The 57,671-nt window shown below is 41.8% G+C and carries 47 protein-coding genes, 2 tRNA genes and 2 pseudogenes (2 of these 51 running past the window's edge); 23 read left to right on the top strand and 28 right to left on the bottom strand.

The annotated features are described in order from the left end of the window. The 3 genes from Xvie_RS10065 to Xvie_RS10075 form a co-directional block, all read left to right on the top strand. Positions 1-3,903, top strand: partial view of a protein kinase domain-containing protein gene (locus Xvie_RS10065; RefSeq protein WP_244175567.1) — the 3' portion only. It extends 2,415 nt beyond the left edge of the window; 3,903 of the gene's 6,318 nt are visible here — the last part of the coding sequence; its start codon lies off the left edge, out of view; the stop codon is at positions 3,901-3,903. Positions 3,904-3,911: 8 nt separating this feature from the next. Further along, positions 3,912-5,276, top strand: a complete 1,365-nt coding sequence (locus Xvie_RS10070; RefSeq protein ID WP_086109194.1) for a hypothetical protein — start codon at positions 3,912-3,914, stop codon at positions 5,274-5,276. A 450-nt stretch (positions 5,277-5,726) separates the two neighbouring features. Next, positions 5,727-6,557 carry an alpha/beta fold hydrolase gene (locus tag Xvie_RS10075; RefSeq protein ID WP_086109195.1) on the top strand — a complete coding sequence of 277 codons (831 nt, stop codon included), beginning with the start codon at positions 5,727-5,729 and terminating at the stop codon, positions 6,555-6,557. Positions 6,558-6,728: 171 nt separating this feature from the next. On the opposite strand, the gene Xvie_RS10080 is transcribed toward Xvie_RS10075, so the two are convergent. Beyond that, positions 6,729-7,307, bottom strand: coding sequence for an NAD(P)H-dependent oxidoreductase (locus Xvie_RS10080; protein WP_086109196.1), 579 nt, complete (start codon positions 7,305-7,307; stop codon positions 6,729-6,731). A gap of 145 nt (positions 7,308-7,452) precedes the next feature. Further along, a complete protein-coding gene (locus Xvie_RS10085) occupies positions 7,453-8,376 on the bottom strand; it encodes an AraC family transcriptional regulator (protein ID WP_086109197.1) in 924 nt (307 codons plus the stop codon). Between the two features lie 375 nt (positions 8,377-8,751). On the opposite strand from Xvie_RS10085, the gene Xvie_RS10090 reads away from it, so the two are divergent. The 3 genes from Xvie_RS10090 (at position 8,752) to Xvie_RS10100 (ending at position 12,616) form a co-directional block, all read left to right on the top strand. Then, positions 8,752-9,243, top strand: coding sequence for a DUF7823 domain-containing protein (locus Xvie_RS10090; RefSeq protein ID WP_086109198.1), 492 nt, complete (start codon positions 8,752-8,754; stop codon positions 9,241-9,243). 255 nt (positions 9,244-9,498) lie between these two features. Next, positions 9,499-10,887 carry an amidohydrolase family protein gene (locus Xvie_RS10095; RefSeq protein ID WP_086109199.1) on the top strand — a complete coding sequence of 463 codons (1,389 nt, stop codon included), beginning with the start codon at positions 9,499-9,501 and terminating at the stop codon, positions 10,885-10,887. 310 nt (positions 10,888-11,197) lie between these two features. After that, complete coding sequence (locus Xvie_RS10100; RefSeq protein WP_167376263.1) at positions 11,198-12,616, top strand: M60 family metallopeptidase; 1,419 nt, start codon at positions 11,198-11,200, stop codon at positions 12,614-12,616. Positions 12,617-12,729: 113 nt separating this feature from the next. On the opposite strand, the gene ychF is transcribed toward Xvie_RS10100, so the two are convergent. Together ychF and pth are read right to left on the bottom strand one after the other, a co-directional pair. Beyond that, positions 12,730-13,821 carry a redox-regulated ATPase YchF gene (gene ychF, locus Xvie_RS10105; RefSeq protein ID WP_086109201.1) on the bottom strand — a complete coding sequence of 364 codons (1,092 nt, stop codon included), beginning with the start codon at positions 13,819-13,821 and terminating at the stop codon, positions 12,730-12,732. A gap of 111 nt (positions 13,822-13,932) precedes the next feature. Continuing rightward, positions 13,933-14,523, bottom strand: coding sequence for an aminoacyl-tRNA hydrolase (pth, locus tag Xvie_RS10110; RefSeq protein ID WP_086109202.1), 591 nt, complete (start codon positions 14,521-14,523; stop codon positions 13,933-13,935). Positions 14,524-14,866: 343 nt separating this feature from the next. Between pth and ychH the strand changes: the two genes are divergently transcribed. Further along, positions 14,867-15,142 (top strand): stress-induced protein YchH, encoded by a 276-nt coding sequence (gene ychH, locus Xvie_RS10115; protein ID WP_086109203.1) that lies wholly within the window; start codon positions 14,867-14,869, stop codon positions 15,140-15,142. Positions 15,143-15,446: 304 nt separating this feature from the next. Here the strand turns inward: ychH and Xvie_RS10120 are convergent, their stop codons facing one another. The 4 genes from Xvie_RS10120 to lolB all read right to left on the bottom strand — a co-directional run bounded on the left by Xvie_RS10120 (position 15,447) and on the right by lolB (position 20,723). Then, positions 15,447-17,432, bottom strand: coding sequence for an autotransporter outer membrane beta-barrel domain-containing protein (locus Xvie_RS10120; RefSeq protein ID WP_086109204.1), 1,986 nt, complete (start codon positions 17,430-17,432; stop codon positions 15,447-15,449). A 730-nt stretch (positions 17,433-18,162) separates the two neighbouring features. Further along, positions 18,163-19,110 carry a ribose-phosphate diphosphokinase gene (gene prs, locus Xvie_RS10125; RefSeq protein ID WP_139838845.1) on the bottom strand — a complete coding sequence of 316 codons (948 nt, stop codon included), beginning with the start codon at positions 19,108-19,110 and terminating at the stop codon, positions 18,163-18,165. 60 nt (positions 19,111-19,170) lie between these two features. After that, a complete protein-coding gene (ispE, locus tag Xvie_RS10130; RefSeq protein WP_086109205.1) occupies positions 19,171-20,106 on the bottom strand; it encodes a 4-(cytidine 5'-diphospho)-2-C-methyl-D-erythritol kinase in 936 nt (311 codons plus the stop codon). Then, positions 20,103-20,723: a lipoprotein insertase outer membrane protein LolB gene (gene lolB / locus Xvie_RS10135; protein ID WP_086109206.1), complete on the bottom strand. Its 621-nt coding sequence runs from the start codon at positions 20,721-20,723 to the stop codon at positions 20,103-20,105. Before lolB ends, ispE begins: the two co-directional genes overlap by 4 nt. Positions 20,724-21,026: 303 nt before the next feature. Here lolB and hemA point away from each other — a divergent pair, with 303 nt between their 5' ends. The 5 genes from hemA (at position 21,027) to kdsA (ending at position 26,014) form a co-directional block, all read left to right on the top strand. Beyond that, on the top strand, positions 21,027-22,289 hold the full coding sequence (gene hemA, locus Xvie_RS10140; RefSeq protein WP_086109207.1) for a glutamyl-tRNA reductase: 1,263 nt from the start codon (positions 21,027-21,029) through the stop codon (positions 22,287-22,289). Between the two features lie 30 nt (positions 22,290-22,319). Continuing rightward, positions 22,320-23,402, top strand: a complete 1,083-nt coding sequence (gene prfA, locus Xvie_RS10145; RefSeq protein WP_086109208.1) for a peptide chain release factor 1 — start codon at positions 22,320-22,322, stop codon at positions 23,400-23,402. Beyond that, the gene (gene prmC, locus Xvie_RS10150) at positions 23,402-24,277 is read left to right on the top strand and encodes a peptide chain release factor N(5)-glutamine methyltransferase (protein WP_086109209.1); all 876 of its coding nucleotides are present in this window, start codon (positions 23,402-23,404) and stop codon (positions 24,275-24,277) included. Before prfA ends, prmC begins: the two co-directional genes overlap by 1 nt. Beyond that, positions 24,261-25,070 (top strand): invasion regulator SirB1, encoded by an 810-nt coding sequence (sirB1, locus tag Xvie_RS10155; RefSeq protein ID WP_086109210.1) that lies wholly within the window; start codon positions 24,261-24,263, stop codon positions 25,068-25,070. The genes prmC and sirB1 overlap by 17 nt, the downstream gene beginning before the upstream one ends. An 89-nt stretch (positions 25,071-25,159) precedes the next feature. After that, positions 25,160-26,014, top strand: coding sequence for a 3-deoxy-8-phosphooctulonate synthase (gene kdsA, locus Xvie_RS10160; RefSeq protein ID WP_086109211.1), 855 nt, complete (start codon positions 25,160-25,162; stop codon positions 26,012-26,014). A gap of 103 nt (positions 26,015-26,117) precedes the next feature. Here kdsA and Xvie_RS10165 read toward each other — a convergent pair whose 3' ends face one another. The 7 genes from Xvie_RS10165 to Xvie_RS10195 all read right to left on the bottom strand — a co-directional run bounded on the left by Xvie_RS10165 (position 26,118) and on the right by Xvie_RS10195 (position 32,041). Beyond that, on the bottom strand, positions 26,118-27,407 hold the full coding sequence (locus tag Xvie_RS10165; protein ID WP_086109212.1) for an MSMEG_0569 family flavin-dependent oxidoreductase: 1,290 nt from the start codon (positions 27,405-27,407) through the stop codon (positions 26,118-26,120). A gap of 12 nt (positions 27,408-27,419) precedes the next feature. Next, on the bottom strand, positions 27,420-27,710 hold the full coding sequence (locus tag Xvie_RS10170) for an MSMEG_0570 family nitrogen starvation response protein (protein WP_086109213.1): 291 nt from the start codon (positions 27,708-27,710) through the stop codon (positions 27,420-27,422). Between the two features lie 76 nt (positions 27,711-27,786). Further along, complete coding sequence (locus tag Xvie_RS10175) at positions 27,787-28,824, bottom strand: sll0787 family AIR synthase-like protein (RefSeq protein WP_244175568.1); 1,038 nt, start codon at positions 28,822-28,824, stop codon at positions 27,787-27,789. Continuing rightward, positions 28,824-29,387, bottom strand: a complete 564-nt coding sequence (locus Xvie_RS10180; protein WP_086109214.1) for an MSMEG_0567/Sll0786 family nitrogen starvation N-acetyltransferase — start codon at positions 29,385-29,387, stop codon at positions 28,824-28,826. Before Xvie_RS10180 ends, Xvie_RS10175 begins: the two co-directional genes overlap by 1 nt. A gap of 12 nt (positions 29,388-29,399) precedes the next feature. Next, the gene (locus tag Xvie_RS10185; protein ID WP_086109215.1) at positions 29,400-30,497 is read right to left on the bottom strand and encodes an MSMEG_0568 family radical SAM protein; all 1,098 of its coding nucleotides are present in this window, start codon (positions 30,495-30,497) and stop codon (positions 29,400-29,402) included. 37 nt (positions 30,498-30,534) lie between these two features. Continuing rightward, complete coding sequence (locus tag Xvie_RS10190; RefSeq protein ID WP_086109216.1) at positions 30,535-31,527, bottom strand: Nit6803 family nitrilase; 993 nt, start codon at positions 31,525-31,527, stop codon at positions 30,535-30,537. Positions 31,528-31,558: 31 nt separating this feature from the next. Then, on the bottom strand, positions 31,559-32,041 hold the full coding sequence (locus Xvie_RS10195) for an MSMEG_0572/Sll0783 family nitrogen starvation response protein (protein ID WP_086109217.1): 483 nt from the start codon (positions 32,039-32,041) through the stop codon (positions 31,559-31,561). Between the two features lie 298 nt (positions 32,042-32,339). Between Xvie_RS10195 and Xvie_RS10200 the strand changes: the two genes are divergently transcribed. Then, positions 32,340-34,262: a sigma 54-interacting transcriptional regulator gene (locus Xvie_RS10200; protein WP_086109218.1), complete on the top strand. Its 1,923-nt coding sequence runs from the start codon at positions 32,340-32,342 to the stop codon at positions 34,260-34,262. A gap of 28 nt (positions 34,263-34,290) precedes the next feature. Here the strand turns inward: Xvie_RS10200 and Xvie_RS10205 are convergent, their stop codons facing one another. From Xvie_RS10205 to Xvie_RS10245, 9 genes and pseudogenes are all read right to left on the bottom strand, one after another. Further along, positions 34,291-35,013 carry an IclR family transcriptional regulator gene (locus Xvie_RS10205; protein WP_208612552.1) on the bottom strand — a complete coding sequence of 241 codons (723 nt, stop codon included), beginning with the start codon at positions 35,011-35,013 and terminating at the stop codon, positions 34,291-34,293. A gap of 204 nt (positions 35,014-35,217) precedes the next feature. Continuing rightward, positions 35,218-36,714 carry a CoA-acylating methylmalonate-semialdehyde dehydrogenase gene (locus tag Xvie_RS10210; RefSeq protein ID WP_086109219.1) on the bottom strand — a complete coding sequence of 499 codons (1,497 nt, stop codon included), beginning with the start codon at positions 36,712-36,714 and terminating at the stop codon, positions 35,218-35,220. Positions 36,715-36,736: 22 nt separating this feature from the next. Next, complete coding sequence (locus Xvie_RS10215; protein ID WP_086109220.1) at positions 36,737-37,897, bottom strand: iron-containing alcohol dehydrogenase; 1,161 nt, start codon at positions 37,895-37,897, stop codon at positions 36,737-36,739. 34 nt (positions 37,898-37,931) lie between these two features. After that, a pseudogene (locus Xvie_RS10220) lies at positions 37,932-38,132 on the bottom strand (hypothetical protein); the annotation flags it as partial. Between the two features lie 311 nt (positions 38,133-38,443). Next, positions 38,444-40,132: a C4-dicarboxylic acid transporter DauA gene (gene dauA / locus Xvie_RS10225; protein ID WP_086109221.1), complete on the bottom strand. Its 1,689-nt coding sequence runs from the start codon at positions 40,130-40,132 to the stop codon at positions 38,444-38,446. Between the two features lie 282 nt (positions 40,133-40,414). Further along, a complete protein-coding gene (locus Xvie_RS10230; RefSeq protein ID WP_086109222.1) occupies positions 40,415-40,831 on the bottom strand; it encodes a hypothetical protein in 417 nt (138 codons plus the stop codon). Position 40,832: 1 nt separating this feature from the next. Then, on the bottom strand, positions 40,833-42,188 hold the full coding sequence (locus Xvie_RS10235; protein ID WP_086109223.1) for a dual specificity protein phosphatase family protein: 1,356 nt from the start codon (positions 42,186-42,188) through the stop codon (positions 40,833-40,835). 16 nt (positions 42,189-42,204) lie between these two features. Continuing rightward, complete coding sequence (locus Xvie_RS10240; RefSeq protein WP_086109224.1) at positions 42,205-44,001, bottom strand: bifunctional alpha/beta hydrolase/class I SAM-dependent methyltransferase; 1,797 nt, start codon at positions 43,999-44,001, stop codon at positions 42,205-42,207. A gap of 9 nt (positions 44,002-44,010) precedes the next feature. Beyond that, entirely contained in the window at positions 44,011-44,634 is a 624-nt protein-coding gene (locus Xvie_RS10245) for a CDP-alcohol phosphatidyltransferase family protein (protein ID WP_086109225.1), read from the bottom strand. Positions 44,635-44,916: 282 nt separating this feature from the next. Between Xvie_RS10245 and Xvie_RS10250 the strand changes: the two genes are divergently transcribed. From Xvie_RS10250 to Xvie_RS10270, 5 genes and pseudogenes are all read left to right on the top strand, one after another. Further along, on the top strand, positions 44,917-45,609 hold the full coding sequence (locus Xvie_RS10250) for a helix-turn-helix transcriptional regulator (protein ID WP_086109226.1): 693 nt from the start codon (positions 44,917-44,919) through the stop codon (positions 45,607-45,609). 303 nt (positions 45,610-45,912) lie between these two features. Further along, positions 45,913-46,677: a VOC family protein gene (locus tag Xvie_RS23135; RefSeq protein WP_244175569.1), complete on the top strand. Its 765-nt coding sequence runs from the start codon at positions 45,913-45,915 to the stop codon at positions 46,675-46,677. Positions 46,678-46,701: 24 nt separating this feature from the next. Beyond that, positions 46,702-47,475 carry an alpha/beta fold hydrolase gene (locus Xvie_RS10260; RefSeq protein ID WP_086109227.1) on the top strand — a complete coding sequence of 258 codons (774 nt, stop codon included), beginning with the start codon at positions 46,702-46,704 and terminating at the stop codon, positions 47,473-47,475. A gap of 451 nt (positions 47,476-47,926) precedes the next feature. Continuing rightward, positions 47,927-48,439 carry a DUF6622 family protein gene (locus Xvie_RS10265; RefSeq protein WP_086109228.1) on the top strand — a complete coding sequence of 171 codons (513 nt, stop codon included), beginning with the start codon at positions 47,927-47,929 and terminating at the stop codon, positions 48,437-48,439. 134 nt (positions 48,440-48,573) lie between these two features. Continuing rightward, positions 48,574-48,876 (top strand): annotated as a pseudogene (locus Xvie_RS10270) (zinc-binding dehydrogenase); the annotation flags it as partial. Between the two features lie 141 nt (positions 48,877-49,017). On the opposite strand, the gene Xvie_RS10275 reads toward Xvie_RS10270, so the two are convergent. Together Xvie_RS10275 and Xvie_RS10280 are read right to left on the bottom strand one after the other, a co-directional pair. Next, positions 49,018-49,107 (bottom strand) — tRNA-Ser (locus tag Xvie_RS10275). A 120-nt stretch (positions 49,108-49,227) separates the two neighbouring features. Beyond that, positions 49,228-49,317: transfer RNA gene (locus Xvie_RS10280), tRNA-Ser, on the bottom strand. Positions 49,318-49,630: 313 nt separating this feature from the next. Between Xvie_RS10280 and ghrA the strand changes: the two genes are divergently transcribed. Beyond that, a complete protein-coding gene (gene ghrA, locus Xvie_RS10285) occupies positions 49,631-50,572 on the top strand; it encodes a glyoxylate/hydroxypyruvate reductase GhrA (RefSeq protein ID WP_086109229.1) in 942 nt (313 codons plus the stop codon). Positions 50,573-50,665: 93 nt separating this feature from the next. After that, the gene (locus tag Xvie_RS10290; RefSeq protein WP_086109230.1) at positions 50,666-51,208 is read left to right on the top strand and encodes a TorD/DmsD family molecular chaperone; all 543 of its coding nucleotides are present in this window, start codon (positions 50,666-50,668) and stop codon (positions 51,206-51,208) included. A 166-nt stretch (positions 51,209-51,374) separates the two neighbouring features. Here Xvie_RS10290 and Xvie_RS10295 read toward each other — a convergent pair whose 3' ends face one another. Beyond that, on the bottom strand, positions 51,375-51,938 hold the full coding sequence (locus Xvie_RS10295) for a lipoprotein (RefSeq protein ID WP_086109231.1): 564 nt from the start codon (positions 51,936-51,938) through the stop codon (positions 51,375-51,377). Between the two features lie 88 nt (positions 51,939-52,026). Further along, positions 52,027-53,232: a multidrug efflux MFS transporter MdtH gene (mdtH, locus tag Xvie_RS10300; protein ID WP_086109232.1), complete on the bottom strand. Its 1,206-nt coding sequence runs from the start codon at positions 53,230-53,232 to the stop codon at positions 52,027-52,029. A 174-nt stretch (positions 53,233-53,406) separates the two neighbouring features. Here mdtH and rimJ point away from each other — a divergent pair, with 174 nt between their 5' ends. From rimJ to Xvie_RS10315, 3 genes are all read left to right on the top strand, one after another. Further along, complete coding sequence (rimJ, locus tag Xvie_RS10305; protein WP_086109233.1) at positions 53,407-53,994, top strand: ribosomal protein S5-alanine N-acetyltransferase; 588 nt, start codon at positions 53,407-53,409, stop codon at positions 53,992-53,994. 539 nt (positions 53,995-54,533) lie between these two features. Then, positions 54,534-55,808: an HlyD family secretion protein gene (locus Xvie_RS10310; protein ID WP_086109234.1), complete on the top strand. Its 1,275-nt coding sequence runs from the start codon at positions 54,534-54,536 to the stop codon at positions 55,806-55,808. Next, positions 55,801-57,671, top strand: partial view of a peptidase domain-containing ABC transporter gene (locus Xvie_RS10315; protein ID WP_086109235.1) — the 5' portion only. Its footprint extends 241 nt past the window's final position; 1,871 of the gene's 2,112 nt are visible here — the first part of the coding sequence; the start codon lies at positions 55,801-55,803; the stop codon falls past the right edge of the window. Before Xvie_RS10310 ends, Xvie_RS10315 begins: the two co-directional genes overlap by 8 nt.

Consider the following 57,671-nt stretch of genomic DNA (forward strand, 5'->3'; position numbering starts at 1 on the left):
GTTAATTTGGTGATGAATGCCGGACTGCGGGGTGTTGCCCGTTTGCAGTTTGATAATGAACGCGGAGCAGTGAGACTCAATCCCGCGTTGGTCAGTTTGGATGGTATTCCTCCGGTAAAAGAGTGGCAGGCGATTCTGGAACAGCTTCTCGGGTATGCCGGACTGACGGTCGATGGTGTGATGGAGAAGCTCTCTGTTGTCATGCCGGTGACGGTCAGGAATTTATCTGCATTACCATCGGATCCGGAAATCGGAGAAAACAGCGCATCACTGTGTTGCTCAGCCGTACTTTTTCACACGTCATTCATCGGACAGGCTATCGGCGAAGATCTACAACAACTTGCTGGTTTGCCGGTTAGAAACACCGCATTGGAAAAAGCACTGGGGCTGGCGGAACCCGAAGCATCAGAGTCTCTACCGTTAAAAACAGAAGAACGTTATTTTGTCAATGCGATGGACCCTTCTCAGGAAACGGTGGTAGCGGCGGCACGGCAAAACAGGGGGTTATTGATTGAAGGACCGCCGGGGACCGGTAAAAGCCAGACGATTGTTAATCTGATTGCGGATACTATCGGGCAGCAGAAAACAGCACTGGTGATTTGTCAAAAACCGGCGGCACTGAAAGTCGTGTATAAACGCCTGATAGCTTGTGGCCTGATGAACCGCATTGTGCTTGTACATCAAGCTCAGAAAGGACGTGATATTATTCAGTCGGTGCGTTCACAGATTGATGGTCTGTTTACGCGCCGGAAAACCAATGATCAGACGACAAACTGGGTACGTGAGCGTGATATTGCCGTCCAGCGCATGGACAAATATGAATCTCAGTTGGATGATTATTATAATGGGTTATACCAGTATCATGAAATGACAGGAGTCTCTTATCGTCAACTGATGGCCTCCCTGATTGCATGGCGTGATGAGGCAGGGATCAGTCTAGATTTACCGAAATTGCAGCCATTGTTCCGTTCACCGGACGCGGTTGAAACAGGCAGAATCATTGATGATATTGTTCAGGCCGCACCTCTATGGCTGGCTGCCAATTACGAGGGTAGCCCGCTGTCACAATTGTGTTCTTTCTCTGCGGATGACGACAGTTGTCAGCAGTTCAACCAGTATTTTGCCGGATTTATGCAGGCTGAAGCAGAGCGGGAACAGACCCTGATACTGCCTTATACACAAATCGCCATTGAAACATTGACTCACCATGAGGCCGCACTGGCAGCCTGTAAAACAGCATTTGCCTCATTATCTTCTCTGACATGGCAGCAATTTGCCCGTTGGCTGCCACTGTTTCATAATGAAAAGTTTTACAATGAAAAGTTCCGCGATGAAAAAGGGCAACAGTCGCATGGTTCACAGGTTATCAGCCAACTGGAAGCACTGATTACGCAGTTACAGCAGGTTGATACCTCGTTGTGTGATCCTCGCTTATTTCATCTGCTGGCGGATTGTGAAAACCTGTTGCTTGCACAATTGTCACAGGCATTAAAAGAAAAACAACATACGTCATTCTGGCTGTACCTGAACCCATTTTATTATGTCCGTCAACGCAAACTTAACATTTTTTCTGCTACGCACGGTATCAGCGATAATCCGACACAGCACATAGCATTTTCTCATTCAATTAATGCCGAGCAGACATGGCGCCTTATCCGTAATGAACTGAATCAGTTGCATCAACAACTTGGGTTAGAAGCATTTTCTGAACCTGATACCTTTTTATTACTTCAGGCATTGGAAAATACGACAGATAACCTTCGTCGGATTGCCGAATTGGCGCAGTTTGTGGTGGATTATCCGCAGCCAATTCATTTATTCAGTGCCATATGTGACGGCCAGCACGCCGGTTTTTCACAGCAGTGTCTTGAAATTGAGGCGGCGATTATACGCGCTCAGGCACAAGAAAAGAGCCGTGCCGCATTCAGTGTACTGACTCCGTATCTGATTATTCAGACACAGCAGCAATTTACCGAGGCGATTAAAAATCAGACGTCTCTTAACCGCGATCTTGCTGCTATAGAGGCAGCACTACCGACGTTAAAGCCTTATTTGCAGTTCAGTGCGCTTTCTGGCGATTTCGGTGAGACTCATCGGGAAATTCTGGCATTATTGCGCCCTTATGCCGCCGAACTTTCCCAGTTGAGCGATACCGCATTAAGTCAAACCATTAAGAAAACACTAAGACACTCTTATTACTTAGCTTTGAAAGCATTGCTCGAACGCTGCACCCCCGCGTTATCCGCAGAGCAGGACACACTGGACTACCATGCTCAACAACTGGAAAACACACAGGCAGAGTTGCAGACACTGAACCGTGACGCCTTCAATAAGGGATTAGAATATCAGCAAATCAGCCCGCGAAAAGATTGGGAAGAGATTACCCGTTTAACAGGAAAACGGGCCAGAAGATTACGGGAATTTATCGAAGAAGGGGAAGCGTTCGGCCTGATGCGTCTGCGTCCGGTATGGCTGATGACACCGGATGTCGCCAGTCAGGTTTTACCGCTCAAAGCCGGTTTTTTTGATACGGTCATTTATGATGAAGCCTCTCAGATGCCGATAGAATATGCTTTACCAACGTTGTATCGCGGTAAGCGAATGATTGTCAGCGGTGATGAGAAACAGATGCCGCCTTCCAGTTTCTTTGCAGGTTCGGTCAATCATGAGGATGACGACGAAGAAAACGGCTCCCCGGAACAGCAACAGGAAAAACCGCAAAGTGAGTGGGGCTATCGCCAAATCGGTGAGTGTCCTGATTTATTGCATCTGGCACGGACGGTATTACCGGTTTATACGCTCGATATTCACTATCGTTCTGCTTACCGTGATCTGATTGATTTTTCAAACCATGCGTTTTACGAAAAACGTCTGAATATCCCGGCACAGCACTCAGAAAAAGTACTCAGTAAGATCAAACCGTTGTCATTGGAGATGATCAATGGAACGTACAGCAATCAGATTAACCCCGACGAGGCGGAAGCCATTGTAACGTGTCTGGCTGAAATATGGCAGGCACCATTTGAAAACCGCCCGTCTGTCGGTATTGTCACCTTTAATCAGAAACAGGCACAGCTGATCCAGCATCTCCTGATTGAGCGCACTGAAACAGAGACGGATTTCTGTCAGGCTTATGGTCAGGAAATACAGCGGCAGGAGCAGGGTGAGGATATGTCGTTGTTTGTAAAAAACGTTGAGAACGTGCAGGGTGATGAACGGGATGTAATTTTATTTTCCACGACGTTCGGACGTAACAAACAAGGGACATTCCGGCGCAATTTCGGGATATTAGGACAGACAGGTGGAGAGCGGAGGCTCAATGTGGCAATTACCCGCGCCAGAAAACAGGTAATTATCTTTTCATCCATGCCGCTGGATGAAATATCTGACTTGCTTTCAACTTACCGCAAACCTGAAATTCCCCGTGATTTCTTACAAGGGTATCTGGCGTTTGCCCGTAATCTGGCAACCGGACAAAACGAACATAATCAGGCGTTATTTAACAGAATGTGCCGAACAAATACCGGCCTGAGTGATAACAACCGGATTAATGATGGTTTTGTGCAATCCGTGGTGAATTTCCTACAACAATTCGAGCAACAATCCGTCCAACAACAAGGGTGGCAGATAGCCGAAGTGCAGCAAGCTGGGGTTTTCTATTTTGATTGCATTATTGAAGATAAACACAGCGGGCAATATATCATCGGGCTGGAATGCGATATGCCACACCACCCGTTATTACAACAGGCAAGAGCGCGGGAAGTATGGCGGGCGTCTGTATTAAAACATGTGATTCCGGCTCGTTACCGGATTTCTGTCGCGGAATGGTTCCATCAGCCAGATATCGCACAGCAGAAACTAATTGCAGCGATTACACAAGCCTTCTCAACGCATAATCTATAGGTATTGTTATGAGTTCATCCCTACATACAGTCAGGATCAGAAAACAACATTTTATTGCATGTCAACGAGCACATGCCAGATTAAGGCCGCTTTACCAACATTGGCAGTATATCAACCAAGCGCTTTCCTATGTGGATGAAACACGAAACCAGCTGTTTTCACAGCGGTTTCAGGCATTAAATACATGTATAAAACAGGAGGGCATCTCTTTATCACCGAATGAAATGGATATTTTGCAACGCCGTATTGAGAAATTTACGCAAGATATTCAGGATGAGATATTCCTGCTTGAGGCAGAATTACTGGAAAAACAGGCTGAAAAAGCAAGAAAACACCATCATCGCAGCAAAAATATGACATTCTTAGCTGGAATACTCAAAGAGAAACTACCGGTCAATCATCCGTTGAATACAGCATTATTTCAGTCATTACAGAATGAAAAGGATCCGCAAAGCGCTTTACTTTATCAGGCGTTAGAACTGGCGGCCAAAGAACAATCGCATCTGACAAAAGAACAATCGGCATTATTGTCTTCACTACTAGCTGAGCAAGGTGTAGATCTTCAACGTGACTGGCAGGCACCAACGACACCGGATTTGAAAATGGCTATTCAGTTTGGACAAATCGAAACCATGATAATCAAACTGGGTATTCTTGATAGCCAACGTGATCTCTCATCATATCAAGCACAGTATCAAACAGTTTTATCACTAAAAGATGAAGTACAAAGGCAGCTAAGAGCAGATTCACTGATTTTTGAACTAACAACACAGATTCGTCAGGAACAACATTTGCGGAATCTTCGTACCCAGCTGGCTATAGCAATCGCTGAGTTGGAATGTCTGGACGATAAAGAGGCAATAACCATTGCCCGTGAAGCCGACAGCATGTCACAGCAAGGCTCGTTTTCAGAGGTAACCGCTCGTTTGGAGCTTGTTAACGATGCGATTATCCGGACAGAGCAACGTATTATAGCCGCAGAACGACGCAATGTTGTGCTGGAAGGATTGCGTGAGTTGGGTTATCAGGTGAATGAAAATACGGTTAATGCGTGGTTGACTGACGGACAAGTGGTAATTTCTCATCCGTCAATGCCGGATTATGGCCTAGAGCTTGGTGCTGGTGGCGAAGAGAGTGCTCGTTTTCAGGTCAGAACCGTGGCATTTTCAGAAGAAAGAGATACTTCGCGTGATAGAGATATTGATGCTATCTGGTGCCATCAACACCATCAGTTACAGGAGAATCTGGCAAAATCCGGTGCAGAACTGACGATTGATAGGGCATTACCTCCCGGCAGTGGTAAGATGAAAGTCAGAGAGAGAGTTGATGCTGTCCGACAACAACGTGTGGTAAGCCACAATATATCAAAATGATCTTGAGCTGATTTATTTCTTTCAACGTGGAAAACCCGAGCAATAAGCTGTTATCAGGCACTGCCCTCATGGCAATTCCCCATGTTGAATGATCTCTGGAGAAAACGATAACGCGAGCATTATTATATTGGAGCTACAGAATCCCCTTAGATACTCAATAATATGTTGAATAGACAGATTCGACTAATAAGTACAACACAGTTAATTTAGGAGTAAACATACTCGTATTCCTTTAAATATTTGCATTAACGCGTATACAATATTGCATATCGAGTTTGGAGTTTAATATTAAAAATTTGTTATGGGCGTGCTGCATATATAAAAAATAAACGAAAAATATGAAGTAACTGATAGATTTTAAGTGAGGAAAGAGCACTGCATAACCTTGCAGATGATAAAAAACTCAGGTTTTATGAGTTAATTTAATATTAATCTTGAGGAGATAGAATAATGGCTACTACACACGGTGATATTAATTACTATGATATTCAAACCCGTTATTCATCTATTTCGGTAATAGATACAGGGGGTAGTGGGTTACCTGTTCTTTTAATCCATGGCAACTCAAGTTGTAAAGAAGTATTCTGTCATCAAATTAATCAGTTAAAAGAAGAATATCGGGTCTTGGCGTTAGATTTACCCGGGCATGGTTTATCATCAAATGCCAGCGAACCAAGTCAGGCATATTCAATGCCCAGTTATGCACACACAATCATTGAGGTGCTGGAACAAATAGGTATTAACAAAGTAGTGGTCTTTGGTTGGTCATTAGGCGGTCATATTGGGTTGGAAATGCTGGCTTTATTTCCTAAGATGATTGGTTTAATGATTTGTGGTACTCTACCAGTATCAGTCGGTGCAGATAATGTGGCTCTTGGTTTTCGTCCGGGAGTAGGGCTTGCTGGCAAAGCGGAGTTTACTGAGGAAGATATCAAGAATTTTGTATCTGACACCTATGGAGTTAATGCGCCTCATGAACCTTTTATTATTGAAGCGGTGATAAGAACAGATGGGTTGGCACGGCAGTATATGTTTGAATCCTTTCTTTCTCCTCAGGCAACTGATCAAAGATTATTGGCTGAAACCAGTGAAATACCGTTAGCGATTGTTAATGGAGCAGATGATCCATATATTAATTTTGACTATATTAATGGTCTGAATTACCGGAATCTTTGGAAAGGAAAAATATTCAATTTAACTGGTGTTAGTCATGCACCTTTCTGGGATTCGCCTGAATTATTTAATCCAATTCTGACTGCTTTTCTCAAGGAGTTTCAATGATGTGGCTTTATGAAATAGCTTAAGTTAATTCCAATTTTGATTTATATTCTTGATAATTCAATTCAGGCTAAATTCAATAAAATATCCACTTGATATACAAGTGGATATATATGATTTCCATCCTCCAAACTATGATCTAGAAGTGACTGGATATAGGAAATAAATTAACTTTTAGAAAAATTCTGATAAATGTCTTTTTAATCGTTCAATGTCCTGAGAAATTTGTGGATTTTTTATGACATCATGGCAAGCAAACGTTGGTAATGGCGACATGCCTAAAAATTGGTTTGCTTTATGAAAAGGATAGTAAACACTGTCAATGCCTTTTCCTTCAAAAAATTGATTGGGATCTTCAAATGATTCTAATGGCGCATTCCAGGTGACTGAAAACATATAAGTTTTGTCTTGTGTCAGACCACCTGAACCATATTTTTTGGCAGGATTACTGCGAGTTCGACCATCATCTTTAAATAAAGTACTGTGACCAGCACTAAAAACCTCATCGACATATTTTTTTAAAATCCACGGAGCTTCCATCCACCAACCCGGCATTTGGTAAATTACACTATCAGCCCAAATAAATTTATCAACTTCGGCAGCAATATCATAACTTTTATCCACATGTGTTACCTGAATATCATGGCCTATTTCTGTCAGGTGATCCTTGATAACCTCGGTTAAGGTATTATTGAGTTCTCCTTTCGATTCGCCAAAATCTTTTGCTGAATTAATAACTAAAATACGACCCATAATAATCCTCAAGTTTATTCCACTGATAAATTAAGGATTATCTTAGAGTTGTTTTTGATTGAACGGGTGCCTATTCATTGCTAATCATTGCCTGATTATCCAGTAGTATCTATTTTCTACATTTATTTTTTTGCATTTACTATTTTTAGATAGTCCGCAATCGTTTGATATCTCGGCAGGGTGGTTCTCCAAAAAGGCGATTATATTCACGGTTGAATTGGGAAGTACTTTCATAACCAACCTGAAATGCAGTGGTTGATACATTGCAGTGCTGTGTCAGCAATATTCTTCTTGCTTCGTGTAAACGTAGCCACTTCTGGTACTGTAACGGACTCATTGAGGTAACAGCTTTAAAATGGTGGTGGAAAGAAGAGGGACTCATTTTGGCGATTTGAGCAAGCTGCTCGACTTTGACCGGATCGGCGAAGTGTTCTTTTAGCCATTTAATCGAATGGCTGATTTGGTGGCTTGGGCTTTCTTGAGAAGCCATTTGCTGTAAACGTCCTCCCAACTCACTTTTCAGTAATCGATAGATGATCTCTTTATGTATTAAGGGAGAGAGGACAGGAATATCTTCTGGTGTATTCAATATATCCAATAATCGGTTAAAACAGTTCAATAAGCCAGTTGTGGCAGAGGTTACAGCCAATGCGCATTTGTCTTGCGTTTGATGTTTTATCATGACTTTATTTTCAACCATCAATCTTGAAACTTCCTGTATGTCGAGTTGCAACATCAGGGCAATAAAGGGTTTTTCCTTCGAAGCGGTACAAACTTGGGTAATGGTAGGGATATTTGTTGAAGTCACTAAAAATTGTTGAGAGTCACAACAATAAGAACGATCACCAATTGTCACCCGTTTTGCTCCTTGAACAATAACCATGATACTGGGCTCGTATAGCTGGCCTATTGGATCTGTTGGTTGTTCTAAATGGCAGAGCGTCAATTGCGGAATGGCTGTTTTTACCGCGTGTGTATTGGGACGCGTTAACTTAGCCACTTTACTAGCCAATTGCTGCAACTGGATTGCGATTTCTACTCTATCGGATTGGTAATGCAATGCATTCATTTTCTATTTCCTTATTGATATAGAAATTATGTTTATTAGTACGTTATGTAGCATATCGCTAGACGGTGGAAATTTGTATCAATAACAGCGGTTGATTGGAGGATTAGGCAAGAATTGTAGAGAAAGTATTCTCAAATGAGCCTTACTGATCATATGGGATTTTTCATAAGCAGCAAACTTTGAATTTATAACTCATCTCATTGTTCATTAGACCAATGAGTTTATTTTATAATGAATAACCATATTTTAACGTATATTAATATCTGAGTTATTGCGATATATTGCTATAAGAATTCGATATAAGTAATATAAATTGATCATTTGACAGAGGAATAAAATTAACTTGAATTTTAATGAATAATAAGTGAGGGATTTATGTCTGAAGTTAATAAACCAGAGCCTAAAGGTTATATTTTATCTTTTGATATTAAACCAGGGATTTTTACGTCTGTAAAAAAATTGGGATGTTTTAGAGATGATATAACTGCTTATGGTGATTTAGATATAATAGAAAACAATACAGTGATTGGGAGTATATCGTCATTCAGGTTTTTCTCGGATAATGATAATGATAATGATAATGATAATGATAATGATAATGATAATGTTGATAATCCTAATGTTATAGATATGGTGATAAAATTTCATCAAGAAAATAGGCTTGCTATAGAGGAACTAATTGGAAAAAACCTTGATATAACAGTCGATGATGTAGCTTATCATTTTGGTAGAAGTATCAACTTAATGGTTGGTTATTTGACTGAACTAGTTCTTATGTATACTGGTACAGATGTAATGAAATTATTTTCTATAATGGAAAATGAGCAAGTAGGTGAAACCAAGCGTTTTTACCTTAACTGGAGTTAACTACAATTTACATTGCATCCAAGGCTGCGTTAATGCGTGGCCTTTTTCATATTTGGGCGATTATATGAAAGAGTCCGTTGTAATTAACAATAATATTATTGATTCTTGGTTTTCCTGAATAGTTCACCATGACAACCAAGCCTGCTCCAAAGAATATCAGGCTTTGATCATTATTTATAATATAAAGAAAAGTATAAATCGTAGTAGATCGATTTCTGAACCACCACAATTGTTAACTTCTGAAAAGGAAAAAACATGAACAAAAATAAAAACCGTCGTGAGTTCTTAAGTCAGGCTGGCAAAATGGTTACTACCTGCGCGTTGTTTGGTGCAATCAGCCCAACCGCATATGCTGCTCAGTCAGCTACAGCAAATGATAAGGCGAGCGATTCTACGAAGATAACCGATAAACATTATTATCTGGATAACGTTTTGCTGGAGTCAGGGTTTGTATTTGAGGAGCAGACAGCTATCAGCACGCTTACTGAGCTGACAACACTGGAAATCAACAATGGCAAAGTTGTTGCTCTGTGTGAGAACAGGCAGTATTCGGACAGTACGCTACCTCGTTATGATGCAAGTGGCAAGCTAATGCTTCCGGCGATGAGGGATATGCACATCCATCTGGATAAAACATTTTATGGTGGCCCGTGGAGTGCTCTTAACCGACCAGCAGGCACCACGATTCAGGACATGATTAAACTAGAACAGAAACTTTTGCCGGAACTGCAACCGTATACCCAAGAGCGCGCGGAAAAGTTGATTGATCTTCTTCAGTCGAAAGGCTCCACTATCGCCCGTAGCCACTGTAATATCGAGCCAGTCTCTGGCCTGAAAAATCTCGAAAACTTGCAAGCGGTGCTGGCGCGTCGTCAATCTGGTTTTAGTTGTGAAATTGTGGCTTTTCCGCAACACGGTTTATTATTTTCTAAATCGGAGCCGTTGATGCGTGAAGCAATGCAGATGGGAGCGAACTACGTGGGTGGTCTCGATCCGACTAACGTTGATGGCTTGATGGAGAAATCCCTTGATACTATGTTCCAGATTGCACTGGATTATGACAAAGGGGTGGATATTCATCTGCATGAAACCAGTCCGGCAGGCGTAGCGGCAATTAATTACATGGTAGAAACTGTGGAAAAAACACCTCAGTTGAAAGGCAAATTGACCATCAGCCACGCCTTTGCGCTGGCGACACTTAACGAACAGCAGGTGGATGAGATAGCTGCCCGGATGGTTGCACAGCAGGTGACTATTGCTTCGACTGTGCCTATTGGTACGCTGAATATGCCGCTCAAGCAGTTACGCGATAAAGGTGTATTTGTGATGACCGGTACCGATAGCGTGATTGATCACTGGTCGCCGTATGGTTTGGGTGACATGCTGGAGAAGGCCAACCTGTACGCACAATTATATGTTCATCCGAGTGAACAAATGTTATCGCGTGCGCTGGCGATTGCCACCGGTGATGTGTTGCCACTTAATGATAAAGGCGAACGTGTATGGCCTAAAGTGCAGGATGATGCCAGCTTTGTGCTGGTGGATGCTTCCTGTTCCGCCGAGGCGGTGGCGCGTATTTCGCCACGGACTGCGACGTTCCATAAAGGGGAAATGGTGTGGGGGAGTATAGAGAAAACGGTATAAGTTAGAAAATCCACGCGCAGTTGCGTGGATTTTATTCGTGTTACGGTCATTTGCTTCGTCAGATGGCGGACCATAACGTTTTGAATAACTTTGGGTCAATTGACCTCATTCAAGGTGACAAACTTCACTCCGTATGCCGCCATTTGTTATGGGTTTGTAGGATTTTTCTTTTTTAATCAGTTCATTAATAGTCATTTAAAATTTGTTGATATAGACAGATCTTAAAGGTAATGTTGTAAGGTGATAATCAATGTGGTTACTTAATGGCAGGCCACGAAAAATTCATACCTACCATTTATGGAGGAGAATTATGATAAATGTCACTGACAATATGCTACGTTTTGGCTTCCTTTTTATGTTTTGTTTAATTTCTGGGGACGCACAAGCAAAACAATCCATTAATGATAATGTGGCGGGTAAACATTACTGGGTCAGCATAAAGGGGAACAATAGTTCATATATAAACAATGTGGAGAAACGTTATCTATTACCTGTTTTGCCCTCTGCCACAGAAGAATTGAAACGTCTGCGCACGATGAAGCTGGCAGATTATTTCCCCTCTGGCTTATATGTTCGTAAAGGTGAAACTATTCGCCTGTCGTTAACCGGAGCGAAGACCATTGCGATCTTTTTTGGTTCCCCGATGCTTCCTGCCTCCAATACATCGGGAGAGATGTTTGATAATTCGGTTAATAACTCTATTCTCGTGTCCTCAAAGGATAACATCAGCACCTTTACATCTCCTGCGAGCGGGATGATGTATTTCCGTTACTCCCTGCCTCATTCTGAGACACTAAACTCCGCGAAAGCGTCAATTAAGGTTCTTGAAGGAGGTGAAACCGTTCCTTTTTATATCGCGGGGCAGACAACACTTAATGAATGGCGAAATATGTTAAAGAAATACAGTCAATCGCCATTTATTGAGATGACCGATCGCAGAAGCATAATCACCGTAACACGAAAGATCTATAATCATTCTGCAAAGGCAGATCCGGCTGTGTTGCTAAGTAAAATTGAACGCATCATAAATGCCTACGATGATATCTCTGGTTTATCGGCTCAAGGCGATAATAAAGATCTCTCGTCCCCGCTTAAAATTCATTTTATTGAGGATAATTTTTCTCCGCCAAAGGATATTGAGGACGCTTACATGTATGCGATAGATTACATAGTAGGTATGCCGAGAGACAGTGCACTGGATGTACTTAACCCGGACAGATTATCATCCGCTTGGGGAATATGGCACGAAATTGGACATCATTATCAACAGTGTGATTGGCTTTGGGGACCTGTCGAAGAAAGCACTGTTAACATTTATTCTCTATATATTCAATCGCTATTAGGTTTTCCTTCCCGATTAGACAATAAAATGGATAATGGCTTAACTGGTCTAACCTGGAATGAAGTCGCGAAGGAATTCAAGCGATCCCCTAACCGCAATTTCAACAGTGAGAAGCCGGATAGTATGATCTGGGTAAGACTGGTAATGTTTGAGCAACTGAGGAAAGGATTGGGGACTGACTTTTATCGTAAACTTCACAGCTATTATCGACACTATCCGTTGAAGCAGACAGCCAGCGATGAAGAGAAAATAAACAAGTTTGCCTTGCGTGCAAGCAGGGTCTCAGGTTTTGATTTAACGGAGTTCTTTGTCGGTTGGGGGTGGGCTATTAACAAACAAACCCGTGATGACATTAAGGCTCTTAATCTTCCAAAATCAACGCTATAAACATCAAATTATATAGCAGTGAGCCGTCTGATAAAATCCACGCAACTGCGTGGGTTTTATCAGTCTCGATAAGACATTCTAAAATGTCTTAAGACAAGAAAAATGATTTAGATTTAGACATTGAACAAGAAATTCAGCACATCGCCATCTTTAACGATATAGTCTTTCCCTTCTGCACGCATTTTGCCAGCTTCTTTCGCGCCTTGTTCACCTTTGTAAGTGATAAAATCATCAAATGCGATGGTTTGGGCACGGATAAAGCCTTTTTCAAAATCGGTATGGATTTTACCCGCAGCTTGTGGTGCTGTTGCGCCGACCGGAATAGTCCAGGCACGAACTTCTTTCACGCCTGCGGTGAAGTAGGTTTGTAGGTTCAGTAATTCATAGCCAGCACGGATAACACGGTTCAGCCCCGGCTCTTCCAGCCCCAATTCTGCCATAAACTCTTCGCGATCAGCATCTTCCAGTTCTGCAATATCGGATTCGATGGCCGCACAAACGGGCACAACGACAGAGCCTTCTTTTTCAGCAAGAGTGCGGACGATATCAAGGTGTGGGTTATTCTCAAAACCATCTTCATTGACGTTGGCAATGTACATAGTTGGTTTCAGGGTCAGAAAGCTCAGGTAGCGAATAACCGCTTTTTCTTCTGCACTCAAATCCAAAGAACGCAGCATACCTGCTTGTTCAAGGTGGGGAAGGCATTTTTCCAAGACTTCCAGTTCTGCTTTGGCGTCTTTATCACCACCTTTGGCTTTCTTCTGTACACGATGGATAGCACGTTCGCAGGTATCCAAATCAGACAGAGCCAGTTCTGTATTGATTACATCAATATCTGAAGCAGGATCAACCTGACCAGAAACATGGATGATGTTGTCGTTTTCAAAACAGCGAACCACATGACCGATCGCTTCTGTTTCACGGATGTTGGTCAGGAATTGGTTGCCTAAACCTTCACCTTTTGAAGCACCTTTTACTAGACCAGCAATGTCCACGAATTCCATGGTGGTTGGCAGTATGCGTTGTGGTTTAACAATCTCAGCCAATTGGTCGAGACGAGGATCTGGCATCGGCACAACACCTGTGTTTGGCTCGATGGTACAGAACGGGAAGTTTGCTGCTTCGATACCTGCTTTGGTCAGCGCATTGAATAATGTAGATTTCCCAACGTTAGGCAGGCCAACGATACCGCATTTGAATCCCATATATTTATCACCTTAAATCACTTATAAACCAACGAGCAATATGCTTGTCGGTGAGTTATAAAAATTGGCGCTATTATACACGCAATAGCCCGCTGCGCCACGCACTCCCAGCTAAGCGCTGGCTTTAAATCCATGTAAGCGGTTAATCGCTTTGTTCATGCCATCTTTAATAAGGATGTCAGTGCAATGCAATGCTTCATCTATGGCATCGTCAATCAGTTTTTGTTCGCTGGCAGGGGGTTTGCCAAGTACGAAACCCACGACTTTATTTTTATCGCCCGGATGGCCGATACCGATGCGCAGACGATGGAAGTTAGGGTTATTGCTGAATTTGTTTTGAATATCTTTCAGACCATTATGACCGCCATTACTGCCACCCTGTTTCATTTTTGCCACGCCGGGCGGTAGATCCAGCTCGTCATGTGCAACCAAAATCTCATCCGGTTGAATACGATAAAAGCTAGCAATGGCAAGGACAGATTTGCCGCTGAGGTTCATGAAAGTGGTTGGTACCAGTAAACGAATATCCTGCCCATTAATGTTGATGCGGGTGGTATAGCCAAAAAATTTACTCTCTTCTTTCAGGGACTGGTTATGGCGTTGTGCTAGCAAATCGACAAACCATGCTCCGGCATTATGTCTGGTCTGTGCATATTCAGCTCCGGGGTTTGCCAGGCCAACGATTAATTTTATGTTACTCACGGTTTAGGTTCGCTTATTGGCAATAAAACAAAAGGGGGTTAGTTTACCTATCTCAAGGCTTGAGTACAAAACTCATTATCGCCTTATCTTTCAACTCACTGTTTTACTCGATGCATTAATTGGAATTATTTTAGCTATTTTCGATAATTGTATTCTTTTTAATAAATATTATTTTGGTGGAATGTAAAAAATTAGGCCCAAATTTGTACGGCTTGTGATCACTGCCGCAATAACCTTTTATATGATAAGGCTATAATTAAAACTAAAGAAGATATCTACTTTCGTGCTTTTGAGTTCGTTGTGTTTGCAAATTAGCATGCACAAAAAGTATTGGAGGTTGGTTATGAGACGTAAAAAGGCTTTTATTTTTGGTAATATTCTCATGGGAACAGGAATGGCGGCAATGCTTGTTAGTTTGGCTTATGTATTGTTTAGCCATATCTTCAATTTTGGTCAATCTGAATTTCTTACAAGTATCTCATTAATGGGATTGTTTATCGGCGCATTTATTTGGCTGGTAGGTGCCAGAATTGGTGGTCGGGAACAGGTTACTGATAAATATTGGTGGCTGAGAAATTATGATGAGCGCTATCGTCGTAAAAAACATCGACACCCGTAATTATTTTAGACATTAAAATTCAGTACATTTAGATAAGGTGGCAATTTGTTACCGCCTTATTTTTACTTGTAAACGATTTGATATATCAGAATCTGATATTGAGGCCGAGATTGAAATAATAATCATGATTTGGCTCATTATCATTTTTTTCATGGGATGTTGCTGAAAATGCATGAATGTTATTGACCAGATAAGTATTGATTGAACAAGAACGCAAGGCAAATATTTATTCCCTTGCGTTCTTAAGTAAAAATTCTATTTCTATTGTCCGATAATTTGTTTGTATCGATTTATTTAAATAGAATTAGAAACTAGCATTGATGCCAAAACTGAAATTATAGTTAGGATCTTGAGCACTACCCTCATTACGAGTTACGGAAGCAAATCCACGCAAGTTATTGAACAGGTTTGCGTTCATGCCGACAGTATATTGGCGCCAATTAGTACTCTGTTTGCCACTTTCCTGCACAAAAGAAGTTTTAGTGGAGTTAATGGCACTGTTCAATTTGTAGTTTGTATCACCAAATTCGTGGTTGAACTGAACTGAGGCATAAGGATTGAAGCGACCCAGTTTAGTATCCACTCGCCAGCCCAGTGTACCGACTTTAGAAGTATAGTCTTGATCACCAAAATGCATGGAAGTGTTGTTGTTGCCGGATTCACGGTAACCATCGATCTCACCTTTGCTCCAGGCATATTGAACGATTGGGCTGGTGGTCAGATAGTTAGTGACAGGGATATCCCAACCTGCAGTAATACGTGCTCCCCACTGTTTACCTGTGGTAGCACCGGTTTCCCTGCGGGTGGCGTTGCCAAGTTGGATGGAACGGGTCAGGCTGTCATAATTAGTGCGTGAATAGTGGAGGTCACCGCTTAACCAGCCGTTATTGTAGTAATTCCACAATGTATAAGCTGTCAGAACATGACCAAGTCCTTCATAAGAGAAATTAGCGGCAGGGGTGCGCTCATCTTTAAAGTCAGAGTACATTGCACCCAACAGCAGGTTATCTAGCAGCTGATAATCGCTACCCAGTGTAAAGGTTTTGTTCTGGCTGCCAGTATAACCACCAAAAACACCGATTTTGCCTTGAGCATTGCCGCTATTGCGCAGTTGTTGCAGGTGACCGTCAAGGGAAGAGAGGGCACTTTTAACTGGTGTACGGTTAACCTGGTTCAGGGTCATTACCTGTGATGGCGCATTATAAATAGAGGTAATATATTGACCCATTATCTTGTGTCCCAACGGCGTTGGGTGGAAATTATCGGAGAATAAGAACTGTTTATCCCCTGTAAAACCTTTTTTAGGGTCGGAATCGCATTCAGCAGCACTTTTTCCTTGTACACAGGCATAACCCAACGTATTTTGGATACCATAAATCAGAGGGTTGGCGATTACTTCATTCAGCAGGCCATTGATATCAGCACGCAGGATATTGCCATTTTTTTCGCTGATTTTTTCGTCGATTAGATTGTTGTATGTATTAGTGAGTTTTGTAGCACCCTCACTAGCTTTAGTGTATTCATCATTGAGTATTTTCTCAATTTGTTCCGCTGGGATTATAGAGCCTTCCTCTTCTGCTGTTTTGGCTAATTCATGAAAAACCTTTTGAATCCCCTGATTACGGTAAATATCATTTGGGATAATCTCTTGGTTAATTCTTGTATGGATTTTTTGTAAAGTGTCTTCAATTTTTGACTTAGATGTTCCCACTTTCTCTAAAGCACCAGAAATGACTGTTTCCAGCAATTTTGGCGTAGTTCCCACATCAGGAACGGTTGGAGCGATAATTAGTCCCGCCCCTTTTTCGACAAGCTCATTGATTTGATTTGCAGCTGCGGTAGCACTGGTATAGACAATATTAGCGGCAACTTTTTGACGCTGTAGTGGATCTTGTTCTTTTTGGGCGTCTTCTAGAGCTTTGGCGAGGTCGTTGCCTCCTACCCAGTGAATATAGATGCTATTAGGGTCAGCTTTTCCATTATGGTCATTAAGATATTTATTGACTTGTTCTTGCGTACTGTATTTTTCAAGGGCTGTTGCACCACCCTGTGCATAATTGGTTCCACCATCATTGGATGGCGTTAGATCAGTTCCTGTGAGTTGTTGAGTAATATACTCACTATATAACTTATTGTTTTTTCCATCTGTCGTATATCTTCCGTTATTGCCACTATCACTCAGGCTATCACCAAAGACATAGACTTTGTTATAGGAATAAGCATTGGCATTAGAAATAGTATTGATTGAAAGCGCTAACAGTGCAGGTGTGAATAAAAATGCCTTTTTCATTGGCACTCTCCTTAAAAAGTAATTTTTGTTATTAATCAGCATTCCGCCCTTACATAAAAAAGTATCCAGTGACTTTTTCCTGATGGAGTTGGAGGTGCTGATATGTTTATACCCTTCGTCTTTCAAGTTGCTTCTTTGTTGGCAGAGTTCATTCACCCCGGTCACATAGTTATCTATGCCCTTAGGGATTTGCTCCCTTGCCGCCGTGATGCACCTTGAAATCCATTGGTTAGATTAAAACTAAAAGAATTATCACTTCAGTCTCAGCTGCCTATTTATTAGAAAAATTTATTTTTAAAGTTAGGGAATAATACTTGCTTATCGATACGACTGTGTGACGTAAGGAAATAAAACTTACTATCATTGAGTAGTCGACAGGTTAGCAACAACTATTCAATGACTCCAGTATTGTGAGAGGGTTTGTCAACTGGACGTACCAGATAAATTGAAATGATTGTGGGATATTAATTTCAGTTTGTATGTAAAACAATCACCTTATTTTATTGAGAGAAATTCACGGCACTTGGGTTAATTTATTGATAAAATTAATTATTAATATCAATTTAATATTATAATTGTTATTAATTCTTGATGAAAATATTAGTTGTGTATATCAAATAAACAGAAACCCCCGTCACTGCATTCGCTGTGACGGGGGCTTTTTTAGGCAATGATTTATTTAATCACTTGAATAAGTTAGCGCTTAATATTCACGCTAAAGCTTAAATTATTAATGCTCAAACATAGCAGAAATAGACTCTTCATTGCTGATACGACGAATAGCTTCGGCAAGCATACCAGACAGTGTTAAAGTACGAACTTTGTTCAACGCCTTGATTTCATCAGACAGAGGAATGGTGTCACAGACAATAAATTCATCGATCATTGAGTTCTTGATGTTTTCCACTGCATTACCAGAGAAGATAGGATGGGTTGCATAAGCAAACACACGCTTTGCTCCACGCTCTTTCAATGCTTCGGCTGCTTTGCACAGTGTGCCACCTGTATCGATCATGTCATCAACCAGAATGCAATCACGGCCAGCAACATCACCAATGATATGCATAACTTGAGAAACGTTAGCACGTGGACGGCGTTTATCAATGATAGCCATATCTGTATCGTTCAGCAGTTTGGCAATTGCGCGGGCGCGAACAACACCACCGATATCTGGAGAGACAACAATCGGATTTTCCAGATCTTTCTGGAGCATATCTTCCAGAAGAATTGGGCTACCAAATACATTATCAACCGGTACATCAAAGAAGCCTTGGATCTGCTCGGCGTGTAGGTCAACAGTGAGCACACGGTCTACACCAACGCTGGACAGAAAGTCCGCGACAACTTTGGCAGTGATAGGTACACGTGCTGAACGGACACGGCGATCCTGACGAGCATAACCGAAGTAAGGAATAACAGCGGTAATACGACCAGCAGAAGCACGACGCAGCGCATCGACCATAACAACTAATTCCATCAGGTTGTCGTTGGTTGGTGCACAAGTGGACTGGATGATGAAAACATCACCACCGCGTACATTTTCATTGATTTGAACACTGACTTCACCGTCGCTGAAACGACCGACGGCAGCGTCTCCCAGGCTAGTGTACAGGCGGTTGGCAACACGTTGTGCTAGTTCAGGTGTGGCATTACCAGCAAAAAGCTTCATATCGGGCACGGGAAAAACCTCAGGCTTGCGTCCAGAGAGATATTGTTGACCCAATCAAACAAACATTGTTCATTGGTTCAATAACACGGGTATCCCAGAGCGGAATGTATGCAACGGAGAAATGTTAACGCCACGCGTAACAAAGCCCTGCATCCACTCTGGGGCTTGATTTAACACCTTACGGGCTGATGCTTCTGATTCGAACTCGCCGAAAACACATGCACCGGTTCCGGTCAGGCGTGACGGTGCATATTCTAACAGCCATAAAAGAAGCTGTTCAACCTTACGAAAACGTTTTCTTGCGATTGGCTCACAATCATTTGCAAATGGTGCCTGTAATAATGCGGGTAGAGCGCGAATCGGAGAATTTCTTTTTAATTCAGGATCTGTGAAAATTGTTGGCGTTGATATCTCAATTCCGGGGTGGGCAACCAAAAACCATTTCTCTTCCGGTGAGGCCGGTTGGAGTTTTTCCCCAATGCCTTCGGCGAAAGCGGCATGACCTTTGATAAATACGGGAACGTCTGCTCCAAGGCAGACTCCTAGCTGTGCCAGTTCATCATCGGACAAATTGGCTTGCCAATGATAGTTAAGGGCAATCAATACCGTTGCAGCATTGGAAGAGCCGCCTCCCAGACCTCCACCCATCGGCAGGCATTTATCAATGCGAATATCGGCTCCCAAGTATTCGGTTCCGAATTGAGCATTCTGATTACAATTCTGTGGTGTCTGTTTTTGCAATGTGCTTTTTTGCAATGCACTTTTTTGCAATAAGTGATTCTGTAACAATCGGGCTGCCCGCACGATCAAATTATCATCATGGGCTACGCCCGCAACCGGGGTCAACAAGCGAATTACATTATCTTGGCGTGGTGAAACGGTGATTTCATCGCCATATTCCAGAAATTGGAACAACGTTTGCAGTTCGTGGTAGCCATCAGGTCGTTGCCCGGTGATATACAAAAATAAATTCAATTTTGCCGGAGAGGGCCAGGTTAAAGTCATTGTTGAATCGTCCAGTTATCCATTTTTAATTTTATGCGGTTTTTTCCTTGAGTAAGCTCCAACCGAGTAGGTAAGGCTGGAGTGCTCGATGTATCGTATCCCTGATAATTGACTCGCCAAACTTCACCATTTTTTTTATCACTCACGGACTTAAGCAGGTAGTTGGCATCCAACTGGAAATCTTTGGTATTGCCGGGCAGACCAATAATCCAACTTTTCAGATTATCCAGAGGAATACTCATATTGGTAAGCTGATAGATTAAGGATTCCGGTTCATCACTGAGGTATTTTTTACCGTTATTGTCAGTGACTTGAATCATATTCGGTTTGACGAATAATTCTAATTCTGTTGTACCCAGTGGGTTAAGCAGTAGTAATTTATAATTATCAGGCGAATATTGTTGCCAGAAAAAACGCGCATACACTTTTTTTTCATTTGTTAAATAAGCGAAAGAACCTCGGGTTTGGTAATTCTCCAGCTTTGCCAGCTGCTGTTCACGAGCATGCCATTGTGGGGTATCTGCTGATCCCGTGCCTGTAGGAGGTTGTGTGATTGTACAGGCTGTCAGTAAAACACCGGAGAGGGGAAGCAAGCGAAAAAACGAAGACATTTTCATACGGTAACCCTTGGTGGTAGGAGAGTTTGAAACTTGAATTCTATTGGTTATAAATATGGCAGTATTTAAATATGATAATTCAGGGCGTGTCACCCCAGTTTATAATCAGGAGGGTAATTTAGCGAAAATTTGGTAAGAATTCTCGAATAAATTATCGCAGAACCATCCGATTGACTTTTATTGAACTGATGCATCAAGTAGAATGCACGACCAATGAGAGTCCTTATGAAGGGTGTGAGTTTATGAGAATAATTATTAATATCATCATGACCGTGCCCCCTGTGATAACTCAATGCAGTTAAGATGACTTTATTAGCACTCGGTATCAACCATAAAACAGCACCCGTCTCCTTACGTGAGCGGGTGGCCTTTTCTCCTGACACGATAGGGCTGGCGCTTGATGACCTGCTCCAGCAACCACTGGTGCGGGGCGGTGTTGTGCTGTCCACCTGCAACCGCACGGAGCTTTACCTCAGCGTTGAACAACAGGGTAATTTTAAAGAACAGTTAATTAATTGGCTATGCAAATATCATCGGCTTAATCCTGATGATTTGACTAAAAGCCTCTACTGGCATGTGGATAATGAAGCAGTCAACCATTTAATGCGGGTCGCCAGCGGTCTGGATTCTCTGGTATTGGGCGAGCCGCAGATTTTGGGACAAGTAAAAAAGGCCTTTGCTGAGTCACAAAATTATCAATCATTGTCAGGTGAATTGGAACGGTTGTTCCAAAAATCCTTCTCGGTGGCCAAACGGGTCAGAACAGAAACGGAAATTGGGGCAAATGCCGTTTCCGTGGCATTTGCTGCTTGCACATTGGCACGGCAAATTTTCGAGTCCCTTTCCCAGTTGAATATCCTGCTGGTGGGAGCAGGGGAAACGATTGAATTAGTAGCCCGTCATCTCAAAGAGCATGGTGTGCATCACATGATGATCGCCAATCGTACAAAAGAACGCGCACAAATGCTTGCCAGTGAAGTCAATGCAGAAGTTATTTCTCTACCAGATATCGATACCCGATTGGCTGAGGCTGATATTGTAATTAGCTCTACTGCCAGCCCGTTGCCAATCATTGGTAAAGGCATGGTCGAGAGGGCGTTGAAATTACGTCGCAATCAACCGATGTTGTTGATTGACATCGCCGTTCCCCGCGATATTGAGCCGGATGTTGAAAAATTGAGTGGTGTTTATCTGTACAGTGTGGATGACTTACAGGCTATCATTCAGCAGAATCTTGCTCAACGCAAAGCCGCAGCAATTGTGGCGGAAGGTATTGTGCAACAAGAAAGCAGTCATTTCATGGATTGGTTGCGTTCTCAAGGAGCTGTTAATACAATTCGCGAATATCGGGAACAAGCAGAGAAAATCAGGGCTGAGATGACGGCAAAAGCGTTGATGTCCATACGGCAAGGTGCTGATGCTGAACAGATCATTAACCAATTGACTCACCAATTGACGAATCGTCTAATCCACACACCGACTAAATCTCTCCAACAGGCTGCCAGTGATGGTGATTTGGAACGCCTGAATCTATTACGGGACAGCCTTGGGCTGGATCATAACTAACCCAATTCTAAATAAGGTCTGATATTACGAATGAAGCCTTCTATTGTCGCTAAATTGGAAGCATTACAAGAACGCCATGAAGAAGTTTTGGCTCACCTCGGGGATGCTGAAGTGATCTCTGATCAAGAGCGTTTTCGCGCACTCTCAAAAGAATATGCTCAACTGACCGATGTGACTAACTGTTTTAAAGCCTGGAAAAGTGTTCAGGATGATATCGAAACAGCCGAGATGATGCTTGATGATCCCGAAATGCGGGAAATGGCGCAGGAAGAACTCAAGGGCGCAAAAATTCGTAATGAAGAGTTGGAACAGCAACTGCAATTACTGTTATTACCAAAAGATCCGGATGATGAGCGCAACTGTTTCCTTGAAGTTCGTGCTGGAACAGGTGGTGATGAAGCTGCGATATTTGCCGGGGATTTATTCCGCATGTACAGCCGTTATGCAGAATCCCGCCGTTGGAAAGTTGAGATCATGAGCGCCAATGAAGGCGAACATGGTGGATATAAAGAAGTGATTGCCAAAATTTCTGGTGAGCAAGTTTATGGTCACTTGAAATTTGAGTCCGGTGGCCATCGTGTGCAGCGTGTGCCGGAAACAGAATCTCAGGGGCGTATTCACACTTCTGCTTGTACAGTGGCTATTCTGCCAGAAATTCCAGAAGCGGAATTGCCGGAAATCAGTTCAGGTGATCTGAAAATTGACACTTTTCGCTCCTCTGGTGCGGGTGGGCAGCACGTTAATACCACTGACTCTGCAATTCGAATTACTCACCTTCCAACGGGTATTGTCGTGGAGTGTCAGGATGAGCGTTCACAACATAAAAACAAAGCAAAAGCGATGTCTGTACTTGCTGCGCGTATTCGTGCCGCGGAGATGCAAAAACGTCAGGAAGCCGAGGCTTCTGAACGCCGCAACTTGCTCGGTTCTGGCGACCGTTCAGATCGCAACCGCACCTATAACTTCCCACAAGGGCGGGTTACCGATCATCGTATCAACCTAACGTTATACCGCCTTGAAGAAGTAATGGAAGGTAAACTGGATATGCTTATCCAGCCTATCATTACTGAATATCAGGCAGACCAATTATCCGCATTGTCAGAGCAGGATTGATGAATTATCAACATTGGCTCCAACATGCGGCTATGCAGTTGACTGAAAGTGACAGCCCTAAGCGTGATGCAGAAGTTTTATTGCAATACGTAACAGGGCGTTCCCGTACTTATTTGATTGCATTCAATGAAACGCCTATTTCCCTCGAAGAAGCTAGTCAGCTTGATGCTTTTCTGGCCCGTCGCATTCAGGGTGAGCCAATCGCTTATATTGTGGGGGAGCGCGAATTTTGGTCGTTGCCTCTTGCTGTATCGCCGGCAACCTTGATCCCACGTCCTGATACGGAATGCTTGGTTGAAAAAGCTCTGGAATTGCTGCCGGATTTACCGGCACAAATTCTGGATCTGGGTACGGGAACCGGAGCAATTGCATTGGCGTTGGCGAGTGAGCGGCATGATTGTCATGTAACAGGGGTGGATATCAATCCCGATGCCGTGGCATTGGCGAAATATAACGCTGAAAAAAATGCCGAAAAGTTACCTTTCCGCAATCAGCCTTTTCACAATGTGAATTTTTTACAAAGTGAGTGGTTCTCAGCAGTTGGGAAACAGCAATTTGATATTATTGTCAGTAATCCTCCGTATATTGATGAGCTTGACCCTCATTTGCGTGAAGGAGATGTCAGGTTTGAACCGGCCACTGCATTGATTGCCGCACAAAATGGCATGGCAGATTTGCAAACAATTGTGGAGCAAGCTCGCCACTTCCTGCTACCGAACGGATGGCTATTATTGGAACATGGCTGGAAACAGGGAATTGTTGTCAGAAACCTATTTTTGGAAAAAGGTTATCAACAGATAGCGACCTTTCAGGATTATGGTGGTAATGAACGTATCACGGTAGGTCGATGGAATAAAAATGAAAACCATAGTTAATTATGAATTCAATAATGCCTCCCTGATAGACGGTATTATTCTAGTAACACAGGCCATTCGTCCTGATTTTTCTCAAATATTAGTGACTGAGCAGTTAACAGCTTTGGTTGAAGAAGCCCGGCAAAAACTTTCCCCTGTGACTGGCACCAAAGAAAAATTGCAATTATTAATGACGCTTTTTTATCGAGAGTGGAAATTTCGCGGAGCGAATGGGGTGTATTGTTTGTCTGATACTCTATGGTTGGATAATGTATTACATTCACATCAAGGTGCTCCCGTAACATTGGGGATGGTGTTTTCACATATTGCTCAGGCACTGGCATTGCCCGTACAGCCGGTCATATTTCCGACACAGCTAATATTGCGGATTGATTTAACTGATGAGCCAGCATGGTTTATTAATCCTATGAATGGCGATACGCTCACCGAGCATACACTTGATGTCTGGTTAAAAGGTCATATTGGTCCAACAGTCGGCCTGAAAAACAAAGACTTACAGGGGGCGGATAACGCCAGTGTCGTGCGAAAAGCCACCGACACCATCAAAACTTCCTTAATGCAAGAAAAAAAGATGGAGTTAGCACTTAAAGCCAGCGAAATCGTGCTGATGTTTGACCCTGATGATCCGTATGAAATCCGCGACCGTGGGCTGATTTATGTACAGCTCGATTGTAGTCACATTGCTGTCTCAGATTTGAGCTATTTCGTGGAGCACTGCCCTGAGGATCCTATCTCAGAAATGCTGAAAATGCAGATTAACTCCATTGAGCAGAGAGCGATCATCCTCCATTAAATGTCGTCATAAACGGAATTTTTCTGCTCCTTATTTATTTTTTATGGACACCGCAAATTTATTTGCCCTTAACAAGAGAAGGTATAAGCATGCAACAGAAAGTGGTTAATATTGGTGACATCAAGGTCGCAAATGATCTGCCTTTTGTACTGTTTGGTGGTATGAATGTCCTTGAATCACGGGATTTGGCTATGCGTATTTGTGAACACTATGTGACTGTAACGCAAAAACTGGGCATTCCTTATGTTTTCAAGGCGTCTTTTGATAAGGCTAACCGTTCTTCGATCCATTCCTATCGTGGGCCGGGTTTAGAAGAGGGAATGAAAATCTTTCAGGAGCTGAAACAGACTTTCGGCGTGAAAATCATCACTGATATTCATGAGCCCGCACAGGCTCAACCTGTTGCTGATATTGTTGATGTAATTCAACTTCCGGCTTTCCTTGCCCGTCAGACCGATCTGGTTGAAGCGATGGCTAAAACAGGCGCAGTCATTAACGTCAAAAAACCTCAGTTTGTCAGCCCGGGTCAAATGGGCAATATCGTTGAGAAATTCAAGGAAGGTGGCAACGATCAGGTTATCCTGTGCGACCGTGGCAGCAACTTTGGTTACGACAATTTAGTGGTTGATATGCTGGGCTTTGGTGTCATGAAGCAGGCAACTAATGGCTCACCAGTGATTTTTGACGTAACTCACTCTTTACAGTGCCGTGATCCATTGGGTGCGGCTTCCGGTGGTCGCCGTTCACAAGTGTCTGAGTTGGCGCGCGCAGGCATGGCGGTGGGGATCGCGGGGCTGTTCCTTGAAGCTCATCCTGAACCAGAAAACGCAAGATGTGATGGCCCATCGGCATTGCCTCTGGCAAAACTGGAACCATTCCTGATGCAGATGAAAGCTATTGATGATGTGGTGAAAAATTTTCCTGAGCTGGATACCAACAAATAATCACTGAATCCGCCAGGAGTTTTTTGATACAGTTTGAATAAAGCGGTTACAGGCATGTTGTTCTGTAACCGCTGTTTTTTCATTTGCCTGATTTTGGGATACCTCACCCACAAGATGCTAACTTGTTTGCGTTGCCATGAATTTGTTGCTCAACATGCTGTACTACATAGGCGGCATCCTGATCGATCCCCAGGAAACGCCCGGAACCCCATGTATATAGCCACGGCAAACCAATAAACGTGACGTCTGGGTCAATGGTAATTCCACGGTCATGATTCGGATAACCATTAGTCTGGAAAATATCTAAATCAATCCATGAATAATCAGGTCTAAAACCGATACACCAAATCACTGAAGTAATATTTTCTTTTGCTAAATCAATGCTTGTGATTTCCTGCTCAGGATGCCAAACAGGTTGATACACTGATGCGGGTTCATTGGTTGCAATATTGTTTTTATCTAAATATTCATCAATTGAGGCATTAATCCGATTATAAGTGGCATCGGCACGGTCTAGGTTTTCTGACAAGTCTGGCCTAAACCAGAGTTGGCCGTCTTTAAAATCATCAAAACGTCCGAACAGTTGCATACCTTCTAAGGCAAATTTACGCAGGTCAATATCATGCCCACCATTACGACCGGTGACATAGTGGTTGGTACTATCACGTACTTCTTCACTATAACGATGATCTTTGACCGTGGTTTCGTAATAACCCATATCAAACAGCCATTTCACTACATCTTTGCCACGATAGAATCGAGCACAGCGTGGTGCATCACCTGTCGATAAATAAACTTTCTTGCCTGCCAGATGTAAATCTTCGGCAATCTGTGCGCCGGACTGCCCCGAACCGACCACCAACACTGCACCTTCAGGCAGTTGATTGACATTTAAATACTCTTCCGAGTGCATCACTTTTATATGCTCAGGCAAGGTATTGCTTAGTTTTGGGTAAATCGGCGTATGATACCCACCTGCTGCGATGACAAGCTGTTTGGCGGTAGTTATACCGTGATTGGTTTTAATGACAAACTTATGTGTTGCCACTTTTCTCACATGTTCTACCTGAATATCTAAAATGGCAGGGGGATTTAGTTTTTTAATAAATGCATCAAGATATTCCACTATTTCATGCTTTTTCATAAAGCCATCAGGGTCTTGCCCTTGGTAAGGATGTTCAGGCAATAAGCACTGCCAGTTAGGGGTCACCAAGGTAAAATTATCCCAACGTTTACGGCGCCAGCTATGGGTCAATTCGGGTTCTTTTTCCAGTACAACGTGGTTGATGCCTGCTTTCTGCAAATAGTGACTGATACATAAACCTGCCTGACCACCCCCCACAATCACCACATCATAACTTGGTTGTAATATTTGTTTTTGGATATTTAACATGGAACATCCTTCTCATTTATTCGTTATTTCAATGACTTCAATTTGAGCTTCTGGGCTTAGCCCGAAAATTTTGATTTGGCGTTTGATCATCGCCAGATTGTCCATGGCCGAACTACAGGCAAAACCATAACGTGCACGTACTCTTTCCGATGCGGCGTGCAGGCCATTTTCAACTTGATGCAAGAACTGCGTACTTGGATAACGCTGACCAATGAACAGATATTCATAAATCACCGTTGATGGAGAGTAATATTGACTCTGTTCTCCATTGGGCCACTTCACAGTAAAATTCACACTGGGCATAACATAGGCTCCTACTGACTCTTCGTCTTATTTGTCTTAATCTGTACGGGTTTGTCCTATAACTTTTCTTTAAAAATTAATTTCTTAGGGCTAATTTTTTTAAGGCATTGACATAACAAAAGCCGGTAAATTCTTGGCTGTTAAAATCCCAAAATATGCTGTGCTGTTTTTGTTGCTGCTGCTGTATTGCAACCACACCACTGACATTGGTTTCACCAATCACCGAACAGGTAATGCCCTGACTGTGAAATAGGCTGATGATTTCTTCGCATCTATCTGCATCGGCCGTCAGCAAGAAACCAAAACTGGGGAAAATTTGCAGCCATTTAAACCAATCCACATCATCAGGTTTAGGAATGGCATCTAAGTTGATATCTGCTCCCGATGCCGTAGCTTCGAGCAGCATCAACAAACTGCCTAAAATGCCGGCATTACTAATATCACGGGCGGAATAAGCAAGGTTTTCTTCTGCCAATTGTGGCAGCAAGGAAATTTGTGACCGTAAAATGTGGCCGGATACATGCTCAAAGCATTTCCAATAAGTAGTATTGGGGTGGAATTGTCCCTGTAGATTTAAAGCGATCAGAATTTTTTGTTGTGGCTTGACATGTAATACTGAGAGCAGTGTTCGCGCTATACCTTGAATCGCAACGGATAAAGCGGGTTGATAAACAGCTTCAAGATTGGTATGTCCACCAACTAATGGCACACCATAAGCATTACAAGCATCCTGCATACCTTGCATTAATTGCCGGGCATGTTCGCTACTGGTATGCCAAAGGCTGTTCACAACTGACAGTGCCCGCCCGCCCATAGCTGCAATATCACTAATATTCGCCATGACCGCTGACCATCCTGCAAAATAAGGATAATTGATCACAAAATTCGGCAACATCCCCTCACAGGCATGTAATACATATTGACCATTTAACGATTGATCATTTAATAGTGGATCATTTATTAATAGTGCCGCCGTATCATCTCCGGGGTAGGCATATAAACTGTCCAATGAATCCACGTGGCAAGTTGTATTGGCTGAAATACTGTGAAGCGCCTGCTTGGACTGCATAGCGGGAGTATGTCTTAGCATTTCGAGTAATAGATTGAGTTCCATCAGCATATTTCCTTCTGCATATAAACGTGCATCGGAATATGTTGTAACGGGTAGTTTTCAATCTGAGCCTGCATCAGTACATGGGGAATGTTGGCAATGGTCAATTGACGTAAACTATCCCAGCGCAACTTTTGGAAATAACGTTCATTTTGAGTTTGCACGGTGGCTAAGAAAGTACGACAACCTGCGTTTTTGGCGGTTGATACTGCTGCATTAATTAGCGCTTTACCAATGGCATGGTAATGACGATATGCAGGATCTACGCATAACCGCCCGCCATACCAAGTCTGACCGCCATCAGGGAAAATTCGTACTGCACCAATTACACGGTCATGTTCACCAAACATTTTCCCGATGGCAATAATGCCTAATGCTTTAAAATCGTACTCATCACGATCTTCTTTTAATATTTTCTGTTCATCGCGGAAAGTTGCTTCCCGTAAACGATAATATTGATATAGTTCCCAATCTTCCGACACAGTTTTGATGATAATGTCGTCGCTAAGAAATTTTTTCAGCCTTTCGTTTAGCTCAAGCTGCCAAGAACAGTGAAAAGGTTCCATCTCACATTCTCCTTATTCATATGCCTTCAGCGAAGAGCAGGCACCACATTTGGCACAGCCTGCTTGAGTACTTTCCGAGTTCAAGCCATGTTGTCTGAGTTGCCGGCCAATTTTCGGATAAAGCGACTGCATAAAAACCGGATCAGGTTTAGGATGATGTTCCAATGGGGTGCCCTGAATCGGCACAAACGGCACCACAAATGGATATACCCCAATTTTGGCTAGCTTGGCGGTCATCTCCACGATCTCCAGTTCGGTATCGCCCAAACCTGCCAAAATGTAGGTACTGACCTGTCCCCGCCCAAACACCGCAACGGCTGCGTTAAAAGCTGAAAAATATTTTTCCAATGATACTTCCGCTTTGCCGGGCATAATTTTCTGCCGTACTCTCTCGCTTACTGCTTCAAGGTGCATTCCAATCGATACAGCACCAACATCTTTTAAACGTTGAAACCATATAAAATCATCAGGTGGTTCACACTGTACCTGTATTGGCAAATCGACTTGCGCCTTAATCGCTTTAACCGAGTCATACAAAATTTTTGCCCCGCGATCTGCCGTATTTGGTGTACCTGTAGTGATCACCATTTGCTTGACACCATCCAGCTCAACGGCCGCTTTGGCGACTTCTGCCAATTGTTTCGGGTGCTTACGGATCAAAGTCCGGCCACCCTTTACAGATTGATCTATTGAGCAAAATTGGCATGCAGTTGCCTTATCATTCATACGAATGCAATGCTGTAACACCGTGGTTGCCAGTACATCACGGCTATGCAGGGTTGCAATTTGCTCATAGGCAATACCTTCAGCAGTTTTTAAATCATAAAAACGGGGGCGTGCAGGTGCAGTCAAGGTTGTTACCGGGATCTGGTTTTTAAGTACAATCACCTTATCGGAGCCCGGTTCAGGCTTTGCGGTATAGGGCGAATCTTGGGCTGCAAGATTCAGCACGGGAATCATCATGGTCTGTCCATTAAGGCTCAGTGCCTTATGGTCGCTTGGCCCTGCGCCCCCTTTACGGGACAATCCAAATTCGCCTTCCCATTTCAGGCCATGACATTGCAAATCCGTCAATAGCTGTAAATTAGGAACTTGTTGTATTGCAGACATCCTTACCCCCTCATTACTTGGGTTTAATCAATGCGATTTAGATATGTGCTTCATTGAATTTTGAAAGTTGTTCGAGGTGACTTTGATCTGATGTTTCAACTTTTAGTTCGTGTAATACATGTGTCGGACGACGATCGATCAATAAGCTGAACAATTCAGGACGGCTGTAATGCCCAACTGAATCCATCATGCGTTTGCGTTTATCAATCAGGCTGAAATCCAGATCGGCAATGCAATAACCTTCCCCTTGTGTGAGTGGTTCAGCTAAGAATTTGCCTTCAGGAGAAACAATGGCGGTAAAACATCCCCCTGAAATTGGAGAGATGCCACAGCCGGTATCCTGCATAATTTGTTGTTGTTGTTCGGGATGCAGCCATGCTGTGGTATTGACCACAAAACAGCCTGATTCTAAAGCGTGGTGTTGAATGGTTGCGCTGATTTGATCGGCAAAAACTTGTCCTACCAACGAACCGGGAAACATGGCAGCATGAATTTGTTCACCGTCTGCCATCAAGGCAAAACGTGCCAGTGGATTGTAATGCTCCCAACAGGCCAGTGAACCAACACGCCCAACAGCAGAATCAATGGCACGCAGGCCACTGCCATCACCTTGCCCCCAGACCATTCGTTCATGGTAAGTTGGTGTAATTTTGCGGCGATGCTGAATGATTGAACCATCAGCATTAAATAACAGTTGCGCGTTATAAATCGTACCGCCTGCACGTTCATTAATGCCAATTGACACTACCATGTTAGCCTCAAGGCAGGCTTGACCCATCTCTAAGGTTGCTTCGGAAGGTACAACTACTGATTCATTCAACAATTTTAAATGTTCTTTGCCCATGGCAAATGGTGGTTGTACAAAGGAAAAATAAGGGTAATAAGGCACTACGGTTTCAGGAAAGACGGCAAATTGCACCCCTTGTTTTCCAAGCTCTGAAATAATGCCACAGATTTTTCTTACCGTTGCGGCTTGGCTATAAAGCACTGGACTGCACTGCACTGCGGCAGCTTTAATGATTCGGTTCATGTCTTATTCCCCTGATATTATTTATGCTTACTTAGACAGTCCAAGTATCAATGATTAAGGCATTGTCACGACGCATCAGCAGTCTTAAGTCCATCACATCCAATGGATTAATGGGGCGAACTCCTGCAATAAGTGCTTTTTCGGTTTGACCATATATCGCTTGCAATGCAAAACGGCAGGCATAGACTTCACCACCTTCTTCCATGAAGGCTTTCAACTGGTTATTGACAGCCAAATGGCCCGGAAAAGCTTCCGCCCCCAAGGTTGGAAAACCACGTTGTATACCCAGCTGTACTCCGGGACCGTAGAGCAAGATTTTGGTTTCAAAACCCTTACGCAATAGACGTTTTGCCTGCAACATATTGATCAGGCCAATTGATCCTTCAAATGCGACGGTATGAAAAGTCACCAATGCTTTTTCACCTGGCTGGGCTTTGACGTCTTCAAACACTTTTTCTTCATAATCAACAAGAAAATCGCCATCTTTATATTGTTCAATATCAACTTTTGGCATAGCAGCTCCTAGTTCAAGGCTATTTTGGAATGAATTAACATGTGCTCTGCCTGTGTTAGTGCGAAAGCTGTGCCAAGTTATATTGAGGGAAGGTTATTTGTTTTTATCTAGTTGAAAAATATCATTTAATTTTTATTAAAGATTTTTCTGGGAGATAATTAGAACGGTTATAAAATTATAATTTTTCGTAGTATTACGAAATTTGATAGTTTCAATTATGAAGTTTCATAGTATTAATGCAGCAGAATGGTTTTTATTAAATGGTTTTAATTAAGTGATTTTAAACCGGCAGAACAATATGAATATGGCTGACTTTATTTCGGACTGGGTAACCTCCGAAGTCTCGATTCGCCCGTTGGTGTTTGAACACACATCACAGGCATTAATCGTATTAGATCCACATCAAAATCAGTTTATTGATGTGAATATCAGTGCCACTCAGCTATTGCGATATGAACGTCATGAAATTATTCAAAAAACAGTGACGTCTATTTTTGGTCATTTCAGCCAACTGCCAAACCTTCTGGCATTTACCGAAGAAGCTTTGGAAAAAGATTGGGCTTGGAACAATCAGCTGTATGCTTGTGATAAAAATGGTGGAAAAATCCAGTTGGATATTACTTCTATTTCATTACCTTATAAGAACAAAACATTGCTGATCTGGTCATTGATGGATATCAAAGCGTTAGAACAACGTCAATTGAATAAAAATGCTGATAACGTCATCTATACAGATTCAAAAGAATTTCAAGCCTTGCAGGAATTGTTTATTGATTCTGATACAGGCAAGCATTTATTACTGAGTTCAGTCGGTGATGGTATTTACAGTATCAACAAACAAGGATTGTGCACCTTTATTAACCCCGCCGGGGCTAAAATGTTGGGATTGCAGCCTGAAGATGTACTGAGTAACAATATCCATCAGATTCATCACCATACCCATGAAAATGGTGAACACTATCCTGTAGAAGAGTGCCCGATTTATGCAGCGGTACATGATGGTATTGTATATGAAGGCATTCAGGAAATTTTTTGGCGTCGTGACGGCAGTTACTTTCCGGTTGAATTTACCAGTACCCCTGTGATTCGTGACGGTGACATTATTGGCGCGGTGGTGGTGTTCCGCGATATTACTGATCGACTGAATACTGAAAAACAACTGACTTATGCTCTTGAAGAGTTACAAGATTTAAAAAGCCGATTAGAACAGCAAAATGAATATCTGCAAGAAGAAATTCTACAAGAAAATAAATATCATGAAATTGTCGGCAATAGTGCATCCATTTTACAGATTATTGAGAAAATTAAGGTAGTTGCTCCAACGGATGCCAACGTGATGATTTATGGTGATTCAGGTACAGGAAAAGAACTGATCGCCCGTGCCATTCATCAATCCAGTCATCGTAAACAGCAACCACTTATTCGTGTCAATTGTGCTGCCATTCCTTCGGAACTATTTGAAAGTGAATTTTTCGGCCATGTTAAAGGGGCATTTACCGGAGCCGTGCGTGACCGTGTTGGACGTTTTGAACTGGCAGATCAGGGCACATTATTTTTAGATGAGATTGGCGAAATTCAACCTGAGCAACAAAGTAAACTGCTGCGTGTGTTGCAAGAAGGAACCTTTGAGCGGGTAGGTGAAGAAAAAACTCGGTATGTAAACGTACGGATTATTGCGGCTACCAATCGTAATTTAAAAGAAGAAGTAAAACATAAACGCTTTCGCGAAGACCTGTATTTCCGTTTAAATGTATTCCCGATTTATTCACCGGCCTTACGTGAGCGCAAAGAAGATATTCCGCTTTTGGTTACACACTTTACCAAGTTGATTTGTGATAATCGTAAAATTAAATATCTGCCATTTTCACAAAGGCATATTTTGGAGCTACAACAATATGACTGGCCCGGCAATATCCGTGAGCTGCAAAATGTCATTGAACGTGCACTAATTACGGCAAAACAAGGTGCTGTTTCCTTTAAGTATTTGCTGGAGCAAGATCAACAACCTAAAACTCCACGTCAGAATATTCACAATGAAACTCAAAAAAACGAAGACGTATTGACCATAAAACAGCTCAAAGAATTGGAAATTAAAAATCTCTCACTTGCTGTTAAACAATGTCAGGGGAAAATTTTTGGTGATGATGGTGCAGCAATGTTATTGGGAATCAACCCAACAACATTGATTTCACGCTTGAAGAAATTGGGAATTGAATATTGAAAAATCTATCAAATCCTGTCGATAACAATTAACAGCGCTCAAGTTTGCTGAGTGTTTGTGCCGCCTGACGCATCGGAGTGGCAAACTGCAACAAAGAGTCCAACGAAATACGAATAGAAGGAGCGTGAACATAAATGCAGGCAATTAATCGATTTTTCTGATCTTTAACGGGAACGGAACAGGCAACCATACCATCAATGAACTCTTCATTATCAATACTGAGCTGCGTTTGCACTATTTTGTCTAATTCATCATTTAGATCGAAAAGATCGGTAATTGTATTGCGAGTCATTTTATGGATGGGAAGTGCCTGAAGCAGGCTTTCACGTTTTGCCATAGGCAGGTTGGCCAGATAAAGCTTACCACTGGCCGTACACCAAAGGGGAGTCTGACTGCCTTCCGGTAGGTTAATCTGTAGGGGCCAATTGGCCTGAACACGCTCGTAGTAGAGCATTTCTAAACCGTTAGGGACAGAGATACCACAAGTTTCATTCACCTCATTAGCGAGTGTTTTTAATATCATCGACCTGCCTGCTTTAAAACGCGGGCTGTTCCAAACTCCCTGCGAAATACGGAATAGACGATTACCCGGTTCCCAAAGTCCCCCCAGACTCATTTGTAGATAACCCTCTTGTTTAAGTTGGGCTAACAAGCGATGCACGGTGGGTTGAGGGATCGCTAAATCACGTGCGATATTTGATGGCGATAAAGGGGTGTCTGATTGCGAAATATGTTCAATAATGACCAGCACTCACGCCGCAGCGGAGCTTCTATCACGATGGTTACTCAAAGTTCTGTTTATCCATTGCGAAGAAACAATATTCATATGTTGGCATTAACTTTGGAATGAATCAATGTTGGTACAGTCCAAGATGGCTGGCTGGGTAAAAAATAAAATAGCGTGGAGTAAAGAAAAAATACCCTGAATTAACAGGGTATTGTGGGGAAATTATGATTATTTCATTGTCGGCATTGAAAACTCTGCACTTTCACGCAGGTTAGCGGATGGCCAACGTTGCGTGATAGTTTTACGACGAGTATAGAAGCGCACACCATCAGGACCATAGGCATGGAGATCACCAAACAATGAGTTTTTCCAGCCACCAAAGCTATGGTAAGAAACAGGTACAGGCAGCGGGATATTGATCCCAACCATACCGACCTGAATACGATCAGCAAAATAGTTGGCTGCTTCTCCATCACGTGTGTAGATACAAGTGCCGTTGCCATATTCGTGTTCATCAATAATCTCCATCCCTTCCTGCATGGTTTTAACGCGAACAACTTGTAAAACGGGGCCAAAAATTTCTGCTTTGTAGCTATCCATGGTTGTAGTCACATTATCAATCAATGTGGCACCGACAAAGAAGCCATTTTCATAACCAGGAACTGTCATGTTACGTCCATCAACCAAAATTTTGGCGCCTTGTTGTTCAGCACTTGTAATATAACTGCATATTCTTTGTTGATGTTCGCGGGTAATGACGGGACCAAAATCATTATTTTCATCACTATGAACCCCTATAGTCAGGGATTTCATGCGTTCTTGCAGCTTGGTGACCAATTGATCGGCGATTTCATCACCGATTGCAACTGCAACAGACAGTGCCATACAACGTTCACCTGATGAACCAAATGCAGCTCCCAGAAGTGAAGTTACCACATTCTCCATATCGGCGTCTGGCATCACGATCGCGTGATTTTTGGCCCCACCAAGTGCCTGACAACGTTTGCCGCTGGCTGTAGCCGTCGTGTAGACATATTGTGCGACCGGAGTTGACCCCACAAAACTGACTGCTTTTACCCGTTTGTCAGTCAGCAGTGTATCCACGACTTCTTTATCACCATTGACAATATTAAAGACCCCATCGGGTAGCCCTGCTTTTTTTAATAATTGGCCAATATATAAGGTGGCACTTGGATCGCGTTCTGATGGTTTCAGTACAAATGTATTACCGCAAACCAATGCGAGAGGGTACATCCACAGAGGAACCATTGCCGGGAAGTTAAATGGGGTAATCCCTGCAACAACACCCAATGGCTGGAAGTCGCTCCAGGCGTTGATGCCCGGCCCGATATTTTTACTAAATTCGCCCTTCAAGATTTCAGGTGCTCCACAGGCATACTCAACGTTTTCGATACCACGTTGGAGTTCACCTGCTGCATCATGCACAATTTTGCCATGTTCCTGACCAATCAAGCGGCAAATTTCATCGGTATGCTCTTCAAGCAGTTGCTTATAACGGAACATAATACGTGCCCGCTTTATTGGCGGAGTATCACGCCATTCAGGAAATGCTGCTTGTGCTGCCGCCACTGCTTCTTCAGCGACAGCCTTAGGGGCAATAGCTACCTGACGGATGGTTTTGCCAGTTGCAGGATTATAAACATCCTGTAAACGTGAGTGGGTATCAGTAACCTTGCCGTTAATAAAATGTCCTACGATACTCATGCCATTTTCTCCAGTAAATCAGTCAGTAAGTCCACAATTGCTTATAAATGCTTACCATTTCTGCAATTGTTGGGATCCGTGGATTATTACCCGGTGATCCGGATGCTTCCGCTTGCTCTGCCATTGTTTCCACAACCTTAAAAAAGCGCATTTTGTTGATGCCAAATTGTTCTGGTGTCGGCACGGAAAGCTCTTTGTTTAAATCGGTCAAAGTCGTTAGTAGTTTTTCACAGGCTACACTGTCACTGTCTGTTGGTTTTGCAAAGGTTAGTGTGCGTGCACATTCGGCATAGCGTTCTTTGGCTGCATCTAAAGAAAAACGGGTGACAGCGGGAAGCAACATAGCGTTGGATAATCCATGTGGAACATGGAAGAAAGCGCCGATAGGGCGGCTCATACCGTGCACTAGTGCAACAGATGCGTTAGAGAATGCAATCCCTGCGAGAGTTGAACCCAGTATCATGGCTTCACGGGCAGCTTTATTATTGCCATCGTGATATACCTTGCGCAGGTTAGGGCCGATGAGTTTCATGGCGGCAATAGCCTGGCTATCAGAATAGAGGCTAGCCTTTCGGCTAACATAGGCTTCAATGGCGTGAGTCATCGCATCAATACCCGTATCTGCCGTAGTCCGTGCCGGAACGCTGATAGTCAGTTCATAGTCGATAATGGCGGCAATCGGCATGAATCCCGCGCCCATACAAAGTAATTTTTCATCGGTTTTTTCATCAGTAATAATTGTGACGCGAGTACATTCTGATCCTGTTCCCGCTGTAGTAGGAATGGCAATGATAGGAAGGCCTTGTTCATTGAATTGGCGCGGGAAACGGTATTCGTTGACGGTGCCACCAAATTTACCAATCACAGCGATAGCTTTTGCACTGTCAATCGGGCTTCCGCCACCAAGTGCAATAACAGCATCGAACCGATCACTTTTCACTTTCTTAATTCCTGCCTGAATAGAGGCAGCCGTTGGCTCTGGTACTGTGTCAGCATAGACATCACTTTCAATGCCAGCACCTTGCAGGATAGATTGCAGTTTATCCAGATAACCCAACTGAACCATCACCTTATCCGTCACAATCAGCGGTTTTTTACTGCCAATATTTTGCAGGATCTGCGGAAGACTGATGATAGCCCCACCGCCTACTTCCATAATGCGAGGCAACACGATAGTGGACATATATAGCTCCTTATCTAAATTAAATACTCGTTTATCAAAATGAGCCGAATAACGAACCGAGAATAATGACCACAACGAGTCCCAGCAGTTCGCCTAATACGGTGACCATGAAAATGTCAAGGTAGGAGCGTTTGTGGGTTAATCCGCAGATTGCCAATAATGAAATCACTGCGCCATTGTGGGGTAATGTATCCAATCCACCCGAAGCCATTGCTGCAACACGATGGAGTAATTCGGAATGAATGATAATTCTTATCAATAGAATGTCGAAGAAAATGAAAGGAAAAAACGCAGCGATCGCAAATATTTTAAAAAAAATGTTAATTAAGTGTGATCTCTCTGGCAATTATCTGATGCCGGATAATTATAGGAAGCATCAACAATGGTAGCGCTATTTGGTTGGTTCAATAAAACATGAAAACAACATCCAATAGTTCGTTACCGTCTATCGCCATCGCTAAAAGAGGGGGAGGGTTTGTTTAAATCTTGCCCATTACCCGACAATGATCGCAGTAATGGGCTACGAATACTCCAGTAATATCTGGATTAATCCATTTCTTCCAGTGCCTTGGGTAAAGTGGCATAAAAACTCAATTGACCCTTAATCGGCTCGATTTTAGCTCTTGCCAGTGTTTTCAATGGTTGGAAGGGGATATCACACACAATGACATGTTTCTCTTTTCCTATCTCACGGATAAATCCCTGAAAAGCGTGCAGTCCACCTGCGTCCAGAACGGGTACGGCATCCCATTGCATAACTATAATCTGATAATCAGCACTTTTTTCTTTGAGCTCGGCAAAAATACGCTCTGCGGCAGCGAAAAACAGTGGGCCATTAATTCGCACAACCAGCAGATTCTTATCATTATTTGTTGAAGGAGTAATACTGATTCGGGTCATGTTGGCAATTTTGCGCATAAACAAGAGCGATGCCAGAACAATACCAATAGTGATTGCGATCACCATATCAAACAGAACCGTCAATGACAGGCACAGCAACATGACGATGATATCGTCTTTAGGAGCACGACGAATCAAATCTACAACCTTATGCGCCTCACTCATATTCCACGCCACAATCAGCAAAATAGCTGACATAGCTGCAAGTGGCAGATAAGAAAGCATTGGTGCAAGAACCAACAACGTCAGTAGTACCAGAAGAGAGTGAATAACAGCGGAAATTGGTGAAGTTGCACCTGCACGAACATTGGCTGCTGAACGGGCAATAGCCGCAGTTGCGGTGATCCCGCCAAAGAAGGGGGCAACAATATTTCCCATACCCTGACCAAATAATTCACTGTTGGAATGGTGTTTTTTTCCGGTCATGCCATCCAGAATAACGGCACACAACAGGGACTCAATTGCCCCTAGCATTGCCATTGAAAATGCGGCGGGTAGCAGTGCTGATACCGTATTCCAGTTGATCTCAAGAGAGTGGGTATCAGGCAGATTCCAGGGTAGAACAAATTGAGGGAGGATGGGGGGAATACCCTGGCCTTGTGTACCGTCTTCCAGCGTATAGCTGAATGATGAACCAATCGTTGCCACATCATGGCCTAACAGGTGCATGATGCCCATGATACCAGTGCCTGCAATTAAAGCCGGTAAGTGACCCGGTAACTTTAATCCTAGTTTTGGCCAGAAAACCAATACCAGAAGAGTGGTTAAACCGATGAGTGTGTCGCTGAATTGAAATGAAAGAAAATTTTGGGAAAGGGTAATCACTTTATCGATATAATTTTCCGGCATATGTTCCAGCTTAAGGCCAAAGAAATTTTGTATCTGCATGGTGGCGATAGTGATCGCAATACCCGAAGTAAACCCCAGAGTAACCGATAGGGGAATATATTCAATCAGTCGGCCTAATCTTGCTAACCCCATAATGAGCAAAATAACGCCTGACATAAGTGTCGCGATCAGTAAACCACTCAAGCCAAATTGCTGTGAAACCGGATAGAGAATAACTACAAAAGCGGCAGTTGGCCCAGAAACGCTATAACGTGACCCTCCGCTAATGGCAATAACAATACCTGCAATGGCCGCAGTATAGAGGCCATATTGCGGTGCAACGCCACTGCCGATTGCCAGCGCCATTGCCAGTGGGATGGCGATAATTCCTACAGTGATTCCCGCAATCATGTCCTTGATTAAACGAGGAAAAGAGTAAGTTTCCTTCCAGCAGGCATCAACAAGCGCACTAAATGGACGTATCCCCTTAATTTTACGAGTATTCATTTAATTAAAAACCAAAAATAAGATATCAGATGATGATCTGAGAAAAGTGATGCCAGCATATCGCTTTTCTCAAATCAGAAAGGTGTTATATGTCAAAAAGTTAACTGATAGATTGGTGTTTGTAAAATAAAAATCAAATAATTTAATTGATATTATTAATTAAGTGTGACGAAAAATTAAATTCAGGGTTGCAACTAATTCTCGATTTGAGGCAGTAAGGATTTGGGAAATCATGGATTTTAAAGAATAGTGAGTAATACAAATAGATTCTGAATCTAATGTTCATCTTACAACTATAAATAGTAAAAATAGCCCCAATTGCAGGATCAAACTTATCACTGCTCGTTTTAACAATCTTATTGAGCCTTTAAAGCGATCATTTTGTGTTCGTGATTGGGGTAGTTTATTGAATATCAGCAATAATGCTTGATCGAACTCAGTATTCCTTTCAGGATGCGAATTCAATATTTGCAAATAGTGACAATCTAGCCAAATGCGCCAGCAATAGTACTGACTGAGTAGAGAGAAGAATACCAACATGGCATAAATTGCAGTATTATTTGATTTTACTACCAATATTGCTGTCGCTATAAGAGTTGCAAATACAGATAAACCAGAGATAAAGCGCCAGCTTTGTAGTGTGGCAATAACGACTTTAGCCGTTAGTGTTTCTGTATTTGGCAGAATGTCTGATTGCATATTATACCTTTCGATGTTGATAATATTCTGCCCATTGAACAAGGACATTAAGGTGTGTTTGCCTGAAAGTAACATGAGGTCTGGCTTGATGCAGTATAGTGATAACAGTGTGAATATCATATTCAGGATGTTGTTTTAGCAGCCATGCTGCCACGACCATTGCACTACGGGATAATCCGAGTGTGCAATGAATGAATACACTTCCTTTTTCATGCAATTTGTCCAGTGCACAAACAGCAGATTGTAGCGCTTCCGGTGTCAACGGCAATAAATCGATTTGAGGTTGGCAAATATAATTTGCTGTATAAATACCCGGTTTCCTGTGCCATTCTGCTGTCATATCCAAAACACTAACTGTTTTAGCTGATTTGATAATTGATTGATATGGCAAACAACCAAGAATGATCCCTTCTGTAATTTGGTTATACGGTGCACTTTTTTTCCGGAACCAGAGATAAGAGAACCAAGCACCGAATTGATATGGTGCCATTATCCAGCGTGCTGACAGTGACATCTGGCCGTCTGATTGCTTTTGAAACACTGAACTGCCTAATCCGGCATAGCCGAGAGCAACCATTAATAATGATATTGCAGGCCACAACAAGACCCAGAAAATGTTACCCAGCCAAAATGCCGACAGAGCAAAAAACAGGCTGATTCCTGCATAATAGCCAAATAATTTTCTGGCGTAGCTATCTTGACTCGGTTGCCAGTGCCAATGGTGTGAAATAGGTAGCAGGTAACTAATCACAACACCCACAGTAAAACCGGTGATCACATCAATAAAATGATGTTGCCAAGTCGTGAGAACTGATAAAGCAATTAAGATAGACCAGATATGCAGCAGCCCACGCCAATGGCCTTGAAGGTGTGCTGAATAACGCAGCCAGAGTAACCATAGCAGGATAATATGTAAGGAAGGGGCTTGATTACAGGGTGGAGCAAACAGCTCCAGTTGCTTGAATAACCACCCAAAAATGCCTTCTGTCATGGGATGGGAAAACGACAATTTCACAGGAAATAGCAGAAATCCGGCGCAGGCAATCAGTAATGCCATCACTAATCGCCAGCCGTGAAGCCATTGTTCACGGCGGCTGGTACAGATAAATAGTGATACTCCGTAAAATAAATTAATACTCCAGTAAGGAATAATCGTCCATGACCAGAAAGGAATGTCATGTTCCCAACTGAACACCATAACTTCCACATTGTCTCTTTGCGCGGTGAATGGATTGATTTGCCCATAAGTAATGAAAAAAAATGGCGTGAGAAATAACAGCCAGATAACGGCTGTCAGCCACAAACGCTGACGACTATCATGCTGGGCATTGTGCGAAAGTTTTGTCGAATTTCTCATCTATTTATTCTTATCGTTAAATTTTCTTGGCAATCGATACAGTGAAAATTCCCCAGTCATCAGTTAATTGAAACTGTTTTTCAAAACCAGCCGCTTCTACCAGCGCATCCATTTCACCTTGAGTACGTCGGCGCATGATCCACGGTTGATTTTCACGATGACTGGAAAGAACGCGGGCAATCATTTCAAGCTGCGGGTGCCAGGGTTGTCCTGTATATATCAGATATCCATTTTCTGCTATGGCATTGGAAAGGCCGTGCAGGGAGTTTTTGATTAATGTATTGTCGGAAAACAATTCATAAAGGCCGGAAACAATGCCCAATGTTGGTGTTGGAATGATAGATGAAATACTTTCAGTATCAAAAGCGTCACCGATCACAAAACGGATTTTATCCGTGAGATTACGCTCTTCAATATAAGCTTGGGCTTGATTGACATTGAGTTCGCTGTAATCCCTCAACAAAATGGAGTCAATGTTGCTGAAATCATTGATTGCATCAAAGATATATCGCCCATGTCCGGCGGCGATATCGACAATATGAATGGGTTGATTTTGTAGATGTAGATGGCGAATAGCCTGACGGATTAATGCTTCCATATTGATTTTGCGTTGCCGTATGCCGCGCCAGCCAATGTTCCCCCGGAGATATTGTTGATCCACTAACCGTCCCCAAATTCCCTGACCTTGTGGTTGGTTGCGATAGACATAATCCAGTGTGGAACCGGAATCAAAACCCGTTTCAAGACCGAGGCGAATACCTTCAGAAGCCTTGCCCCAGCGTGTATTCATCGCTTTACGCATCAATTTATAACTAAGATTTTTAGGGCACAGGCATGGTAATGGAAGAGTGAGTGCTCGAAATTCATCGGCTGTATGGCTCCAGATATCTTCATTGCTGTAATCATGTTGATAACGTGGGATAGCAAAAATGCGTCCAATAAAAGTGCGTATTTTATCGAAAACCAAATGGCGATTTTTTTCACCCAGCGTATCGTGGTAGAACCCCTCCATTACATGTTTTTCTTTAATCGGAGTATTCAATTGTTGGTAAAACTGATGCTGAGGTTTATGGTTCACTACATAATCATCACCGGAAATAAATAGTTGTGTCGGCAACGTAATGGCGCTGGCATCTTTCACTACGCGTTCTGCGGTTTGATAGAGCTCCAACAGAATATTGACGGCGATTTCACGGGTAATCAGCGGATCATTGTTATAAGAGGCAATGTGGGCTTCATCGTGAGTCAGGAATTTCGCTTTTACATAGGAATTGACGAAAAAAACACCCCGTATTTTTTGCATCAATCGCAGTCCTTGTACCGCAAAGGGAACGTATAATTTAATATTGAACGCGGGAGCAGCAAGTATCATGGCGCGGATTTTGGGTGCGTAATCATGTACCCAGGCAGATACTAAAACTGCCCCGACACTCTGACCAATCACCACGATATTTCCCATTGCAATGTTGTATTGGATAGCAATAAACCTGACAAATTCATCAACATCACGAATGGATGTCCCCATTGATGGGCTATAACCACGTGCCCCTGTTGTTTTTCCATGTCCACGGGCATCCCATGCGAACATTGGCACATCAGGAAGATTGAGTCCATCAACAACATGCTGGAGGCGTCCCGAATGTTCATGACCCCGGTGAAAAATAATAATAGCTCTTTCTGCTTTAGCCTGTTTTTGGGGCCAATAACGATAAAACAGGGAAGCCTGATCTGTTGTAGTGAAATAATGCTCTTCAGCAATGCGTTGATTTAATGCTGGTTTTTTTGATGGCTGAGTCTTTGGTAAAAGTGTCATAGCGATGCCTTATTTGGATTGTGGCTGTTCAGTTGATTTGATTTCATGTAAGGCGTTAATAACGCGCTGGTAGCAAGTCACCAAGAGTAAAATGATTACGAAAGGAAATAAATAATGGCTCCAACTCAAGGCTGAAGGGAAAAACGCTATAACCAATCCGTAAGCACCGAAGACAAAAGCCCGATCGCTTTTTCCCATTGGGCCGTCATAGCGGCGTGATGCACCAAGGGTTTGTGCTAGAACACCAATAAACTCTGTCAGGATCGCCAGGAATAAAATCACCAATAGGCTGACACTGCTGACATTAGATAAAAAACAGAAGGGAAGGTAGAGTGCAACATCGGAGATCACATCTCCGAGTTCATTATAAATAGCTCCCAAATGAGATTGCTGATGATGTTCTCGAGCCAACATGCCATCAATTGCATTGAGTGCCATGCGGATAAAGAGAAAAATAGGCAATAGCCAATAGAAGGCAGCAGAAGGAAATAAAATCAGTAGCGAACCAACAGCGATTGATAACAACATCGCGCTCAATGTGACTTGATTGGCCGTGATTCCATATTTGTGTAAAGCAGTAACAAAGGGATGTAATAGATTTTGGAAGCGTGGCTTTAAATTGTAGATAGTCATCTTACCCTAAGTCCTTTATAGGCTAAACTGCTTTTACTAATAAAATAAATAACAAAAAATAGCAATCAAATAAAATAGATCTTGTTCGGATAATCAATAACCTATTGTTTAAATTAAGGCATTATTAATTTTTTGTATGTGATTATACCTTTTAACTTATATCTTTTAACTTATATCTTTTAATTACCAGAGGCAGATCTTCTGCCTCGATACAGTTTAAAATCTATGATGAATTTTACAAATTTGATTGAAATAGCTGATTAATGTGAAGGAAATAGTAAATTGTCTAGGGCACAGCGCTTGTTATCTCTTATAGAAATATTACGTAGTTATCACTTTCCTGTACAGGGAAAGGCATTGGCACAAAAGTTAAATATCAGCTTAAGAACACTTTATCGGGATATTGCGACCTTGCAGGCTCAAGGTGCAAGTATTGAGGGGGAAGCGGGTATCGGTTATGTGTTACGGCCGGGATTTGTTTTACCGCCATTAATGCTGACACAAAATGAAATAGAAGCTTTGGCGTTAGGGGCCAGTTGGGTAGCCAGACGTGCCGATCCACAGTTGAAAGCATCGGCAAATAGCGCAATAAATAAAATTGCGGCAGTGATCCCAACAGAACTAAGGCAATATCTTGAGACGAACTCATTATTAATTGGGCCAACGGCTACAAAGGTTCAAACTTCTGTTGATATCCCGCAGATACGGCAAGCGATTAGCCATAGGCATAAAATTACCTTTGCTTATTTAGATCTTAAAAATAATCAATCAATCAGAACAATATGGCCCTTTGCGCTGGGATATTTTGAGAATATTAGTATTGTTATTGGATGGTGTGAATTAAGAAACACATTTCGCCATTTCAGATCGGATAGAATGAGCCATTTGAAGACAGAACCAAGGTGTTATCCCCGCTCAAGACAATCGTTGCTTAAAGAATGGCGAGAAACGGAAGGAATACCAACTAAGCCATAATGTAATCAATGAAAAGCCCATTAATATAGAAATGCTGAATCATCTTCCTCTGCTTCATAACCTTAAGCCCAATGCAATTTGAAGTTTATTGGATATATGAAGGTCAGATAGAAGAGATTGACGTTTGCTCTGGGATAACTGTTGGCTTTGGGATAACTACTGACAAAAACTGTCACACTGGCTTGTTACTCTGGGCGCTCTTAATTTTCTGAGTCAGCCATTCAACTGTTGGAGTTTTTCATGTTAACCCTAACTTTTTCTACATCGGTAAATGCAAAACCATCTGAGATTTGGACGCATTATGTGGATTTTGATTTGCGGAAAAAATGGGAGATTGATCTTGAGTATTTTGAATTCGAAGGTGAAGTGAAAACAGGGCAATACGGCAGGATGGTATTAGGTGGTATGCCGGAAATCCGTTTCTATCTTGCCAACATTGAAGTCAATAAAGAGTTTACTGATCAGATCAATCTGCCGCAGATGGGGAGGTTAACTTTCTGCCACCAAATTTTGACCGACAAAAGTAACATGGCAAATTGCATTAAGGTGAGCGTTTCTTTTGAGCCTGAAGACAATATTTCTAATGCACAAGCCATAAGTTTTTTTAAGCAAGTGACGCAAGATCTGGTTGAAACACTTTCAAGGCTTAAGGCTGTAGTTGAGAAAACATATTTAGTTGAGAAAATGGAGACAGAAAAACCTGTTTCTGTTAAACCTAATCTTCAATTGATTTATGTCTCTGATATCGAACGTTCTACGGCTTTTTATGCAACGATTTTCAACACAGAGCCAATTTTTTCCAGCCCGCGTTATGTGGCGTTTAATGCAGGCAAAGAAGCCATTTTCGCTATTTGGAGTGGAGGAACGAAGCCAGATAGCACTGTTCCACGGTTTTCAGAGGTGGGTATTATGTTACCTTTTAGCGAATCTGTTGATCAGCTCTTCGAAAAATGGCAACAGAATCCAAACATTGAAATTCAGCAGGAACCCTACACTGACGTTTTTGGTCGTACTTTCCTCGTAAAAGATCCTGATGGTCATATGATTCGAGTATGCCCTTTGGATTAAGGAAAATGAAGGAGCTAATGTTTTATGTTCGGTTTTAATCATCAAGATGGTAGTTATCTAGAAGTGGATGGTGCTCATATTTATTATGAGATCCAAGGCAATGCCAATGGTAACCCGCTCATTTTTCTGCATGGTGGCTTAAGTCACATTGAAACGTTTAACCATGTAATTGACGATCTTGGAAAAACTTATCGACTTATTGGTATAGATAGCCGAGGGCAGGGTAAATCGACCTTGGGGCAAAAAAATCTATCGTATAAATGCCTTCAACAAGATGTAGAAGCGGTAGTCAGGCATTTAAGGTTAGGGAAATGCAGTATTATTGGTCACAGTGATGGAGGCATTGTTGCATTGCGATTGGCTGTAGCTGGGATTGTTCCAATCGATAAAATAATGGTAATTGGTGCTCATTGGGCACTAAAAGAAGATGATCCTGCGAAAGATATACTTCAACAGATTACAGCCGAAGGCTGGCGGGCAATGTTGCCTGACAGCTATGACAGTTACCATAGATTGAATCCAAAGGCAGATTTCAAAAAATTAATCAGCAGTATTGTTCCTATGTGGCTTGATGCCAGTGACAGTGGTTATCCAAATTCAACTGTCCGTAAAATTGCTTGTGAGTTAATGGCTGTTCGGGGAGATAAAGATAGTTTAGTGTCGCGGACCCACTTAACTGAGTTGGCTGATCAAGTCACTCATGCTTGTTTGTTAAATATCCCTTTTACTGGGCACTCTCCTCATGAAGAAAGACCGGAATTATTGATGCCATTTTTAGAGGAGTTTTTATCGCATTAATCTCAGATAGCTAAATTTATTATGCCTGCGATTTGTGAAGAAGTTTTTTGCAAGAAAATGGATGTTGTCTCAGGCATGTTGTTTTTTTGAAAAGTGTAATATCAACTTGGGTTAAAAATGAAATGTTAATGGAAAGATAACATTGCCATTAATAATATTTTTATTTTAACGTATAAATAAAGCATTATCACACTTCTATATTTCTGATCTCAAGTGTTTTTGAGTTTGGTAATCGTACTGACGAAATTTGATCAATTGATTAAAATTTTCTCTTAGAATTGCATTTTTCCATGTTGGATAACTACTTGATATTGTTTGTTATTATCCTTGTTGTAATAATAAAATACAATTGATTTATATTGACTACTAATATGAAGAATGATCTATTTTACTTGAGCTATGAATGATTTTATGTTGAACATCTTATTTTTAATATAAGAAGGGGAATGATATGTCAATTTTAGGCATTATTAAGGGTACTCCTATCTGGGTTTGGGTTTTATTTGCTTTTCTTATTAAACGAGGCATCAGTGCGTTATATGATAGGGAAATGCGTGTTGAACGCCTGTTCTTTATGCCTATTTTGTTTTTCATATGGGCTGTTTACAGTGTATTGCATGAAACGACATTTCCAAGTTTTGCTTTTTTGGCGCTTATTTTAGGTATATTCGTGGGCGGTGCTATAGGGTGGTACTTATGGCGAAATCAACCAAGGTTAAGAAAAAAAGATGATAATGACTTAATCATCCGATCAGGAACCCCTTTGACTTTGGTTCTTATTTTTACCGTCTTTATAGTTAAGTTTATTTTTTCTGCCATGATGAGTATTAATTCTCAGTTATTATATTCTTTCAATTTTAATTTAATTTTTGGTTTTATATGTGGTCTATCGGATGGTGTTTTTTGGGGCGGAACACTTAATTTATTTATCCACTACTATAGGAAAAATAATAAAAATGTATAAGGGGATGTAATTGCTATCAGTGTAGTTATTGGTGTTTTAGTTTAATATGTTGTTTTATATCAATTTATTGTAGTCAATATACGATATTTAATTCCCTGCGGAAATCAAATACAAGAATAATGTAATTTCATTATGCGTTACCTGTTCCTAAAAGCTATAACTTGCTGGAAGCTGCCGCATTACCTGAAACATTTTTTACGGTATGGGTGAATCTATTCCAACGAGGTAAATTGAAAGCGGGTGAGACAGTTTTAATTCATGGCGGCACTTCAGGTATTGGAACTGTCGCTACCATGCTGGCAAAGGCATTCGGTGCTTATGTCATTACTACGGTAGGTTCTGAAGGTAAACGTCAGGCCAGTTTAGCGCTGAGTGCTGATGTTTCCATCAACTATAAAACGGAAGACTTTGTGGAAAAAACAGATCAAACGACTAATCAGCACGCATATTGGGAAAATTATGCTGATGATATAGGTATAGGCCAATTTTATCCGACATCGTCTGTTGTAATATTAAATTATTGGCAGAAACCTAGATACAAAAAAGCCTGAACTGAGTTCAGGCTCTTTCATGGAATATGGCGGTGAGGGAGGGATTCGAACCCTCGATACGTTTTCACGTATACACACTTTCCAGGCGTGCTCCTTCAGCCTCTCGGACACCTCACCGAATTTTGTTTCTACTGTATTCAATAAGAATACGTTACTGCAATGTGTCTGACTATTTGAATTAATTTTCTTAGACACTAAAAAAGCCTGAGCATTTTGTTCAGGCTCTTTCATAGAATATGGCGGTGAGGGAGGGATTCGAACCCTCGATACGTTTTCACGTATACACACTTTCCAGGCGTGCTCCTTCAGCCTCTCGGACACCTCACCATATTTTGTTGTTACAGTGATTTCTCTTGAGTTTGTCGCTGTAACGGGGCGCTACTATAGGGAAAAGCAGGGCAGGCGTCAACAGACTTATGAGGATTTTTTCAGGCTTTTTGATTGATTAGGCAAATAAAAAACAATTTGGGTGCTTGGTAAACACTTAAGATAGTAAAATCGTCCTTTTTGCAATGGATAACAACGAATTTGTTAACTAGATAGCATTATCAATATTTTTATTCTTGTCTTCTTATTGGAGGCTTGCAACCTTTCAGTCCTAGGTTAACGCTATTAGAAAAACAAAAAGGAATGAGATTTTATGAACATCATTTTTTATCACCCCTCTTTTAATTCTGTTGAATGGATTCAGGGAATACAAGCTAGATTACCTGAGGCTAATGTCCGTCAATGGGTCAGTGGTGATAATAATCCCTCTGATTATGCTTTAGTTTGGTTGCCTCCCTATGAAATGTTAGCCAATCGTCAGGATATAAAAGGGATATTCGCACTCGGTGCTGGTGTGGATGCCATCCTTAAACAAGAATTAGAAAATCCGGGTACATTACCTGAGGGGATCCCATTAATTCGCCTTGAAGATACAGGCATGGCGCGGCAAATGCAGGAATATGCACTTTCCTCTGTTTTACATTATTTCCGCCGTATGGATGAATATAAACAATACCAAGAACAACGTCTTTGGAAGCCAATGTTACCCCATAATAGAAAGGAATTTGTCATCGGTGTTTTGGGAGCAGGCGTTTTAGGGCGCAGTGTTATTGAAGGATTGAAAGAGTTTGATTTTACTGTCCGTTGTTGGAGCAGAACACCAAAACAAATTGATCATGTTGAGAGTTTTTACGGGAAAGAACAGCTAGGTGATTTTCTTTCTGAATGTAAGGTATTGATTAATATTCTGCCAGATACGCCAGAAACACGTGGTATCTTAAATCTTTCATTATTCAAACAGTTAAAGTCTGGTTCATATGTGATCAATATTGCACGAGGTGCACAACTCATAGAGCAAGATTTGCTGATTGCCATTGATAAAGGTTATGTTGCTGGCGCGACTCTTGATGTATTTGTTGAAGAGCCATTATCAAGTTTTCATCCTTTCTGGACCCATCCGCGTATTAATATCACTCCGCATATCGCGGCAAATACTATTCCTGACGAAGCTATGGATGTAATTTGTGAGAATATCCGACGAATGGAAAAAGGTGAATCTCCTACTGGCCTAATTGATATGGCACTTGGCTATTAATTTGTTGTTAGTAAGTGGCTTTACAGCAAGGCAGACGATTAGAGACAATGACAACATTCATTATTTAGGTAAGTTATTGGGGTGGATTAAATCATGAACGAATTTTCTATTGTTTGCCGCATCTTGGGGACATTGTTTAACCGGACACCACAAGATCCTGTTCTACAACCAGTAATCGCCATGATTGCTGAGGGAAAATTAAAACAAGCATGGCCTTTGGAACAGGATGAATTATTGGATAGATTACAGCAAAACAGTGAATTATCGGTGATCGAGGTTGATTATCATGCCTTGTTTACTGGAGAGTCTGCGGGCGTGGCAGTTTGCCGTTCTGATTATACCGATAAGGATGAAAGTGAAGTACGTGAGTTTTTAATGGAGCGGGGCATGCCTTTGTCTGATACTCCTGCTGATCAATTTGGTTCCTTATTATTGGCTGCTTCTTGGTTGGAAGATCAGGCTGCAGAAGATGAAGTTCAAGCCCAAATTGCATTGTTTGATGAGTATTTGTTACCTTGGTGTGGGCAATTTCTTGGTAAAGTTGAAGCTCATGCAACTAGTGGTTTTTATCGAACGCTGGCAATTATTACCCGAGAATCATTGCAAGTATTACGTGAAGAACTGGAGTCTATGTGACAACGTCACGCCATTCTTTTTGTATTTCTGCTTTTGATACTTATCGTTTTAAATAAATAAGTTAAACGATAGTTATCGATAAATATAGTCATCGGTAAATAATGAGCAAAAAGTAAGGGCAAGTTATAAAACAACCTGCCCTTATAATTTTTATTACTGATGAAAATTATTTATTGACCAAATTAATAACCAATTTACCGGGTTTAACTTCCAATCCTTTGGCTAATTTTAAGGCCGCAGATTCAGCTTTGCTTTTTCCTGAGTTCAAAACATAAACTGGTTGAGTATCAAAGAACCCAGTCAAAGAATTATTCAGATAAGGGATCAGCGTCTTAATCGGTATGGCAATTTTTTCAGGTGTGGTTTTGTAGTCGACGATTTCTAATTCCTTAATGAAAATGGCTTTTTTTTCTGCATCAAATACTGGTTTAGCTCTAATGGTCAGTTTCATATCAGCTTGAACTGTATTCCACGAAGTCACCAATTGAACTTTTGCCTGAGTCGACAATTCAATTTTTTTCGGATCCTTGCGACCAATCTGACTGGTTAAACTTCCCAGGGTGATATTGGCTTGGATTGCGCCGGGCAGGCTAATTTGCTTTTGATAATGAACTTTTTTCGATAAATATTCATTGAGCAGGCCTTCATTGACACTAATATTTTTGAATAGATCACAACCACTGAGTAATCCAACTAGTATCAATACTGCTCCTAAGAAAAATTTTCTCATGTTGCCTCCTAATTGTTTTCGACGAACAAATTTTATACCATTTTATGGCATAATAACTTCAACAAATGATTAATGTTTGTCAATATTATTAACGTTTACCAATAATGATAGGCTCAATTTTCTTCTGATTGAATTGGCGATGAAGGGCATAAATGGTGATGAAACCTGCCAATCCCAGCAAAAACCATGGTAATTGGGGTATATTCAAAGCTCTGCCTGTATCATAAAGCCATCCACCGCCGGTATAGCCTAATGCACCTCCCAATGCCAGCCCCAGTCGACTGAAGCCCATGTAACTGCCTCGTGCTCGTGGATCAGTTAGTGAAGCACTTAGTGTCTCGCGTGCAGGATCTGCTGTCACTAATCCTAAATAAAACAGACAAATTAGGCTGAATAGAAGGTGCAATTGATTAATCCAGCCGATTGGGAACATGCAGAGACTCATTAAAAACAAGCCAGCCATTAGCCGCTGTTCTTGGCGGAAATGTTTTTCACTCCAGCGTGCAATAGGATAAAGCAGAGTCAGTGAAATTGTGGCTTCAATAGCGTACATCCACTTAACCGCAGTATGTGTACCAGAAATTTCATGGATAATAATGGGGAACATCAACATGACTTGTACAGACAGAACAAAATAACCTGTCAATGTCAGCACGTAATAAAAGAACCGGCGATCTTTAATGACTCGCCTTATACCTTCTTTGATAGGCGTTCGGCTGGTTGAAATACGGTATGCTGGCAGGAGCCATGCATTAATGAATGCTGTCAACACAAAAATAGCCGCACCAATCCAGCAAACGATATTGAAATTATATTGTAGCAACCAACTTCCTATCAGTGCGCCGACTACAGCTCCAGCGCTGTCTTGCATCATTAAAAGTGAATAAAAACGATTACGTTCATGAGGACGGGTTAATTTAATGACTAATGCAGATCTTGGGGGATCAAACAATGTTCCGCCCAATCCAGACAGAATGCAGGAAATGAACAATATCCAAGGTTCAGAAGCCAGGGCCATTAGAGAGAACCCCATCGCACGCAGTAGCATCCCTGTAACAATCATCGGCTTAGCACCGAACCTATCCGCAATCGCACCACCAAAAATGCCTAGACCTTGTTGTACTATTTGGCGTAAACCCAGAGCGAAACCGACAATAACGGCTGCCCAACCAAGTTGCTCGACGAAACGGATTGAAATTAGGGGAAAAACAACAAAAAACCCTAAAACAACTAATAGATTGTCAAATAAAAGAAAATATTTACCCAAGCTACGCGCTTGTGAAACTAATGACATTTTGCACCATTGAAGTATGAAAAATAAATGTGAATTTTTTGTTATTTTGAACTGAATTTGAGTATTAAGGTAGAGGGGACATAGATGATATTTTTTTATCGTCGGATGGTGATAAAAAGTTTCGTAAGAGCTAAATTATTTAAAGTTTTTTCAAGGGAAATATCAGGAGAAAGTATGTTTGGTTATCGTTCTACATCTCCCAAGATTCGCTTTATTACGGATAGAATGGTTATTCGTGTGGTGTATGAACGGGATGCTTATAGATTGGCTGAATATTATGCAGAAAATAAAGATTTTCTTAAGCCATGGGAACCAACAAGAGATGGTAGCTTTTATCAACCTTCTGGATGGACAAATAGGCTGAGCTATATTGCAGAATTACAACGGCAGGGAGCTGCCTTTAATTTCTTGCTGTTAGATCCTAATGAAAATGAAGTGTTGGGGGTTGCTAATTTCACTAATGTTGTGCGAGGAGCGTTTTATTCCTGTTATCTTGGCTATTCTTTAGGTGAAAAATGGCAGGAGCGAGGGTTAATGTATGAAGCGTTGCAACCAGCAATCCGTTATATGCAGCGCTACCAGAAAATGCATCGTATTATGGCTAATTATATGCCACATAATCATCGCAGCGGGAATTTACTGAAGAGGCTCGGTTTTGAACGGGAAGGTTACGCCAAGAATTATTTAATGATTGACGGAGTCTGGCAAGATCATGTGCTGACATCGTTGATAGATGATTCATGGGATAAAATGAGTTTATAAATTTTTTGGTATGAATCTGGATTGTGTAGGCATTGTTGAAAAATTTGTAACAAACTGAGATATGAAAAGGGGACGTTCTGAAGGGGCTATGACCAGAGCAGAACCGATTTTTGTGAGACGATTGATAAATTATTATCATTATAGTCACATATCGGATAATCAAAATAAAATGAATAGACGTCTAAAAAACTGAACGAATGAAAGCCGGTGCGCCGGTACATCGGCTTTTGATAACAAACCTCAATGGAACCATCACTGAAAGTAACGCCATACGGTTTGCCCCACCAGCTATCTAATAACTAGCTATCTAATAACTTACTCACTGACAACACACTTATTTGTATCGCTGTCCTTTGTGATTTTAATATATATAAATAATTTATTGCTCAAGCTATATCATATTTTTATTTACTAAACATTTACATAGGGTCATGTAAGCTATTATTAAACCCATTTCTGTTTCTATTCTGGTTGTTTATTACTGGACTTATCCCAGACACGATACATTAGAACCATTGGTAAATCAGAGGAGAAAAGCATTGTTTCGTCAACAGGCGATTGAAAACAGAAAAACCAAATGGCGGGGGAAAGCAATTTTACTTCCGGGCCTATCTCCTTGGTTAATCAGTATGGTAAGTCTCTTTTTTCTTGCAGTTTTCCTTATATTTATCATTTTTGGCACGTACACCCGAAGAGTGAATGTTACAGGAGAAATCACCACGTCCCCCAGAGCCATCAATATTTATTCTGGGGTGCAAGGCATCGTGGTGAAACGGTTTGTGACTGTAGGGCAGGCAGTGAAAAAAGGTCAACCAATTTATCAAATTGATGTCAGTAAAAGTACCCGAAGCGGGGTTGTCACCGATAATCAGAGAAAAGACATTGAAAACCAGCTGGTACGGATTGACAGAATAATTGAACGGATTAAAGAAAGTAAGAAAACGGTATTGGAAAATTTAAAAAAACAGAAAAAACAATATACTGAAGCCTTTAAATTCTCTTCTGAAATCATTAAGCGTGCCGAAGAAGGAATAAAAATAGCGAAGAAAAATATGGAAAATTATCGTCGCTATCGAGCCAGAGGATTAATTAATAAAGACCAGTTAACAAATCAGGTCACGCTGTATTATCAGCAACAAAATAACCTACTGAGTTTAAGCAGCCAGAATCAACAGAATTTATTACAGATTACCAACTTGAAAAGCCAAATTCAGACACAGGCAGCAGAATTTGATAAGAGTATTTACCAGATGGAGCTTAAACGACTTGATTTAAAAAAAGAAATGGTCAATGTCGATATGAGCGGAGAAATTATTATTCGCGCGTTATCTAACGGAAAAATAGATTCGTTAAGTGTGACCGTCGGACAAATGGTGAATAACGGAGACAGCTTATTACAAATAATCCCTGAAAAGATAGCACATTACTACTTGGTTATTTGGGTCCCTAATGAGGCTATTCCTTATCTATCTAAAGGGGACAAGATTAATGTTCGTTACGACGCATTTCCCGCAGAGAAATTTGGTCAATTTGCTGCCACGATTGAATTAATATCTAAAACGCCAGCCCCTTCTCAGGAAATGTTAACTTATCAGGGATCGCCACGAAATGCGCAAGGGCCGTCAAAGCCTTATTATAAAATTATTGCAAAACCTGAACAGCAGCAAATTCATTACAATGGAAAACTGATGCCGCTAGAAAATGGCATGAAAGCCAATGCCACTGTATTTCTGGAAAAAAGGAATATTTATCAATGGATGTTATCACCATTTTATAACATGAAATACAGCGCACAGGAGGCCATCAATGAATAACAGTACACGAAAATTGAAATCCTTCTTGAGTCAGTTGGATATAGGGTTACGTCCTCGCATACCGATTATCCACCAGACAGAGGCGTCAGAATGTGGCATGGCCTGTCTGGCAATGATCGCAGGGCATTATGGCAAAAACATTGATCTTATCGAGTTAAGGCGAAGATTTAACCTCTCAGCACGCGGCACTTCATTAGCCAGTGTAAAAGGCATGGCAGAGCAATTAGGTATGGCTACCCGTGCATTATCCTTGGAGTTGGATGAAATCAACGCATTGAAAACACCTTGCATTCTTCACTGGAATTTTAACCATTTTGTGGTGTTGGTCAGTGTCAGGCGGAATAGTTTTGTGATTCATGACCCAGCGCAGGGCCGGAGAACCATCAGTTTATCTGAAATGTCTCAATCGTTTACTGGTGTCGCGCTTGAGGTTTGGCCAGACAGTGAATTTACTGTAGAAGTATCAAAAACCCGTATCCAAATAAAAACGCTACTCCAGAATATTCATGGTATCAAGGGAACCTTGACAAAAATCTTCTTCCTGTCATTGGCGATAGAAACCATTAATCTCGTCATGCCGGTAGGAACACAACTCGTGATGGATCATGTTATCCCAGCAAGTGATAGGGGACTCTTAACGCTTATTTGTACGGGCCTGATAGTATTTATCCTGTTACGCGCCGGCGTGAGCATAATTCGGGTTTGGGCATCACTGATAATGGCCACATTTATCAACATACAATGGCAATCAAGCCTGTTCAAACATCTGTTAAAAATACCGTTGGATTATTTTGAACGTCGTAAGCTCGGAGATATTCAATCCCGTTTTAATTCATTAGAGACATTACAAAACACGTTTACGACCAGTATCATCGGGGCCATTATGGACAGTATCATGGTGATGGGTCTGTTTGCCATGCTGTTACTGTACGGGGGATATTTAACCTGGATTGTGTTTGGATTCACCGCACTCTACGTTCTTATTCGCCTGTTCACCTACGATTATTATCGCCAGCTATCTGAAGAATCACTGATTAAAGATGCTCGTGTTAACTCCTACTTCATGGAAACATTATACGGAATAGCAACCGTCAAGATGCAGGGAATGAGTGAACGTCGCAGCACGCATTGGCTTAACGTGAAAATTGATGCCATTAATACACATATCAAGGTCACCAAAATGGATCTATTTTTTGGCGGCATCAATACACTTATTGCTGCTTTTGACCAGATAGTCATACTGTGGTTAGGGATCAGTCTGGTAATAAATAACCAGATGACCATCGGAATGTTTGTGGCATTTGGTGCATTCAGGGGGCAATTTTCTGATCGCGTCGCTTCATTAACCAGTTTTTTGCTTCAATTACGCATGATGAATCTGCATAACGAACGTGTTGCAGATATTGCCCTGAGTGAACAGGAAGCACAAAAACCTGAAAGGCATTATCAGGCAGCGATGCACCCAATATCACTGGTCACCCAGACGCTCAGTTTTCGTTATGACAGCCAGTCCAGGGCAATCTTTAATGACTTAAATATCGCTATCAAACCTGGGGAAAGTGTAGCGATTACCGGTCCATCAGGGGCAGGAAAAACCACCCTGATGAAAGTGTTATGTGGCCTGTTTGAACCGGACTCAGGCAAAGTCATCGCTGACGGGCATGACATTCAACAACTGGGTATCAACAATTATCGCAAAATGATTGGCTGCGTGATGCAGGACGACAAGCTTTTTTCTGGTTCGATACAGGAAAATATTTGTGGTTTTGCCGATAACATCGATGAAGAGTGGATGATGGAATGTGCAAAAGCCAGTTATATCCACGATATGATTATGGCATTGCCAATGGGCTACGAAACACT

Source organism: Xenorhabdus vietnamensis, assembly GCF_002127535.1.
Classification (GTDB): domain Bacteria; phylum Pseudomonadota; class Gammaproteobacteria; order Enterobacterales; family Enterobacteriaceae; genus Xenorhabdus; species Xenorhabdus vietnamensis.

What these genes read in the sequence shown, in the direction of transcription:
- Xvie_RS10070 (WP_086109194.1), top strand. Translation starts at nt 3,912, where the DNA reads ATGAGTTCATCCCTACATACAGTCAGGATCAGAAAACAACATTTTATT.
- Xvie_RS10075 (WP_086109195.1), top strand. Translation starts at nt 5,727, where the DNA reads ATGGCTACTACACACGGTGATATTAATTACTATGATATTCAAACCCGT.
- Xvie_RS10080 (WP_086109196.1), bottom strand. Translation starts at nt 7,307, where the DNA reads ATGGGTCGTATTTTAGTTATTAATTCAGCAAAAGATTTTGGCGAATCG.
- Xvie_RS10085 (WP_086109197.1), bottom strand. Translation starts at nt 8,376, where the DNA reads ATGAATGCATTGCATTACCAATCCGATAGAGTAGAAATCGCAATCCAG.
- Xvie_RS10090 (WP_086109198.1), top strand. Translation starts at nt 8,752, where the DNA reads ATGTCTGAAGTTAATAAACCAGAGCCTAAAGGTTATATTTTATCTTTT.
- Xvie_RS10095 (WP_086109199.1), top strand. Translation starts at nt 9,499, where the DNA reads ATGAACAAAAATAAAAACCGTCGTGAGTTCTTAAGTCAGGCTGGCAAA.
- Xvie_RS10100 (WP_167376263.1), top strand. Translation starts at nt 11,198, where the DNA reads ATGATAAATGTCACTGACAATATGCTACGTTTTGGCTTCCTTTTTATG.
- ychF (WP_086109201.1), bottom strand. Translation starts at nt 13,821, where the DNA reads ATGGGATTCAAATGCGGTATCGTTGGCCTGCCTAACGTTGGGAAATCT.
- ychH (WP_086109203.1), top strand. Translation starts at nt 14,867, where the DNA reads ATGAGACGTAAAAAGGCTTTTATTTTTGGTAATATTCTCATGGGAACA.
- Xvie_RS10120 (WP_086109204.1), bottom strand. Translation starts at nt 17,432, where the DNA reads ATGAAAAAGGCATTTTTATTCACACCTGCACTGTTAGCGCTTTCAATC.
- ispE (WP_086109205.1), bottom strand. Translation starts at nt 20,106, where the DNA reads ATGACTTTAACCTGGCCCTCTCCGGCAAAATTGAATTTATTTTTGTAT.
- lolB (WP_086109206.1), bottom strand. Translation starts at nt 20,723, where the DNA reads ATGAAAATGTCTTCGTTTTTTCGCTTGCTTCCCCTCTCCGGTGTTTTA.
- hemA (WP_086109207.1), top strand. Translation starts at nt 21,027, where the DNA reads ATGACTTTATTAGCACTCGGTATCAACCATAAAACAGCACCCGTCTCC.
- prfA (WP_086109208.1), top strand. Translation starts at nt 22,320, where the DNA reads ATGAAGCCTTCTATTGTCGCTAAATTGGAAGCATTACAAGAACGCCAT.
- prmC (WP_086109209.1), top strand. Translation starts at nt 23,402, where the DNA reads ATGAATTATCAACATTGGCTCCAACATGCGGCTATGCAGTTGACTGAA.
- sirB1 (WP_086109210.1), top strand. Translation starts at nt 24,261, where the DNA reads ATGAAAACCATAGTTAATTATGAATTCAATAATGCCTCCCTGATAGAC.
- kdsA (WP_086109211.1), top strand. Translation starts at nt 25,160, where the DNA reads ATGCAACAGAAAGTGGTTAATATTGGTGACATCAAGGTCGCAAATGAT.
- Xvie_RS10165 (WP_086109212.1), bottom strand. Translation starts at nt 27,407, where the DNA reads ATGTTAAATATCCAAAAACAAATATTACAACCAAGTTATGATGTGGTG.
- Xvie_RS10170 (WP_086109213.1), bottom strand. Translation starts at nt 27,710, where the DNA reads ATGCCCAGTGTGAATTTTACTGTGAAGTGGCCCAATGGAGAACAGAGT.
- Xvie_RS10175 (WP_244175568.1), bottom strand. Translation starts at nt 28,824, where the DNA reads ATGGAACTCAATCTATTACTCGAAATGCTAAGACATACTCCCGCTATG.
- Xvie_RS10180 (WP_086109214.1), bottom strand. Translation starts at nt 29,387, where the DNA reads ATGGAACCTTTTCACTGTTCTTGGCAGCTTGAGCTAAACGAAAGGCTG.
- Xvie_RS10185 (WP_086109215.1), bottom strand. Translation starts at nt 30,497, where the DNA reads ATGTCTGCAATACAACAAGTTCCTAATTTACAGCTATTGACGGATTTG.
- Xvie_RS10190 (WP_086109216.1), bottom strand. Translation starts at nt 31,527, where the DNA reads ATGAACCGAATCATTAAAGCTGCCGCAGTGCAGTGCAGTCCAGTGCTT.
- Xvie_RS10195 (WP_086109217.1), bottom strand. Translation starts at nt 32,041, where the DNA reads ATGCCAAAAGTTGATATTGAACAATATAAAGATGGCGATTTTCTTGTT.
- Xvie_RS10200 (WP_086109218.1), top strand. Translation starts at nt 32,340, where the DNA reads ATGAATATGGCTGACTTTATTTCGGACTGGGTAACCTCCGAAGTCTCG.
- Xvie_RS10210 (WP_086109219.1), bottom strand. Translation starts at nt 36,714, where the DNA reads ATGAGTATCGTAGGACATTTTATTAACGGCAAGGTTACTGATACCCAC.
- Xvie_RS10215 (WP_086109220.1), bottom strand. Translation starts at nt 37,897, where the DNA reads ATGTCCACTATCGTGTTGCCTCGCATTATGGAAGTAGGCGGTGGGGCT.
- dauA (WP_086109221.1), bottom strand. Translation starts at nt 40,132, where the DNA reads ATGAATACTCGTAAAATTAAGGGGATACGTCCATTTAGTGCGCTTGTT.
- Xvie_RS10230 (WP_086109222.1), bottom strand. Translation starts at nt 40,831, where the DNA reads ATGCAATCAGACATTCTGCCAAATACAGAAACACTAACGGCTAAAGTC.
- Xvie_RS10235 (WP_086109223.1), bottom strand. Translation starts at nt 42,188, where the DNA reads ATGAGAAATTCGACAAAACTTTCGCACAATGCCCAGCATGATAGTCGT.
- Xvie_RS10240 (WP_086109224.1), bottom strand. Translation starts at nt 44,001, where the DNA reads ATGACACTTTTACCAAAGACTCAGCCATCAAAAAAACCAGCATTAAAT.
- Xvie_RS10245 (WP_086109225.1), bottom strand. Translation starts at nt 44,634, where the DNA reads ATGACTATCTACAATTTAAAGCCACGCTTCCAAAATCTATTACATCCC.
- Xvie_RS10260 (WP_086109227.1), top strand. Translation starts at nt 46,702, where the DNA reads ATGTTCGGTTTTAATCATCAAGATGGTAGTTATCTAGAAGTGGATGGT.
- Xvie_RS10265 (WP_086109228.1), top strand. Translation starts at nt 47,927, where the DNA reads ATGTCAATTTTAGGCATTATTAAGGGTACTCCTATCTGGGTTTGGGTT.
- ghrA (WP_086109229.1), top strand. Translation starts at nt 49,631, where the DNA reads ATGAACATCATTTTTTATCACCCCTCTTTTAATTCTGTTGAATGGATT.
- Xvie_RS10290 (WP_086109230.1), top strand. Translation starts at nt 50,666, where the DNA reads ATGAACGAATTTTCTATTGTTTGCCGCATCTTGGGGACATTGTTTAAC.
- Xvie_RS10295 (WP_086109231.1), bottom strand. Translation starts at nt 51,938, where the DNA reads ATGAGAAAATTTTTCTTAGGAGCAGTATTGATACTAGTTGGATTACTC.
- mdtH (WP_086109232.1), bottom strand. Translation starts at nt 53,232, where the DNA reads ATGTCATTAGTTTCACAAGCGCGTAGCTTGGGTAAATATTTTCTTTTA.
- rimJ (WP_086109233.1), top strand. Translation starts at nt 53,407, where the DNA reads ATGTTTGGTTATCGTTCTACATCTCCCAAGATTCGCTTTATTACGGAT.